Below are 57,009 nucleotides of genomic sequence, written 5' to 3'. Positions count from 1 at the left end.
GGACTGGGGCGCGGTCATGGCGGGGTCCGCGGTCGCGGTGCTGCCGCTGCTGGTGCTGTTCGCCTTCACTTCGCGACGCTTGATCGACGGCCTGACGGCCGGCGCGGTCAAGTCATGAAGTGCGCTTCATCTTCTCCACGCCCACGCGGGCATGACTATTGAGGAATACTTCGTTTATGTCGACGTTTCGATTCAAGGAAGACTTCGTCTGGGGCGTAGCCACCAGTTCCTATCAGATCGAAGGCGCAGCGCATGAGGACGGCCGCGGCGCGTCTATCTGGGACGCGTTTTGCCGGGTGCCCGGCAAGGTCGTGAACGGCGAAAGCGGCGACGTGGCCTGCGACCACTATCATCGTTTCGAGCAGGATCTCGACCTCATGGCGGATCTGGGTGTCAACGCCTATCGCTTCTCGATTGCCTGGCCGCGCGTGCAGCCGGATGGCCGCGGCGCGTTCAACGAAAAGGGCCTGGCGTTCTACGACCGTCTGGTGGACGGTTTGCTCGCGCGCGGCATCCAGCCATTCGCGACGCTGTATCACTGGGACCTGCCGCTCGCGCTCCAGGAGGCGCAAAACGGCTGGGAGAACCGCGATACGGCCTACCGGTTCGCGGACTATGCGCGCAAGATCGGCGGCGCGCTGGGCGACCGGGTGGCTTCGATCGCCACGCACAACGAGCCGTGGTGCACCGCGTGGCTCGGCAACGCCACGGGCTATTTCGCGCCCGGCAACGCCGACCTGAAGAAAGCCGCCCACGTGGCGCACCATCTGCTGCTTTCGCATGGTCTCGCCGTGCAGGCGCTGCGTGCCGACGGCGTGAAGGCGCCGCTTGGCATCGTGCTGAACCAGTCGCCTGCGCACGGCGCGACGAATGCGCCCGAGGACCTGGCCGCCGCGTCGCTCGAATACGCGAAGTTCGTGCGCTGGTACATGGACCCGATCTTCAAGGGCAAATACCCGGCCGAGGCGCTGCATTGGTATGGCGAGAGCGGACCGCAGGATGTCGTGCGCGAAGGCGACTTCGAGATCATCGGCGCGCCGCTGGACTTTCTCGGCATCAACTATTACACGCGAATTTTCGCGAGCGCATCGGGCGAAAAGCGTCCGCCGGGCGAGCACGGCTTCACGGACATGGATTGGGAAATCTATCCCGAAGGCCTCACCGAATTGCTGACGCGCTTGAACGCCGACTACACGCTGCCGCCCATCTACATTACCGAGAACGGCTGCGCGACGAAAGACGCACTCGAGCACGGCCGGGTGCACGACGCGCAGCGTATTCGCTTCTACGACCTGCATCTGGCCGCGCTGGCGCAAGCGGCGCAGCGAGGTGTCGATGTCGCCGGCTATTTCGCATGGAGCCTGCTGGACAACTTCGAATGGGCGTCCGGCTACGACAAGCGCTTCGGCATGGTGCACGTCGATTACGCAACCCAGCAGCGCACGCTCAAGGATAGCGCGCACTGGTATCGCGACGTGATCGCGGAACACGCCGGCGCGATGGCATCGCGCTGACGCGCACACGTAGTCAGGCGCGCCGTATCCCGCGTGGCGCGACAGCAGCAGGGCAGGGTCACGCGGGCATGCAAGCAAGAGGATTCAGGAGAACGTAACAATGGGCGAACTCGTATTGCGCAACGTCTCGAAGACGTACGGCGAAGGACCGCAGGTCATTCAGGGCATCGATCTGCACATTCCGGACGGCCAGTTCACGGTGTTCGTGGGACCGTCGGGCTGCGGCAAGTCCACCATGCTGCGCATGATCGCCGGGCTCGAAACGGTGAGCGGCGGCGACATCGTGATCGACGGCGTGAGGGTGAACGACCTGCAACCGGCGGACCGCGGCATTTCGATGGTGTTCCAGAGCTACGCGCTCTATCCGCATATGACGGTTGCGGACAACATGGGCTTTGCGCTCAAGCTCGCGGGCAAATCGAAGCGCGAAGTGCGGGAGGTCGTGGGCCGCGCCGCCGAGATCCTGCAAATCACGCACCTGCTGGAGCGCAAGCCCAAGGCGCTTTCCGGCGGCCAGCGCCAGCGCGTGGCGATCGGGCGGGCGATCGTGCGCAAGCCGCGCGTGTTTCTGTTCGACGAGCCGTTGTCGAATCTCGATGCCGCGTTGCGCGTGCAGATGCGTATCGAACTCGCGAAGCTGCACCGCGAACTGGGCACGACGATGATCTACGTGACCCACGATCAGGTCGAGGCGATGACGCTCGGCCAGCAGATCGTCGTGTTCAACAAGGGGAGGATCGAGCAAAGCGGCGCGCCGCTCGATCTGTATGACCGGCCCGCCAACCGTTTCGTCGGCGGCTTTATCGGCTCGCCGCAGATGAACATGCTCGGCGCGACGGTGGTGGCGCAGGGCGCGACGCAAACGGTGCTCGCACTGGGCGGCGCGGACCATCGTATCGCGCTGGCCGGCCGCCCGCCCAGCGCGCTGAGCGGCGAACTCACGATCGGCGTGCGTGCCGAGCACCTGAGCATCGGGCCGGCTGACGAAGGGCTCGCCGCGCGCGTCGAACTGGTCGAGCATCTCGGCGACGTTTCGATCCTGCACGCGCGCCTGGACGGCATGGCCCACGCCATTGCCCTGAAGCTCGACAAGAAGGACGCGCAGCACGCGGTGGGTGCACGCGTGGGCGTGAAGGTGGCGTCATCGTCGGTCACGGTGTTCGACGCGAACGGCGAGACCGTGGCGTTCGAGCGTCCCGAAGTGGGGCAGAGCGCTCACGCAGTCGCTTGACGGCCTCGTGTGACGGTGGAGAGCGCAACGATGAAGCAAGGATCGAAGGACGATTTCAACCGCGCGGCTCAGGGCGCTGCCGGGGACACGCCCGCCGCCGAACCGGCGTCGCCTCGCTCGGGCCCGGCGACTGAGCGCGAAGCTTTGCACAAGATGATCGTGCATTTCGATGCGCAAGGGTCGTCGGGACCGTGGCGACTGGAGCCGGATTCGGACCGGAACCTGCCTCCTGATGCGAGCGCGGACTGGCGGCCGGCAGACTGACGCCAAAGGATCACGGCGTGATAGAAGTGCCGCGGGCGAAAGCGCTTTCATCGCGGGGCTAACGTTAGCCGTATCGTCACCTGCATGCGAGATGTCGCCGTTGGAGCGGAGGGAGCTTGCATGCCGTGAAAGCCCTGCTGGGCGGGGATGGGCGACGATGACGCGACTTCGTTGGGCACACCGTGGAGCCTGGGTAAACCACGCATGGCGGCCCCAGATACGCGCCACTAACATGAACTAACGTTAAGGGTAACGTTTAGCAGGTTTCTTCTTAATTGATCGGCTGCGGCTCACGGATGTTACCGGTAAGAGCGCCTGCGACGGCAAGAGCCCGAACTTCATAAAGCGCCGCCGGGCCGCAGGCCCGATGCCAAAAATGATCGTCTGAAATTGTGATGGGTGGAGAGCGTCATGGAAAAGCGAGTATCCAAAGCCATTTTCAAGTCCCGCGCCTGCGAATTGTTCCGCCAGGTCGAAACGCTGGGCGAAACCGTCATCGTCACGGACCGGGGCCAGCCCACCATTGAAATCCGGCCCTATCGCAGCAAGAAAGAGAACCCGCTCGAACTGCTGCGCGCGTCGATCATTCACTTCAATCTGAAGCACGCGCTCGAACCGCTCGCCGCCGAGCGGGAAGAGTGATGATCACGCTCGATACGCTCGCGCTCGTGTGCTGGCTAGGGCGGCAAAAGGCGCTGAGCCAGGCCGCGCACGATGCGATCGACCGGGAACTGGACGGCGGCGACATCCTGATCTCGGCAATCAGCGCGCTTGAAATCGCGGACTTCGTCAAGCACGGCAGTCTCGGTCTTTCGATGGACGCGCGAAGCTGGCTGTCCACCTTCCTGAAGCTGGAGGGCGTGCGCATGGTGCCGGTCGACACCGAGATCGCGCTGCGTGCGGCGACGCTGCCGCCCGCGCTCACCTCGCATCAACGGCTCATTGTCGCCACCGCGCGCACGCACGGCGGCGCGCTCGTGACCTCGGACGCGAAAGTGCGCGCCTCGACTTACGTCGAAACGATCTGGTGACGCGTGCGGCGTTGCTTCGTGCGCACCGGTCCGGTCGAGTCGCGCACCACGAGTTCGGCGGGCAGCGTGATGCGCTGTGACGCCGCGTCGATGCCCGCGATCTGCGCGAGCAGCGTGTTGACCGCCGAGCGCGCCATTTGCTGGAACGGCTGGCGGATCGTCGTGAGCGCCGGATGAAATTGCTCGGACATCGGAATGTCGTCGAAGCCGATCACCGAAATGTCGTCGGGCACGCGCAGGCCCGCTTCGCGAACCGCGGCGATCACGCCGAACGCGCTCTGGTCGTTGGCCGTGAAAATCGCCGTGGGCGGCTCGGCGAGATTGAGCAGATCGAACGTGACGTCGAACGCCATCATTTGCGAGAGGTCGCCCGCGGCGACGAGCGCGTCTTCGCGCGGCAGGCCGAGGCGAGCCAGCGTGTCGTGATAGCCGCGCTGGCGGTCGCGCACGCCTTCGATCGTTTCGTCGCCGGCGAGGAAGGCAATGCGCTTGTGGCCCAGATGCGCGAGATGCTCGACCGCGAGACAGGCGCCGCCGTAATTGTCCACCGAAACCGAGGGAAAGCCCGTGAGCGTGCCGCGCTGATCGACCACGACGACCGGCACCTTGGCCGTGGTGAGCGCTTCGAGACAGAGCGATTCGCGCGGCAGGATCGCAAGAATGCCGTCGGAGAACTGCTGGATCAAACCGAGCAGGTCGTGATGCGTATGGCGGTCTTCGTCGAACACCGTGTACACCAGCATTTCCATGCCCGCGCCGCGCGCCGCGCGGCCCGCGCCGAGAATCAGCTCGCTGGAGAACTGGGTGTCGAGCGTGGGCGTGATGATGCCGATGATGCCGTTGCGTCCGCCCGAGAGCTTTTGCGCGGTGCGGTTCACGACATAGCCGATGTCCGAAGCGATTCTCAGCACTTCGTCGCGTGTTTCGCGCGACACGCCGGGGCGGCCGTTGAGCGCGCGCGACGCGGTCATTTGCGACACCCCGGCAAGCTTGGCGACGTGCTCGAGCGTGGGGGTTTGCCTTGCCATGCGCGTAGAAGGTGTACGAGAGGTCATGTCAGGGTCGAGTCGCTATGGACGTTAGCGATACCGTTTATATGTTGGCTATTCTATCAGAAGCCCTGTATTTCATGCGCGTCCCGTTCTGCCAACCTTGCGCGGCGCGCAAGGACCATCGCGCCGTCCCAGGTAAAAGCCCGCATAGCCGGAGTTATTACGCAGGTCTAACATGCATTAACGTTAAGGCTAACGTTAGTGATTGAGCGGTTCTCGAAAACCCAGGAGAGGGGACACACACATGGCGTACCCGGCTTTCACCAAAGCGCGGTCCATCGTCGGCGCCACCGCGCTGCTGTTTTCATTGTCCGCGGCGGTGTCGACCGCCTTGGCGGCGGAGTCCGGCAAAACGATCACGGAATGGGACCAGCAGACCAACAAGACGTCGAGCAAGGTGTTGCGCGACGCGGCCGACCGCTTCGAGCAGCAGAACCCGGGCTACAAGGTCGAGGACTCGCATGTCCTGAACGAGGCGTACAAGACCAAGCTGAAGGTGGCCTTCGGCGCGGGCGACCCGCCCTGCGTGTTCGAGTCCTGGGGCGGCGGCCCGCTGCACGAATACGTGAAGGCCGGCCAGATCGTCGACCTGACGCCTTTTTTGCAGAAAGACCCTTCGTATAAGGATCGCTTCCTGCCCACCTCGTGGCACGCGGTCACGTTCGACAACAAGATTTACGGCGTGGCGGCGGAAAACGCCTCGGCGGCCGTGATCTTCTACAACAAGGACATCTTCAGGCAGTACAACCTGAGCCCGCCGCAAACATGGGACCAGCTCATGCACGTGGTGCAGGTGCTGAACGCGCACGGCGTCGCGCCGTTCGCGCTCAGCAACAAGAACAAGTGGACCGGTTCGATGTACTACATGTATCTCGTCGATCGCATCGGCGGCCCCGAGGTGTTCCGCAAGGCCGTCGAGCGCGCGCCCGGCGGCAGCTTCGCCGACCCCGCGTTCGTCGAAGCGGGCAAGTACATCCAGGACCTCGTGAAGGCGGGCGCGTTCGCGCAGGGCTATAACGGGCTCGACTACGACGTTGGCGCGTCGCGCCGCCTGCTGTACTCGGGCAAGGCCGCGATGGAACTGATGGGCGGCTGGGAAGCGTCGACGATCCAGAACGAGAACCCCGCTTTCGCGAGCAAGCTCGACTTCTTCCCGTTCCCGAGCGTGCCGGGCGGCAAGGGCGACCCGCGCGACGTGATCGGCACCGTGGGCGACGGCTTCATGAGCATCTCGACCGAGTGCAAGGACCCGGCCGCGGCGTTCAAGCTGATCCAGACGATGACCGACGACGCCTCGATGCGCGGCCGCGTGCTCGACAAGAAGATTCCGCCGGTGAAGAACGTCATGATCACCGACCCGTTCCTCAAGCGCTTGCAGGAGCTGATCGCCTCCGCGCCGAACGTGCAGCTCTGGTACGACCAGGAACTGCCGCCGAAGCTCGGCGAGCTGCACAAGGACACGTCGCAGGCGTTGTTCGGCCTCTCGCTCACGCCTGAGGCCGCCGCGCAGCAAATGGAAGCCGCCGCGCAGTCGGCGGGCAGCTAACTCATCGTCCGAAGAGGAGTTTGGCGCGCGTCGAGCGACGCGCGCCGGACCATACGATCCGTGAACATCGCCATTTCCGCCGCGCCTGCCGAGCGAACGCGTATCTCGTCGCAATGGCTGGTCATTACGGTCTTTCTCGCGCCGGCTGTCGTGCTGCTGGCGATCTTTCTGCTGTATCCGCTGCTTTCCAGCCTGAAGCTCTCGCTAGTCGACTGGACTGGGCTTGGCACGCACTCGCGCTTCGTGGGCCTCGCCAACTGGGCGCAGCTTGCGCGCGACACGGTGTTCTGGCATTCGCTCTGGAACAACGTGCTGCTCGCGCTCGCCTCGATCGTGTTCGAGCTGCCGATCGCGCTCGCGCTTGCCGTGTTGCTGGAGAAGGCCGGGCGCGGCTCGCGCCTGTTGAAGATCCTGTATTTCCTGCCTCTGCTGATGTCGAGCGTGGCGATCGGCGTGCTGTTCAAGAACGTCTACGATCCGAACTTCGGACCCCTGAACGTGGCATTGCATGCCGTCGGGCTCGACTCGCTCGCGCAGGACTGGCTGGGCGACACGCGCTTCTCGCTGGCTTCGACGATCGCGGTGATCTGCTGGCAGAACGTGCCGTTCTACATGATCCTGTTTCTCGCGGGCCTTTCGTCGATGTCGGCGGAAATCCGCGAGGCGGCGCTGCTCGACGGCGCGTCCGAATGGACGATCTTCTGGCGCATCAAGCTCCCGCATCTGCAAGACGCGATCCGCACGGCGGTGCTGCTTTCGGTGCTCGGCTCGCTGCGCTATTTCGACCTGATCTACGTGATGACGGGAGGCGGCCCCGAGGGCTCGTCGGAACTGATGGCGACGTATATGTACCGTACCGTGTTCAGTTCGTTCCAGTTGGGTTATGGCAGCACGATCGGCTCCGCGATGTTCCTCATCGTCTCGCTGGTCGCCGCTATCGCGTTGCGCTTCACGCGTCGTTACGAAACGGAAGTCTGAGCATGTCGAGCGCCACCTTTCGCCCCCGCTTGCCGCGCCTTCTGCGCGTTCCACGCATGCGTATCGGCGTGCCGCTGCTCGCGCTGATCTGGCTGGCCGTGACCACGCTGCCGTTCCTGTTCGTCGTGGTGACGAGCCTGAAAACGCAGGAGGAAACCTTCTCCGCGCCGGTATGGGCGTTGCCGGTACATGTGTATTTCGGCAACTACCTCGACGTGCTGCGCGGCCCGTTCTTCACGTATTTCGGCAACAGCGTGTTTATCGTCGGCATCTCGGTCCTGCTGATCGTCGTGCTGAGCGCCATGGCCGCGTACGTCTTCGCGCGCATGCGCTTTCGATTGAACCGGCTGCTGTTCGGTCTCGTGATTGCGGGCATGATCGTGCCGCTGCACGCCACGCTCGTGCCGATCTATCTGCTCACGCGCAACCTCGGGCTTTACGACACGCAGTTCGCGTTGCTCGGGCCGTATGTGGCGCTGAGCCTGCCGATCTCGATCTTCATCCTGACCGGGTTCATGCGCCAGATTCCGCGCGAGCTGGAGGAGGCGGCGCAACTGGACGGGTGCGGGCCGTTCAGGATTTTCTGGCGCATTTTCTTTCCGCTCTCCACGCCGGGGCTCGCAACGGTCGCGATCTACAACGGCATTGCGCTGTGGAACGAGTTCATCTTCGCGTACATGCTCACCTCCACGCCCGCGCATCGCACGCTGCCGCTTGCCGTGTGGGACTTCCAGGGGCAGTACTCGTCGAACATTCCGGCGATGCTGGCGGTCGTGACGATGACGTCGCTGCCGCTCATCGTCGCCTATGCATTCGGCCAGGAACGCCTGATCAAGGGCATGATGGCCGGCTCGCTGAAGGGCTGACCCAGTTTAACCGCGGACACGATACGAGCTATGGCAAGCATTACTCTGAGCAAAGTACAGAAGGCGTACAGCAGCAACGCGCCGGTGATTCGCGACGCGCACCTCGAAGTGGGTGACAGCGAGTTCTGCGTATTTCTCGGGCCTTCGGGATGCGGCAAGTCCACCTTGCTGCGCATGGTCGCGGGACTCGAAAGCATCACGGCGGGCGAGTTGCGTATCGACGGCCAGTTGATGAACGACGTGCCGCCCGCGCAGCGCCGCGTGGCGATGGTGTTTCAGAACTATGCGCTGTATCCGCATATGAGCGTGTACGAGAACATGGCGTTCGGCCTGCGCCAGGCGAAGATCGACCGGGCGACGATCGACAGCAAGGTGCGCCGCACGGCGGCCGCGCTACAACTCGACGGCTTGCTCGAGCGGCGGCCCGCCGCGTTGTCGGGCGGGCAGCGGCAGCGCGTGGCGATTGGCCGCGCGATCGTGCGCGAGCCCGGCGTGTTCCTGTTCGACGAGCCGCTTTCCAATCTCGACGCCTCGCTGCGTGTGCAAACCCGCATCGAGATCGCGCGGCTGCATCGCGAGTTTCGCCGCGCGAGCGCGATTTACGTCACGCACGACCAGATCGAGGCGATGGCGCTCGCGGACAAGATCGTGCTGCTGCACGCAGGCGCTGAGATGGAAAAGCACGGCAGCATCGCGCAGATCGGCGCGCCGCTCGACTTGTATCACCGCCCGAAAAGCCGCTTCGTGGCCGGCTTCATCGGCTCGCCGAAGATGAACTTTCTGCCTGCCATTGTCTTTGCGATCGACGCGCATGGCGTGGAGGTCGAATTGACCACGGGCGAGCGCGTGCGCGCGCAGGTGAACGGGGCCGGGCTGCGCGTGGGCTCGCAGGTGACGCTTGGCATCCGGCCGGAGCATCTCGGCCTGCCCATGAACCGGCCCGGTGCGCAGACGATCCGCTGCGCGGTGCGCCTTGTCGAGCGTATGGGCGAGCACAGCTATGTGCATCTCGAAGGCGGCAGCCGCGAGGGCGGCGCGATCGTCGCAAAGTTGCCCGGCGACGGCGGCGTGGCGCGCGACGACCGCATCGAACTGACGCTCGCGCCCGAAGCTTGCCACGTGTTCGACGAAGGCGACTTCGCAGTGCCGCGTCTGCATTAGCCGGTATCGCTTCGCGCGCGTTGCGTCGGCGTTCGGTCAATAAGAAGGATGACGAAATTTTATAAGCAGTATGAAATTCGTATAACAGGGCCCATACAGGAGTTACCGATGTTGCTTCGCCAAAGTGAAGGTCCGCTTTACCGCAATCCCGCGGCGTCCGTGCAGGCGCGCGTTGCCGATCTGATGGCGCGCATGACGCTGGACGAAAAAATCGCGCAGCTTCACGCCGCGTGGCTCAAACTCTCGGCCGATGGCGAACACAAGGCGCGCAGCATCGACTTCGCGCGCAGCGCCAATGAAATCACCGTCGACGAGATCCTGCGCCACGGCCTCGGGCAGATCACGCGCCCGCTCGGCACGCACACGGTGGACCCGAAAGAAGGCGTGCGCGCGCTCAACGCGTTGCAGCGCAAGATGGTCGAAGACACGCGCCTGGGCATTCCGGTGATGTCGCACGAGGAATGCCTCGTGGGCCTCATGATCAAGGACGCCACGCTGTTCCCGTCGCCGCTCAACTATGGGGCCACCTGGAATGCGGATCTGGTGGGCGAGGTCGGGCGCATCATCGGCGAGCAGGCGCGCTCGATCGGTTGCCATCAAGGGCTCGCGCCGGTGCTCGATGTGTCGCGCGACCCGCGCTGGGGCCGCACCGAGGAAACGCTCGGCGAGGACCCGTATCTGGTTGGCGTGCTCGCGTGTCATTACGTGCGGGGTCTGCAAGGCGAGCGGCGCGACGTGCTCGCGACGCTCAAGCATTTCGTCGGCCACTCTGCGAGCGAAGGCGGCCGCAATCATGCGCCCGTGCACGTCGGCCCGCGCGAACTCAACGACGTGTTCATGCTGCCGTTCGAGATGGCGGTGAAGCTGGCGAACGCGGGGTCGGTCATGCCCGCGTATCACGACATCGACGGCGTGCCCTGCCACGGCAACCGCGCGCTGCTCCATGACACGCTGCGCGAGAAGTGGGGTTTCGACGGACTCGTCGTCGCCGACTATGCGGGTGTGGATCTGTTGTTCAGCCATCACGCGGTGGCGCGCGACAGCGCATCGGCAGCGGCGCTCGCGTTCAATTCGGGGCTCGACGTCGAATTGCCGGGGCACGAATGCGCGGTGCACCTGAAAGAGGCGCTGGCGCGCGCAGAGATTGCCGAATCGACGATCGACGCGGCCGTGGCGCGCGTGCTTGGCATGAAATTCCGCCTCGGCCTGTTCGACAATCCGTATGTCGATCCCGAGCGTGTGGACGTGAAGGGCGTGGCGGCGAGCGATACCGCGTACCGGGTCGCGCTCGAATCGGCGGTGCTGCTGCGCAACGAAGGCGGCGTGCTGCCTTTGAACGAGAACGGCGCGGAGAAAATCGCCGTGATCGGCCCGACCGCCGATGATCCGCTTGCGCTGCTCGCGGGCTACAGCTTCCCCGTGCATTTGATCAACAGCGGCGAGCCGTCCACCGCGACAATGCTCACGCCCTTGCGTGCGCTGCACGCGCGGCTCGGTCACGAGCGTGTGCTGCATGCCAAAGGTTGCGACATCATCAAGGAGCGGCGCGCGGGCGCGCCGGTGTTCCCCGGCGATGTATCGCTGGAGACGAGCGGCAACACGTGTCGCGACGAACTGATCAGCAAGGATACCGAAGGAATTGCAGGCGCGGTCGAGGCGGCGCGGCAGGCGGGCGTGGCGATCGTGTTCGTGGGCGATCTCGCGGGCCTGTTTCAGTCCGGCACGGTGGGCGAGGGCTCGGACACCGACAGCCTCGATCTGCCGGGCGTGCAGCAGGCGCTGCTTGCGGCCGTGGTGGAAAGCGGCACGCCCACGGTGGTCGTGATGACGGGCGGCCGCCCGTACAACCTGGGCGGTCTCGAAGAACGCATCGCCGCGCAGATCATGGCGTTCGCGCCCGGCGAGCGCGGCGCCGAGGCACTGGCCGATCTGCTCACGGGCCGCGCCAATTTCAGCGGCCGTTTGCCGCTTTCCGTGCCGAAGAGCGCCGGGGCCGTGCCGTATGTCTACAACCATCGGCTCAAGAGCGCCGGCACGCCCGTTGCCTATCACTTCGGTTGCCGTTATCCGTTCGGCTTTGGCCTCGGCTACACGCGGTTTCGCTACAGCGAACTGGCGCTCGCGCGGCGCGCAGTGCCGATAGAAAACGGCACGATTGAACTGAGCTTCACGCTCGAAAACATTGGCCCGCGCGAAGGCACCGAGGTCGTGCAGGTTTATGTGCGCGATCAGCTTGCGTCGTCGGCGCGGCCCGTGCGCGAACTGAAGGCGTTTGCCCGCGTGCCGCTCGCGGCGGGCGCGTCGGCGCGAGTGCGCGTGACACTGCCCGTCGACATGCTCAATTTCACCGATGGACGCGGCGAACGCATTGTCGAACCGGGCGACTTCGATCTGATGGTAGGCAGTTCGAGCCGCGACATTCATCTGACCGGCACGGTGTCGGTCGAGGGCAATGCGCTGCGAACGCTTCCGCGCGACTGGCGCATGGTGAGCGAGGTGCGCGTTGAGGCGTGAGCGGCGGCAGGGGGAAGGGCGGGCGCCGTGAGCGAGGCACGATGGGCGGCGCCTGTGTGGGGATTGAATCGTAATAGGTGGAAGATCAGATGTCGTATGCAATCTATCCGAGTCTCTCGGACAAAACGATCGTCGTGACCGGCGGCGGCAGCGGTATCGGCGCTGCGATCGTCGAGGCGTTCGCGCAGCAGGGCGCGCGCGTGTTCTTTCTCGACGTGGCCGAGCACGACTCGCTCGCGTTGCAGGAATCGCTACGTCATGCGAAATATCCGCCGGTCTTCCGGCGCTGCGATCTGTGCAATGTCGATGAGATCGAAAGCACGTTCGCCGCGATCGTCGATGCCGTGGGGCCGGTCGACGTGCTCGTGAACAACGCCGGCAACGACGACCGCCACGAAGTCGGCGCGCTTGGCGCGAGCTATTGGGACGCCCGCATCGCCGTGAACCTGCGGCATCAGTTCTTCTGCGCGCAGGCGGTGGCGCGCGGCATGCGCGAGGCGGGGCGCGGCGTGATCCTGAACTTCGGCTCAGTGTCGTGGCACGTCGCGCTGCCGAATCTCGCGCTCTATTTGACGGCGAAAGCCGGTATCGAGGGGCTCACGCGCGGCCTGGCGCGCGATCTGGGCGGCGAAGGTATCCGCGTGAACTGCATCATTCCGGGCGCCGTGAAAACGGCGCGGCAGATGAACATGTGGCAAACGCCCGAAAGCGAAGCTCGGGTCGTGGCGAGTCAATGTCTGCAACAGCGCATCGAGCCCGGGCACGTCGCGCGCATGGCGCTCTTTCTCGCATCCGACGATGCCTCGCGCTGCTCGGGCCGCGACTATTACGTCGACGCGGGCACGTACGGGGAATGAGCATGCCGACACCCTCATGCATCTGGCCAGTGGGCGCCGAGCTTGGCGAGGGGCCGCTCTGGCAGGCCGCGGAAAACGCGCTCTATTTCGTCGATATCAAGGGGCGCCGCATTCATCGCCTCGCGGCGCAGACCGGCGAGCACCGGTCATGGCAGGCGCCTGACCAACCCGGCTTCCTTGCGCCGCTTGGCGGGCAGGCTTTCGTGTGCGGCCTGCCCGACGGCCTGTATCGCTTCGATGCCGCGAGCGGTCAATTTGGCAAGCTGATGGACATCGAAGCGCATCTGCCCGGCAACCGGCTCAACGACGGTTTCGTCGATGCGCGCGGCCGCCTGTGGTTCGGCTCGATGGACGACGCGGAGCAGGCGTCGAGCGGCACGCTGTATCGCGTGGATGAAAACGGCGCGCTGAGCACGCAGGACAGCGACTACGTGATCACCAACGGACCGGCCATGAGCCCGGACGGCCGCACGCTCTATCACAACGACACGGTGCGCCGCGTGGTGTACGCATTCGATGTGGCCGAGGATGGCACGCTCTCGCGCAAGCGCGTGTTCGCCGCGATTGCGGGCGAGGGCCACCCGGACGGCCTGGCCGTGGACGCCGACGGCTTCGTGTGGATCGCGCTGTTCGGCGGCTGGCGCATCGAGCGCTACTCGCCCGAGGGCGAGCACGTGGCCGAGGTGCGCTTTCCGTGCGCGAACATCACGAAGCTCGCGTTCGGCGGCGACGATCTGCGCACGGTGTATGTGACGACGGCGTGGAAGGGGCTCGATGCCGTCGAGCGGCAACAGCAGCCGCAGGCGGGCGGTCTGTTCACGTTCCGCTCGCCGGTGGCCGGGCAGGTTCAGGCACGCTGCAAGGTCGCGCTATGACGCCGCGCCGCCCGCGAGGCGCACGAAACGTTGCTCGACCACTGGCGTGCCCCACTGGTCGCCTTCGCACTCCTCGGCGAGCCGGAAGCCGAACGATTCATACAGGTGGCGCGCGGCGTCGAGGCCCTTGAACGTCCAGAGGTAGGTCTGCGCGTAGTGCGCGTCGACGAAGCGCATCGCGCTTTCCATCAACTGCCGGCCGATGCCGCTGCCGCGTAACGCGTCGTCGACGATGAACCAGCGCAGGTGCGCGCTGGCCGTGGCGTCGCCGCCGTGCCCGTCGATGGCGAGCGACGCCAGCGTGCGCTCGCGTTCCACGGCGAGCCACAGTGCCCGGCCTTCGGCCGGCAGATCGTTGGCGAACGCGGCGAGTTCGGTCGCGACCTTCTTCTCGAAGTACGCGCCGAAGCCCCAGTTCGCGGCGTAGAAGCGCGCGTGCAGGCTCGCGACGTCGCCGATGCAGCCGGGGCGGTAGCCTTCCACGATCTGCACGCCCGCACTTTGCGCGGCGGTGCTGGCCACATTCGGGTTGTCGTGCGCCAGGGCGTCGGCGTAAAGCGCGAGCGCGCGCACGAGGGTCTGCTGATCGGCGGGAACGAGCCGGCGCAGCGCGCCGGAAACCTGGTCGGTCGCGAAGCGGTCGATTTTCGTGCGCAGCTTCTGGCCCGCCGCGCTCAGGTGAAGCTCGGTGGAGCGCGCATCGTCGGCGGCCTTGCGCTTGACGAGGCCGGCCGCTTCGAGTCGCGCGACCTGGCGGCTCGTGTTCGACTTGTCGAGCCGCAGGATCTCGCCGAGCGCCTTGGCGTTGATGCCGGGGCGCGCGCCGATCTCGATGATGGCGTGCACGGCGGAGGGCGCGAGATCGCTGTCGGCGAGCGTCGTGCGCATGAAGCCGAGTTCGCGCACGAGCCGCCGCGAGAATTCGCGCAGCTCGAGGATGGTCGTTTCGCGCGGTTGCGCCGGCATTTCCACGAAATCCATGGCCGTCTCCATGCGGTGTGGTGCAGTTTGGTTGCGTGTCGCAACCAATATAGGCGGCGCGGCGCCATTGTGCAAGGCCCCGGCGACGGCCGCGACGAGCGTCCTGCGAGACAGCCACCAGGGACAAACCGCCCCGAGACAAAGAAAGCGAAAAAAGGGCGGGCAACGCCACCTGCGTTCGCCCGCCCGTATTGAAGTGCGCTTTTGCCGCCGCGCGCTGTTCAGTCGATCGCCTTGTTGCCGGTTTCCTCGAACATCGAAACGGCGATGAGCGAAATCAGCACGCAGCCAATCATGTACCACGCGGGCGCCATCTTGTTGCCCGTTACCTGAATGAGCCACCCGGCCACGAGTTGCGCCGTGCCGCCGAACACGGAAACCGCGATCGCATACGCGCTCGACATGTAGCCCGCACGCAGATGCTTCGGAAAATTCTCCGGCATCAGCGCATAAGCCGGTGCGGAGCCCATCGTGTAGCAGAGCATCAGCACGATCAGCGCGGCGAGCACGACCGGCAGCGAAGGAAAGTGCGTCATGATCCAGAACGCCGGATACAGCAGCACGACGAGCGCGATGCGGCCGATCACCGTGAGCGGCTTGCGGCGGCCCATGCGGTCGGACCACGCGCCGTAGATCGGGCACATCACGAGCGAGATGGTGCTCGACGCCACGCCCGCGAGCATCGACATCTTGGGTGGCAGTCCCAGGTATTGAATACAGTAGGTCGGCATGTAGTACATCATCACGTACGTCGACACCGACATGCCCATGATCGCGAATATCGTGAGAAACCAGTTGCGCGCGTAGAGGCCGCGCTTCGGGTCGTCGCGATCGGCCACGGCGCGCTGCGCGGGCGGCTCCTCGCGAATGTGCCTGCGCAGGTAGATGCCGACCGGCGCGATCAGCGTGCCGAGCAGGAAGGGAATGCGCCAGCCCCAGCTATGCATGGTCTCGGTGGAGAGCAGAAAGCCGAGGCTTGCGGCGAGGCCCGAGCCCAGCAGCGCCGCCGCGCCCTGGCTCGCAAGCTGCCAGCTCGCGCGAAAGCCGCGGCTTGCCTGGCCGCCCATTTCGAGCAGCGTGGCCGTGGCCGCGCCGAACTCGCCGCCCTGCGCGAAGCCCTGCACGAGGCGCGCCACGACGATCAGAACCGGCGCGGCCATGCCGATTTGCGCGTAGGTCGGCGCAAGTCCGATGGAGGCGGAGCCGAGCGCCATCAGCAGGATGGTGAGCGTGAGCGTGAGCGCGGGCTTGCGGCCCGCGCGGTCCGCATAGCGGCCGAGCACGATGCCGCCGAGCGGGCGCATCACGAAGCCCACGGCGAACACCGCGAAGGCGAGCAGCAGCGAGGTGACGGGGCTGTCGGCGGGAAAGAACTGATGGCCGATCGTGAGCGCGAAGTAGCTGTAGACGGTGAAGTCGAAGAACTCCAGCAGGTTGCCGATCACCGCCGCGACGATGATCTTGCGCTCCTGGACGGGCGCGGCTTGTGTCTCTTCAACCGTGTCCAGACGGGTTTCGGTCGCGAGATTCATGTACGGTCCCGGGCGAGAAAGCGTTCGACGAGGCGCGTCCAGAACGCGGCGCCAATGGTCAGATTCTCGTCGTTGAAGTCGTAGCGCGCGTTGTGCAGCATGGGCTTGCCTTCGCCATTGCCAAGGCGTACGAAACATCCCGGAATCTTTTGCAGGTAGTACGCGAAGTCCTCGCTGCCCGCAATGGGCGGGAACGGCGCGATCACATGCTCCGGCCCGACCAGCTCCTCGGCGACCTGGCGCGCGAACGCGGTTTCGGCTTCGCTGTTGATGAGCACGGGATAGCCGCGAATGTAGTCGATCTCCACCGTCGCGCCGTAGCTTTGCGCCTGGGACTCGGCCAGCGCGCGAATGCGCGCTTCGAGCGTTGCGCGCACGTCGGGCGAGAACGAGCGCACGCTCATTTCGAGCACGGCGTCTTCGGGAATCACGTTCGGCGCGTGGCCCGAGCGGAATGCGCCCACGGTCACGACCGCGGCTTCGTTCGGGTCGACGTTGCGCGACACCACCGACTGCAACGCCATCACGATGCTGCTGCCCACCAGCACCGGGTCGACGGCCAGGTGCGGGCGCGCCGCGTGGCCGCCCTTGCCGTGAATGCGCAGCTTGACGGTGTCGCACGCGGCCATGAGCGGCCCGGCGCGAAAGCCGAAGGTGCCGGTGGGCACGCCCGGATGATTGTGCAGGCCGAAGATGGCCTCGCAGGGAAAGCGCTCGAACAGGCCGTCGGCGATCATGCGCACGGCGCCGCTGTCCGAGCCGGCTTCTTCGGCGGGCTGAAAGATCAGGTGCACGGTGCCGTCGAAGTGGCGCGTTTTCGCGAGCTGGCGCGCGGCGCCGAGCAGCACGGTGGTATGGCCGTCGTGGCCGCACGCGTGCATCTTGCCCTCGTGAACGCTCGCGTAGTCGAGGCCGGTCAGTTCCTGGATCGGCAGGGCGTCCATGTCCGCGCGCACGCCCACGGTGCGTGCGCCCGTGCCCACCTTCAGGGACGCCACGACGCCGTGGCCACCCACGTTGCGCGTGACGGCGTAGCCCCAGGCTTCGAGCTTGTCCGCGACGAAGCGCGAGGTGTCGGCCTCCTCGTAGGACAGCTCGGGGTGCTTGTGAAGGTGGTGGCGGATCTCGTCGAGTTCGGATCGGGCTTCGGCCAGGTCGGCGACTTCGCAGTAGCAACGCTCGCTCACGGGGGGCTCCTTTTGTTGGAATAGGGAGTGAGAGACAAGTGGCGAGTATTGCACCGACGAAAAACGCGACCCATGACGGAAAAGCATCGAAAGTGTTGACCTGAAGTCAACGTTCGATTGTCGCGGCGCAGCAGGGGTGGCGCAGGAATCAGTCCGCCCTGACCTTGACGTAGCGGCCCGGCGCCGGTTCGATCGGCCGGAAGGTGCGGTTGCCGGGGTTCGCGCGCGCCTTCACCCTGCCGCCGGAGTGCGGTTGCAGCCACGCATTCCAGTCGTTCCACCACGTGCCCGAGGCCTTGTGCGCGTTAGCGAGCCAGGCTTCGGCGTCGTTGCTGCCGGTGCCATCGGCGCTGCCGTTGCCGCCGTTGTCGTCGACCCAGTAGCAACGCCGGTTCTTGGTGGCCGGATTGATGACGCCGGCAATGTGCCCGCTTGCGCCGAGCACGAAACGCACGTCCCCGCCAAGCAGGCGCGTGCTGCACCACGCGGACTTCCACGGCACGATGTGATCCTCCTGGGTCGCGAGCACGTAGGCCGGCATGTCGACGCGGCCGAGGTCCACCGGCGTGCCGCACATGGTGAGCTTGCCGGGCACGCGCAGGTTGTTCTCCAGGTACATGTTGCGCAGGTACCAGGTGTACATCGGTCCCGGCAGGTTGGTGCTGTCCGCGTTCCAGTAGAGCAGGTCGAACGCGGCGGGATTTTTGCCCTTCAAATAGTTGTTGATGACATACGGCCAGATCAGATCGTTGGCGCGCAACATCTGGAACACGAAGCCGAGTTCGCGCCCCGGATAAATGCCGCTGTGCCCGATCGCCAGGTCACGCTGCAACACGGTTTGCTCGTCGATGAATACGCCGAGATCGCCAGGATCGGTGAAGTCGAGCATGGTCGTGAGCAACGTAAGGCTCGCGACCTTGTCTTCTTCGCGCGCGCGGATGACCGCGAGCGCCGACGACAGGATCGTGCCGCCGACGCACCATCCCACCGTGTTGACCTTGTCCGCGCCGCTGATGGCAAGCGCGATGTCGATGGCCTTCATGACGCCGGATTCCAGATACTGGTCCCACGTCGTCTGCGCCATTTCCGCGTCGGGGTTGCGCCATGAAATCATGAACACGGTTTGGCCCTGCTCGACCGCGAACCGCACAAACGAGTTTTCCGGCTGAAGGTCGAGAATGTAGAACTTGTTGATGCAGGGCGGCACGATCAGCAAAGGGCGTTTTGCGACATGCGTGGTCAAGGGCGCGTACTGGATCAACTGAAAGAGGTCGTTCTCGAAGACGACCGCGCCCGGCGAGGCGGCGACGTTGCGGCCCACTTCGAAGGCGGACTCGTCGGTGATCGTGATGGTACCGCGACTCAGGTCTCCGAACAGATTGGTCATGCCCGTGCGAAGACTTTCGCCGTTTGATTCGATCGCCGCCTGAATGACCTCGGGATTGGTCGTGAGGTAGTTTGTCGGGCTGGCCGCATCGATGAACTGGCGCATGAAAAAGCGCAGTCTGTGCTTGTCGCTTTCGCTGTATCCCGTCGCCCCGACCATGTCTTCGAGCAAGCCGGCGTTGGCCAGGTAGCTTTGCCTGAGCATGCTGTACCAACCGTTGCTGGACCATTCCTGCGCGAGAAAGCGCGGGTCCCGGCTCGCGGGCTGGGCGTTTTCATCGGTCGAAGCACCGGGTAAGCGGGTCCACATTGCCCACTGGCGCTGCCAGTAGCGGCTGCCGGCCTCATGCAATATGGCCGGTGCCACGGCGGTGGCTTTGGGAATGCCCGCCAACGCGTTGAGAAAGTCTTGCGCCGAGCGGGAAACGCCATGGGCGACCTCGTCTGGAATATTGAAGTGGTTGCGCATGGTCACTCCCGTTCGGCGGTCGCGAGGTCGCGCGCCTGAGGGGCTTCGGCAGTGCGATCCGCGCGCGAAGTCGGCATGACGAGCGCGTCGCCGTCGATCACCACTTTGCCGCGCACCGTGCAAACGGTGTCCAGCACGACCCGGCGCTTCGCGGGAATCAGTTCGCGCACCGTGACGGTTGCTTGCACCGTATCGCCGGGTCTGACCGGCGCCTTGAAACGCAGATTCTGGCCGAGATAGATCGTGCCGGGACCGGGCAGGCGGCCGGCGATGGCCGCCGAGATGATGCTGGCGCTGAGCATGCCGTGCGCAATGCGTCCCTTGAAGGGCGTGGTGCGGGAAAATTCCTCATCGATATGGACCGCGTTGTTGTCTCCTGACGCGCCGGCGAACAATACGATATCGGCATCGGTAATGGTTTTTGCAAAGCTCGCACTCATGCCCGGCGTCAAATCTTCAAAATCGTATCCTGCGAGTAAATTCATAAGTCATCCAAAATAATAACGAGGGAATTTGATGGTGCCGTGAGTGCGTGGCGCGCGATCCGCCTCGTGTGGAGCGGGGCGGGGAATGCCGTCGCGCCCGGAGGTTCGCGGCGTGATTATTCACACGAAATATCGTCGGCGCAGGTCTGTGCCTTTCAATCGCACAATACGGCAAACCGGCAATCGGCATTTAGGATTGGGCGCCATAGTTTTCTTATCTCACGCCTTCGCCTGCCCGGAGATTCACAGCCACAGAAGGCGCGCCAGCGTGTAGATTAGTTTTTTGTTGCGACCCGCCAATGTGTCGTGGAACGGGGCGCCTTGAGGGTAGCCCTGACGGAGCACAGGAGCCAGCATGAACACGAAGCACAGCAAGAAGATGCATATCGAAGCAGCCGCGTCGCACCACGAGCACGCCGCGCAGCATCACCGTGAGGCATCGCGGCATTTCGAGGAGGGTCGAGACTTTGGCCACGCCGCGCATCAGGCGTTGATGGCCCACGGCCACACCTTGCATGCGATCGATCAGGCGCACGAGGCGGGTGCGCACGGCAGTAATACGCAACCCGCTGCGCCACCGGTAGCGTCATCGACAGGCTCGGGCGTAAGCGGCGCGGAAGTGGCCAAATACCATGCAGCGGCCGTGGAGCTTCACATGCAGGCAGCGCAGCATATGCGCCATGCCGTCAAGATATTCGATCAGGATCGGAGCGCGGTTTCCCACGACGCGCAACTGGCGCTCTCACTTGCGTTGCGCGCCCTGTCGCATGGCAACGACGCGGCCCGGCTGTTTGTGAAGCTCGCGGCCAGCGGCGCGTCGTGAGCGAAGGTAGCCGGGATTCAGGCGAATCGCAGCGGGTGTCGCGCGGACAGGCGGCAGCAGGTGCGCCTGTCCGCGGATTTGACATGCATGGCGCGAGGTCGGGCTCGACTCAGGCCCGGCGCTCCAGCAAGTCCGTCGCGAACGACTTCGCGTGCGCTACGGCCGCTTGAGCGTCGGGGAATACGCCGAGTTCGTCCCAGTGCTCTTCGACTGCATACGTTCCTTTTACGGCCAGCGCTCGCTGAACGCGTAATTGCGCTGCATATCTGCCGTCATCCAGTGCGCGGGCCGTTGCAATGACCCTGTGCGGAGGCTGCGATCTTTCGGGCTGAACCAGTTCGACAGGACCGTCGGGCGCACCGATATTCTTCAATTCGTTCCGGGTATTGCAGTCCGGGCAGTAGAAGCACCACCCGTTGTCTTCGTGACTGGATCTGACCTGCCCGCGAGCCAGGACGGCGCGGCATTCAACGTTTTCGCAGATGAACGGCATAACAGTCTCCGAAGTGGTTTGAAAGAAAGCCTAGCATGTCCGCAGGCCGCCAACCATTGGCATTGTTGCCGTGCGCGACGCTATGGAAAACCCTCATGCGCGAGCCGGCGCGGCAGCGCTTTTTTTCAAACATCTTGAGCTGTGGTCAAATTCCAGGCTTTGATAGCAGCCTTTCGCCGGTCTGGATCTGTGGATGCAAGGCCAGGGAAGGCGAGGTAAGGCGAGGCAAGGCCACGAAAGGAGTCGTGCAGTGCGGGAAAAGGGCGAGCGTGAAGGCGGGGCGGCAGGCGCGATCGACGATATCGGCGAGCGGCCGCTGCGCTATCTGGCCGAGATCGCCGCGGCGGGCGGCGTGCGCATGGCGGGCGAAGCGCTGGGCATCAACGCCTCGGTCATCAGCCGCCAGGTGGCGGCGCTGGAGCGGCGGCTGCGCTTTCCCTTGATCGAGCGGCGCGGGCGCAACGTGGTCGTGACCGAGATCGGCCAGGTGCTCGTGGACCACTACCGCGACGGCCAGCGGCGCCAGCGCGACCTGGCCGCGCGCCTGGAGGAGTACCGGCACCTGCGGCGCGGGCGGGTGGCGCTCGGCGTGGGGGAAGGTTTCATCGGCAACCTGATCGCGCGGGCGCTTCAGCGTTTCTCGATGACATACCCCGACATTCTCGTGGAGATCCGCTCGGGGCCCACGCCCGCCGTGCTCTCGCTCGTGCGCGACGACGTGGTCGACATCGGCCTGTGCACGCGCACCGCCAACGACCCCGCCATGCGCATTCACCCCTTCGCGGCGCGGCCGCTTTGCGCGCTCGTCGCGCCGTCGCACCGCTTCGCGAAACTGCAAAAGGTGCCGCCCGCCGAACTCGTGAGCGAGCGTCTGATCTTCATGACCGAAGCGTTCGGCGTGCAGCACTTCGTGCAGTCGCTGTTCGACGACGCGCGCTTGAACGTGATTCCCGCCTATCGCGTGGATCTCTTCAATACGGCGCAAACGCTCGCGGCCGCCGGGCTAGGGGTGGCCTTCATGTCGTCGATCACGGCGCGGCGCGGCATCGACCTGGGCGAACTGGTGGCCGTGCCGATCGATCATCCGATCGCGGCGGGCTTTTCAAGCCAGATGGTCACGCGCGTGGGCCGCAGGCTTTCGCCCGCCGCCGATCACCTGAGGAAGCAGCTCGCGCAGAGTTTTCTGGAAGCGACCACGCAGTAGCCAGGCCGCGGCCGTCTATCGTTGCGCGCGCAGCGAACTCGGTGCTTGCCGCGTGTTTTCGCTGTTATTCGAGCGTCGCTGGCGTGTCGCCGATCCTGAGCACCGCGTCGCGTTTGGCGAGCAGGTGCTGACGCAAGATCGCCGCGAGCCGCTTGCCGTCGCGCGCGTCGAGCGCTTCCAGCATGTGCGCGTGGTCGTCGATCGCGCGGTCCCATTTGGGCGTTTCGAAGTTCGAGCGAAAGCGCAGCGCCTGCAAGCGCCGGTTCACGGCGATATAGGTTTGCCGCAGCGCCGAATTGCGCGCCGCTTCGTTGATCTTGTCGTGAATGGCCTGGTTGCGGCTGTAGTAGCCGGCCAGATCGTTTTGCGCCCGGCAGGCGAGCATGGCGTAGTGCAGCGCCTTGATCTCGGCGATCTCGGCCGCGGTGATGCGCTCGCAGGCCAGCTCGCCGGAAAACGCCTCGAGCCCGCTCATGAGCTCGAAGGTCTCGCGCAGCTCCGCCTCGGACATCTTCGAAACCGAGGCGCCGCGATTGGGCGAAATATCGATCAACCCTTCGGACGCGAGCACCTTCAGCGCCTCGCGCAAGGGCGTGCGCGAAATGCCCAGGGTTTCGCACAGCTCGCGTTCATTGAGCTTGCGGCCCGGTTCGAGCACGCCTTCCACGATGAACCGCCGCAGATGGTCGACGACGGTGTCGTGGAGTTGCTGGCGCGCAATGGGCGGCAGCTCCTGGCTGCTTGCCGGGCTGACGACGGAGGGGTTCAGGTTCGGGTTTTGCATGCAAAAGGCATTCCATCGATTTCCAGCGAATTCTAGCTTAAGGACACGGCCCCAAAGAGGCCTGAAACGATTGGGGTAAACCACGCCGGAATTCACCTTTAGCGTCAAGGCTGGTTGGATTATAGTTTTTTGCATGCAAAATTCAAAACAGGAGCGTTTGCATGCTGAAGCTCGATTTCCATCCCGCCGGTCGCCACTTCTTGCAGATCCCCGGGCCGAGCCCGGTGCCCGATCGCATCCTGCGGGCGATGAGCTATCCCACCATCGACCATCGCGGCCCCGAGTTCGGCGTGCTCGGGCTCAAGGTGCTGGAGGGCATCAAGAAGGTCTTCAAGACGCAGCAACCCGTGGTGATCTACCCCGCATCGGGCACCGGCGCTTGGGAAGCCGCGCTCACCAACACGCTGAGTCCGGGCGACACGGTGCTGATGTTTGAAACGGGTCATTTTGCGACGTTATGGAAGCAGATGGCCGAACGCCTTGGCCTGAAGCCCGAATTTCTCGGCTTGCCCGGCATTGAAGGCTGGCGGCGCGGCGTGCAGGCCGACATGATCGAAAAGCGCCTGCGTGAAGATAGCCAGCACGCGATCAAGGCCGTTTGCGTCGTCCACAACGAAACCTCCACCGGCGTGACCTCGGACATCGCAGCGGTGCGCCGCGCGATCGACGCCGCCGGGCATCCGGCGCTGCTGCTGGTGGACACCATCTCCGGTCTCGCGAGCGCGGACTACCGGCACGACGAGTGGGGCGTGGACGTGACCGTCTCCGGTTCGCAGAAGGGCCTCATGCTGCCGCCGGGCATCAGCTTCAACGCGGTTTCGGCGAAGGCGCTCGCCGCGAGCGAGCATGCCAAGCTGCCGCGCAGCTTCTGGGGCTGGGCCGAGATCGTCGAGATGAACAAGAGCGGGTACTGGCCGTACACGCCCAACACGAACCTGCTTTACGGCCTTTCCGAAGCGCTCGACATGTTGCAGGACGAAGGGCTCGACAACGTATTCGCACGGCATCAGCGCCTCGCCGAGGCGTGCCGCCGCGCGGTGCGTGCGTGGGGTCTCGAGATCCAGTGCGCCGATCCCGCTGTCTATAGCCCGGTGCTCACGGGCGTGATGATGCCCGAGGGCGTGGATGCGGACGCGGTGCGCAAGATCATCTACGAGCGCTTCGACCTTTCGCTCGGCACGGGCCTCGGCAAGGTGAAGGGGCGCATGTTCCGCATCGGGCATCTGGGCGACTGCAACGACCTCACGCTGCTGGCGGCATTGGCCGGTTGCGAGATGGGCCTGCGCATTGCGGGCGTGCCCTTGAAGGACAGCGGCTTGCCCGCCGCCATGGAATATCTCGCGGCGCAGCCCAACGTGGTGTCGCTCAAAGCTGCCTGAAACAGGGGCTTTTTTGTACATGCCGCGCGCGGGGCGCGGCATGAGGGGCCGTTCGCGGCCCGGGTTTCCAGGTTGTTTCAGGGTGTACCCATGCCGGACGCCACTTCGAGAAGGGCGACGCGGCCGATAAAACCAGCAACGGAGACAGACGATGAAACGGTATCGATTGACGAGCGCGAGCAGCATCGTGCTGATCATGCTCTGCATCATGTACTTCATCACCTACCTCGACCGTGTGAACGTGAGTACGGCGGCGGCGGGCTTCGGCAAGGAGTTCCATCTTTCGCATACCGAGGTGGGGCTGGTGTTCTCGGCTTTTGCGTACCCGTATCTCGTGTTTCAGATCATCGGCGGCTGGGTGAGCGACCGTTTCGGCGCGCGCCGCACGCTGCTTTTCTGCGGCGCGCTGTGGGGCGTGGCCACGGTGCTCACCGGCATGGCGGGGGGGCTCGCCACGCTGCTCGCCGCGCGCCTGCTGCTCGGTTTCGGTGAGGGCGCAACGTTTCCCGCTTCGACTTCGGCCATGTCGCGCTGGGTCGCCAAAGAGCGGCGCGGCTTCGCGCAGGGCGTGACGCACTCGGCCTCGCGCATCGGCAATGCGGTGGCGCCCGCCGTGGTGGTGCTGGTGATGGCGCGTTATGGCTGGCGGCAGTCGTTCTATGTGTGCGGGGCGCTCAGCCTGCTGTGGGTCGTGGCGTGGGCATTCACGTTCACCGAGCATCCCAAGGATCATCCGCGCATTACCGAGGCCGAACTCGCCATCTTGCCGCCGCCCAAGCCGCGCGCAACCGGCCTGCCGTGGATGGCGCTTTTCAGGCGCATGATTCCGGTGACGATCGTCTACTTCTGCTACGGCTGGACGCTGTGGCTCTTTCTGAGCTGGATTCCGCAATACTTCCTGCACAACTACCACCTGCAATTGAGCAAGTCCGCGATCTTCGCCTCGGTGGTGTTTCTCGCGGGCGTGGTGGGCGACACGCTCGGCGGCCTCGTGACCGACTGGCTCCTCAAGCGCACGGGCAACCTCAGGCGTGCGCGTAGCTGGATGGTTTCCGTGTGCATGCTCATCACGCTGATCGTGCTCTTGCCGCTCATGTTCGTGCACGATCCCGTCATTTCGATGGCGTGCCTCGCGGCGGGCTTCTTCTTCGCCGAAATGACGATCGGCCCGATGTGGGCGATTCCCATGGATATCGCGCCCGAGTTCTCGGGCACGGCGAGCGGCATGATGAACACGGGCTCGGCGCTCGCGGCGATCATCTCGCCGGTGGTGGGCGGCTTTCTGATCGACCGCTTCGGCAACTGGGACCTGCCGTTCGTGGGCAGCATGGTGCTGATGGGGTGCGGCGTGATTCTCGCGTTCCGCATGCAGCCCGAAAGCCGCTTCGATCTGGGCCAGCAGGCCGAAGAACCCACGGGTTCCCGTCAGGGAGCGTGAACGATCATGGAAGGCGCACGGACTTCGGGCATGCTGGTCAAGCCGGTTCATCTGGTTCCATCTAGCGCGGGCCATGGCTCGCCGCTCGCGCGGCGCTTGCGTGAGGCATTGCGCGGCGACGTATATTTCGATGCGGCCAGTCGCGGCCGCTACGCGACGGACGCCTCGATCTACCAGATCATGCCCATCGGGGTGGTGGTGCCGCGCGATCAGGACGACCTACGCGCGGCGCTGGAGATTGCCCGCGTCGAGCGCGCGCCGGTGCTCGCGCGTGGCGCGGGCACGAGCCAGTGCGGCCAGACGGTGGGCGAAGCGCTGGTGATCGACACGTCGAAGTGGCTCAACAACATCGTTGATTTCGACGCAGGCGCGCGTACCGTGACGGTCGAGCCCGGCGTCGTGCTCGATCATCTGAACGCGTGGCTCAAGCCGCACGGGCTGTGGTTTCCCGTGGATGTGTCGACGGCCGCGCAATGCACGATCGGCGGCATGGCGGGCAACAATTCCTGCGGCTCGCGCTCGATCGAATACGGCAACATGGTGCACAACGTGCTCGGCATCGACGCGATACTCGCGGACGGCGGCGAGGCGCGCTTCCAGTCGCTGAACAAGCCGCACGAGGGTGCACGGCTGGCGGCGCTGCTCGAAGGCGTGCAGCGCATCGCCACGCGCGAGCGCGGCGAGATTGCCGAGCGCATGCCGAAGGTGCTGCGCCGCGTGGCCGGCTACAACATCGACCTGTTCGACTGCCAGAACCCGCTTGCCTATACCGGCGACGGCGTGGCGAATCTCGCGCATCTGCTGGTGGGCTCGGAGGGCACGCTCGCGTTCAGCCGGCAGATCACGCTGAAGCTCGCGCCGCTGCCCGCGCATAAAACGCTGGGCGTGGTGAGCTTTCCGACGTTCCGGCAGGCGATGGACTCGGCGCAGCACATCGTCAAGCTAAAGCCCACGGCCGTCGAGCTGGTGGATCGCACGATGATCGAACTCGCGCTCGGCAATCCCGGCTTCAAGCCGGTGATCGAAAAGGCGCTCGTGGGCAGGCCCGACGCGATCCTGCTGGTGGAGTTCGCGGGCGATAACCGCGACGATCCGGTGCGCCGTCTTAATGGGCTCGTCGAACTGATGGGCGACCTCGGCCTGCCGGACTCGGTCGTGAAGATGACCGACGCGAACGAGCAAAAGGCCCTGTGGGAAGTGCGCAAGGCGGGCCTGAACATCATGATGAGCATGAAGGGCGACGGCAAGCCCGTGTCGTTCATCGAAGATTGCGCCGTGCCGCTCGAACATCTCGCGGAGTACACGAGCCGTCTGACCGAAATCTTCCACCGGCACGGCACCGAAGGCACGTGGTACGCGCATGCGAGCGTCGGCACGCTGCACGTGCGCCCGATTCTCGACATGCGCCGCGACGGCGCGGCGAAAATGCGCGCGATAGGCGAGCAGGCCGCGGAGCTCGTGCGCGAGTATAAAGGCGCGTTCTCGGGCGAGCACGGCGACGGCCTGTGCCGTGGAGAATGGATTGCCTGGCAGTACGGACCGAAGATCAACCAGGCGTTCGCCGAGATCAAGCAGCTGTTCGACCCCGAAAACCGCTTCAATCCCGACAAGATCGTGCGTCCGCCGAAGATGGACGACGCGAAGCTGTTCCGTTTCGCGCCGGGCTATCGCGAGCGCCAGATGCGGCCCGTGCTCGACTGGTCGGCGTGGGACGTGGGGCGCGACCCGCTGACCGGGGTGCAAACGCCGCCCGGCAGCGGCGACGATCTGACCGGCGGCCTCGCGAAAGCGGTCGAGATGTGCAACAACAACGGCCACTGCCGCAAGTTCGACGCGGGCACGATGTGCCCGAGCTACCGCGTGACGAAGGACGAACAGCACGTGACGCGCGGGCGCGCCAACACCTTGCGGCTGGCGATCAGCGGGCAACTGGGCGAGGAGGGCCTCGCGAGCGCGGAGGTGAAGGAAACGCTGGATCTGTGCGTCTCGTGCAAGGGCTGCAAACGCGACTGCCCGACCGGCGTGGACATGGCCAAGTTCAAGATCGAGGCGCGCGCGGCGTGGAGCGCGACGCACGGCGTGACGCTGCGCGACAGGATGATCGCGTTCCTGCCGCACTATGCGCATCGCGCCGCGCAGGCTGGCGGACTCGCGGCGGCGCTCGAACGCATTCCGCTCGCTTCGGCGTGGGCGAAGCGCGCTATCGGCTTCGCGCCGCAACGTGCGCTGCCGCAGTTCCGCCGCTCGTTCCTGTCCAGCGTGGCGAAGGAGCCGGGCGCGAAGCCGGGCGCCGCCGCGATGCAGAAAGAAGTGGTGTTGTTCGTCGACACCTTCAACGACAACTTCGAACCCGAAAACGCCCGCGCTGCGCAGCACGTGCTCGAAGCCGCCGGCTATCTCGTGCACCTGAACGTGCGCGGCGACGAGCGCCCGCTGTGCTGCGGCCGCACGTTCCTCGCCGCGGGCCTGGTCGATCAGGCGAAGCGCGAGGCGCGGCGGCTGCTCGATACGCTCACGCCGTTCGTGGCGCGCGGCGTGTCGATCGTCGGGTTAGAGCCTTCGTGCCTGCTTTCGATGCGCGACGAGTTTCTGCAATACGGCTACGGCGACGAGGCGCGCGAACTCTCGAACGCGGCATTCCTGTTCGAAGAGTTCCTCGTGCGCGAGCAGCGCGCGGGCCGGCTCGATCTGCCGCTGCACAAGCTCAGCGCGCCGCGCGCGTGGGTGCACGGCCATTGCCACCAGAAGGCGTTCGATGCCTTCCGGCCGGTGCTCACGGTGCTCGGCTGGATTCCGGGGCTCGACGTGCAGCCGATCGAATCGTCGTGCTGCGGCATGGCGGGCAGCTTCGGCTACGAGGCCGAGCACTACGAAGCCTCGCAGGCGATGGCAGAACTGTCGCTGTTGCCGGCGGTGCGCAAAGCGGATCGCGCGGATCTCATCGTGGCGGACGGCACGAGCTGCCGCCACCAGATTCACGACGGCGCGAACGCCACGGCGCTCCACGTGGCGCGCGTGCTGGAGATGGCGCTCGCGTGACGCCGCCGGGCTATCGCGCGCACACGGCGTCCACGGCGTGCAGCATCTTGCCGAAGAACGCATCGGCGAACTGCGAATCGAGCCAGCGCACGATCATCGCGATCCTGCGCTCGGGCTCGATCCACATGAACGAGCTGCCCGCGCCCACGCCGAAATAGCTCGACTCCGGCACGCTCGGAAACACGCGCCGCTGCGTGTTGAGCCAGACCAGCGCGCCATAGAACGGCGCGATCGGGCAGGGCGTGCGCATGCGCGCGATCCATTCGCTGGAGAGCACGCGGCGGCCCTGGGCTACGCCGTCGTCAAGCAGCATTTGCGCGACCTTCAACTGATCGTTCGCGCTCACCGACATGCCGCCGCCCCAGTGCGAGCCGCCGGGCACCGACTGCACACGGCGGCCGCCCATGTCGATCCACGACGCGTCGTAACCGACCCATTGCCAGTTTTCGCTTGCGCCAACGGGCCGCATGATCGCTTCGCGAAACACTTCGGGCAACGAGCGGCCGAACAGATGCAGGAGCGCGAGCGAAAGCTGGTTGATGCGCACGTCGTTGTATTCCCAGTACGTGCCGGGCGTGCGCAACGGGCGCAAGTCGCCTTTCTTGCCCTCGGGCGGTTCGCCGAACGTGACGGCGCGGTAGTGGTCCGCCTGGTCGGAGAGGCCGAAGCACGCGCCTTGCCATTCGCTCGTCTGTTGCAGCAGTTGCGTCCACGTGATGGGCGCGTTGTGCTCGCTCTCGAAGCCGATGCCGGGCACGCGCGCACGCACGGGCTCGTCGGGGTCGGGCAGGAGGCCGCGGTCGTGCGCGACGCCCGCGAGCAGCGCGAGATACGTCTTCGCGATGCTGAAGGTCAGATCGGGGCGATCGGGCTCGCCCCAGCGCGCGAGCATGCGGCCGTCCACGGCAATCGCGCCCGACACGGGCCCGCGATCGTGGATGGGTCCGAGCAGCCGGTTCCACGGCGGCGGGTCGTTCACGTGCACGCCGAACTTGCCGCTGGCGTTGCGGTCCCAGGCCGATTCGTGATCGACGGAAAACTGGATGGCGTCCTGCACTTCCTGCGGCAAATCGTGTTGCATGGGTACGGGTTTCCTTGCGTGTGCTTCGATATCGAGGGCTTCAGCGCGCGCCGAGCCGTGCGCGGGCCCAGACCAGCGTGACAAGGCTCAGCACCGCCGCGAACATCAGCCAGAGGCCCGGCGCGAGATTGTTGCCCGTGGCGGCGATGAGCGAGGCGACGGCAAGCGGCGTGAAGCCGCCGAACAGCGTGGTGCCGATGTTATAGGCGAGCGCCATGCCCGTGGTGCGCGTGCGGGTTGGGAAGAATCCTGCCATCAACGCCGGAATCGGCGCGAAATAGGTGACCTTGAGCACCGCGACCCACATCACGGCGACGAGCAGCGTGAGCAGCGACGGATGCGCGTTCACGAACATGAACGCGGGGTAGACGGTCAGGAAGAACAGCACGCCCGCCACGAACATGATGCGCGTGCGCCCCACCTTGTCCGACCAGTGGCCGACGATCGGCGTGAGCACGAAGGCGATCAGGCCCGCCATGAGCGTGGCGATAAAGCCCGACGAAGGCGCGAGGCCGAGCTGGCGCGCCGCATAGGTCGGCATATAGAGGAGCACGTATTGTGCGGAGGTGGTCAGCACCAGCGCGCCGATGGAAGCCAGCACGCGCGCTTTTTGCGTGGCGAGCAGCTCGCGCACGGGCGACTCGGCCTTTTCGCTGCGCTCGAATTCGGGCGTTTCGTCGATGCGCCGGCGGATATAAAGGCCCACCGGGCCGATCAGCATGCCGAACAGGAACGGCACGCGCCAGCCCCAGCTTTCCAGTTGCGGCGTCGTGAGCGCGCCCATGAGCACCGCGCCGAACAGGGAGGCGAGCAGCGTGCTCGCGCCCTGGCTCGAGAACTGCCAGCTCGACATGAAGCCGCTGCGTTGCGGCGCGTGCTCGATCAGGAAGGCCGTGGAACTGCCGAACTCGCCGCCCGCCGAAAAGCCTTGCAGCAGACGCGACGCGAAAATGCCGATAGGCGCGAGGATGCCGATCGTCGCATAGGTGGGCATCAGCGCGACCATGGCGGTGCCGATCGTCATCATCGTGATGGAGAGCGTGAGCGAGGCCTTGCGGCCCTTGCGGTCGCTGTACGAGCCGAGCACGAGCGCGCCGACCGGCCGCGCGAGGTACGAGAGCGCGAACGTGCCGAGCGTGAGCAGCAGCGACATCGTGGCGTTGTGGACGGGGAAAAAGAGCTTCGAAAGCGTGGACGCGAAATAGCCGTACGCGATCAGGTCGTAGAACTCGAGCGCGTTGCCGATGGAAGTGGCGATGATCAGCCGCGAGACGCTCTTGCCCGATGCGGCGTGCGTGGCGTGTGCGGCGTGTTTTGCGTGTTCTGCATGTTCGGCTACGGAATCGATGCTCATTGCCACGTCCTCATGCAAGCGTTGTAGAAACCTGCGGTGCGGGGTTGGAGGCGCCGGTTGCGCCGAGGTCCCAGAAGAGACCGGCCATGATGCGCAGCCCGTCGCGCACGACCGGGCCGAGCAGGTGCTCGTTCGGCGCGTGCTGCGAGCAGCCGGGGTATGAATGCGGCACCCAGAGCGTGGGCATGCCGAGCACGTCGGCGAACACGTCGTTGGGCAGCGTGCCGCCCAGGTTCGGCAGCAGCACGGGTTCTTCTCCCGTGGTTTCGCGCAGCGAGCGCAGCGCCCACTGCACCCAGGCGTTGTCGGGATCGACGCGCGTGGCGGGCGCGCCGCGCTCCACGTCCAGCTCGACCATGCCGAAGCCGTGCGCATCGAGGTGATCGCGCACGATGCGCTCCAGGTTGCGCCAGTCCGTGCCCACCACGAAGCGGATCTGCATGTACGCGATGGCGTGCGGCGGAATCGCGTTCACGGGCTTTTCCGGGTTGCCCGTGCGGAACGCGAGCACTTCGAGATTGTTCCAGCCGAACACGCGCTCAGTGGGCGTGAGGCCCGGCTCGCCGTAGTCGCGGTCGACTTCGGGTTCGCCCGCATTGCCGCCCACGGCGATATCGGCGAGCGCGCGGCGCACCGACTCGGGAATGGACGGCGGGCGCAGGCCTTCCACGAGAATCTTGCCGTTCGCATCGACCATCGTGGCGATCGCATTGGCGAGCACCACGCCCGGATTGCGCAGCAGCCCGCCCCAGTTGCCGGAGTGATGGCCGCCTTCGCGCAGCGTGAGTTCGAGCTTGAAATTGACGAGGCCGCGCGAGCCGAGAAAGATCGTTGGGCGGTGCGCGCTCAGGCGCGGGCCGTCGGAGGCGATCAGCACGTCGGCGGCGAGCTCGTCGCGCAGTTGCGTGCACAGTTCGTGCAGGCCCGGCGAGCCGACTTCCTCGCCCGTTTCGAACAGCAGCTTGAGATTGAAGCCGAGCTTGCCGTCGCGCGCGTCGAGCACGGCCTTGAGCGCGGCGAGATTGATGCTGTGCTGGCCCTTGTTGTCGGCGGTGCCGCGGCCGTACCAGCGCTCGCCGTCGATCGTCACGTCCCACGGCGTGAGGCCCGCGCGCCACTGGGCGTCGTAGCCGCGCACCACGTCGCCGTGGCCATAGCTCAGCACCGTGGGCAGCGCGTCGCCTTCATGGCGGTGCGCGATGAGGAACGGGCCCGCGCCCTGCGCGGGATTGTCCGCCACGCGGCAGACGAAGCCCCACTGGGTGAGCAGCGGCGTGAGTTCGTCGTCCAGATAGGCGCGCAGGCGGGCGGCGCTGTCCGGCTCCTGGCTCTCGGTGCGGTACGCCACGCGGCGGCGCAGGTCGTCGAGGAAGCGGCCCGAATCGTAGTGGCCGGCGGCGGTTTGAATGGCGATGTCGCGGGTCAATGCGCGTCTCCGATGACTGATACCCTGGGCTGATACCCGGTCCGAAACCCTGCAACGATCCTGCGGTCGCCGATATTTCTGCACAATTACAATATTTGCGACCTATCGTTGCCGAAACGGCAAAGCGCGCGCATCCCGCGCCCATCGACATGGACAACACCGCACTCCGTTATTTTCTGGAAGTGGCCCGCAGCGGCTCGCTGAGCAAGGCGTCCGAGCGGCTTTTCGTGGCCGTCTCGGCGCTCAGCCGCCAGATTGCCCGGCTCGAAGAGGAACTGGGCACGCCGCTATTCGAGCGGCGCCCGCGCGGCATGGTGCTGAGCGAGGCAGGGCGCCTGCTCGCGGAGCACGCGCGGCGCAGCCTGCTTGAAAGCGAGCGCGTGATCGGCGAGATTCGCGGGCTCAACGAAGGCGGGCGCGCGACCATACGCGTGGCGAGTTCCGAAGGTCTCGCGCCGCATTTTCTGCCACAGGTGTTCGCGCACTTTCTCAGGATGTATCCGCGAACGCATTTTCAGCTCGATGTGTCGGCGCCCGCCGTCGCCACGCAGCGCGTGAGGGAGGGCACGGCCGATATCGCGCTGTGCTTCAGCCTCGCGCCGGAGAAGGAGATTACCGTGCATTATTCGCAGCGCGCGCCGATTTTCGCGCTCATGCGCGGCGATCATCCGCTGGCGGCGCGCGAATCGGTGTCGCTGCGCGATCTGCTCGCGTGGCCGGTCGCGATGCACAACCAGGGCGTGACGATCCGGCAACTGTTCGATATTTCGTGCAGCCTGGAAGGGGTGGTCTTCGAACCGGTGCTCGTGAGCAACTATCATGTGGCGCTGCAAAGCTTCGTACGACTGACCGATGCCGTCACGCTCACGGGCTACCTCACCGTGCGCGGCCGTCTCGAGGCGGAGGGCCTCGCCGCCGTGCCGCTGGCGAATCCGGAACTGCATCAGCGCACGTTGCAGGTCCAGACCATGGCGGGCCGCACGCTGCCGCAAGCCGTGCAGGCGTTTCTGGACCTGCTCACGCGCGCGATCGACGACGAATCGCTCGTGGCCGGGTGATGGTGCTCGGGATGACGTTCAGGCGAGGGGGGCGGTGGTAGTCATGAGCCGCGCGGCGAGCCTGCGCATGCCGGCGAACACGGCGTCGGCGATATCTTCGGGAAAGCCGGCGGGGATCTGCTTCGAGACCGTTTCGATCACGCGAGGCGTGTGCTGCGCCACCTGCGCGAGCATCGCTTCGACCTGCGCGGCGGCGAATCCCACGCGGCGGCCTTGCTCGATCCAGTGCCGGGGGTAGATTTCCTCGATGCGATAGTGCCGGTTGCGCCCGCGCACGGCCATCGCGAGACTCGCGCGCTGCGGCGCGATATGGTTGCGGCCCCGCCCGATGATGGGGTGCGCGGAGAGCACGTCGTAGAGCGGCGTGGCGGCGTATTCGCTGCCCGGCAGGAGCGCGATGCTGTAGTTTTTCGCGTGGCCGTCCGTGGCCGCGAGCAGCCAGAAGAGGATTTGCGTGACGAAGAAGTTGCGGCGGTCGATCGCGGCCTGCGCGGAACCGTCGAGCACTTCCATGATCGCGTCGATGCCGGGGCCGCCGTCGGCTTCGTACTTGGCGAGGCCGGACGTGCCGGTCGCCTGGCACAGGTCCTCCTGCGGCAGGCGCACGATCCATTTGCCGTCGCGCGCCGGGCGCCGGTCGAAGCGCTCGACCACGAGCGCCTTCATGTCCTCGAAGTGCGCGATCTCGCATGGCGCCACGGGCAGGCCGTACGCCGCGATGATCTGCGTGCAGAGCCACTCGTTTTCCACCGAAGTGCGCATGTCGGCGCGCATGTTGCCGACCAGACCGAGCGGCAGCTTGAGGATATGCGTGGTGGGCGTGCTGCCCTCGGGAAGCAGCCACTGGCCGCGATGGCGCAGCAGCGCGGTTTTTTCCTGCGCCCCGGCAATCGACAGGCGCAGGCTGTCCACGGACTCGTGCTCGCCCGCGTGCGGGGTGGCGGTGGTGTCGCGCAGCAACTGGGCGATGTCGGGCTCGCCCAGCGCGCGGCCCTTGATGGTCCTCAGGCTGGCGGGCGTTTCCTCCGCCGGAAGAATTTGCAACGCCCCGACGCAGTCGCGGCCGAGCGCGGCGAGCAGTTCGAACGGCGAGGTGCCGCCTGTCTGGTAGCGCGCGGCGATGCGCCTGCGGATGCGGTCGCTGTCCGGCAGCAGATTGTCGAAATAGTCGGCCACGACGCGGCCGCGATACGGCTGGTTGCCGGGCGTGAAGGGCAGCGAGAGGGAGAGCGGGCGGCCTTGTTCGTCGTCGATCCAGCTATCGAGGTACACGAGCCGCTCGCTGCCGCGCGCGCTTTCCCAGTAGCCCACGGGCAGGCCGTTCATCCACAGGTCGAGGCGGTTCGGAAGGCGGGGGCGTGTGCTCACCAGTCTTCCCTCGACTTGCTGCGGGCGGTGGTTTTGCGCGGCGGCCTGGCGGTTTGTGTAGCGGACGATGAAGCGGCAGGTGTAGCGCGGCGACGCGGTTTTGCGGCCGCTGGCGCCGCCGCGCTGGATATTTTGGCGGCGACGACGGGCGCTGCCTGCGCTTGCGGCGCGGCGAATTTCATTTCGACATCGACGAGCCGCAGAACGCGAAACAGCCGCTCGACGCTGGCGGACTCGGGGTTGGCCTCGAATGCGGCGTAGCTTTGCTGCGAGATGCCGAGCCGCCGGGCCAAGGCCTCCTGGGTGAGGCCCGCTTTCTTCCGGAAGCCGACGAGGATCGGGCGCAACTGGCTCAGTGTCTTGACAGGGTAGTCCACGGGATTTCCGGGCGGCGGCCCGCATGGCGCAAGTGAATACAGTCTATACGTTGTAAAGTGAAAATACAAACCACAGGCTGTAATCGGAGAATACAGGCTTTGGTTTGTATGAGGATGCTGGACGGGATGACAGGGTGGGGTCCACATACGCAACTAACAGCCTGTCGCGGCATGCGCACCCCACAGCCGCTTCGCGGCCAGAGCGCCTTGCCGGGCAGGCCGGCAACACCGCGAACCCGCGAGCCGAAGGGCAAAAACGCACGCGGGGAATGAAGCCTTTCGGCCTCATTCCCCGCGTGCGAACGACAAACGGTGCGGCAGTATCAGCGATTCACGATGCGCGCCGGCACGAGGAACGTGAGCAGCGCGCCGAGCATGAGCGCCCCTGCCATCGTATAGAGGCCGGTATTGGTGCTATGCGTGAGATCCTTCATGAAGCCGATGAAATACGGCCCCGCGAAGCCCGCGAGATTGCCCACGGAGTTGATGAGCGCAATGCCGGCCGCCGCGGCCGAGCCGCCGAGGAACGCGGTCGGCAGACTCCAGAACATCGGCAGCGTCGAGAGGGCGCCCGCCGCCGCGAGCGTGAGGCCCACCATCGCGAGCACCGGCTGGTCGCCGAACATGGCCGAGGCGATCAGGCCCACGCCGCCGAGCACCGAAACGAACGCCAGGTGCCAGCGGCGCTCGCGCCGCCGGTCGGCGCTGCGCGAGGCGAGGCCCATCGTCACGACGGCCGCCGCGTAGGGAATCGTGGTCAGCAGGCCGATCATGAGCGGGTCTTTCACGCCCGTGGAGGAGATCAGCGTGGGCAGCCAGAAGCCCACCGTATAGAACCCGCAGATCAGGCAGAAGTAGATCGCCGTAAGCAGCCACACGCGGCGGTTCGTGAACACTTCGCGCATCGAATGGTCCGCCTTGTGCGCGGAGTCGGCGGCGATCTGCGCTTCAAGCAGCGCGCGTTCTTCCCCGGTGAGCCACTTCGCCTTCTTGATGCCGTCCGTCAACACCACGAACGCGGCGATGCCAACGACGATCGAGGGCAGTCCTTCCACGAAGAAGAGCCACTGCCAGCCCGCGTAACCCATCGCGCCGCTCAACGCATGCAGCAGGTAGCCCGAAAGCGGCCCGCCGATGAGGCCCGAAACGGGCACGGCCATCGCGAACGCGGCGAACATCTTGCCGCGCCGGTGCGAGGGATACCAGTACGAGAGGTAGAGAATCACGCCGGGGTAGAAGCCCGCTTCGGCCAGACCCAGCAGGAAGCGCATCACGTAGAACTGAGTGGGCGTGGTCACGAAGGCCATGCCCGAGGAAATGATGCCCCAGGTGATCATGATGCGCGCCATCCACAGCCTCGCGCCCACGCGGTGCAGGATGATGTTGCTGGGAATTTCGACGAGGAAGTAGGCGATGAAGAAGATGCCGGCGCCCAGGCCGTAGACCGTGTCCGAGAAGTGCAGGTCGGACGACATTTGCAGCTTTGCGAAGCCCACGTTCACGCGATCCAGATACGCGACGAGGTAGCACAGCATCAGGAACGGCACGATGCGCCGCGTGACTTTGGCGTAGGTGCGCGCTTCGAATTCGCGCTTCTCGCCTGTTTCGATAATCCCGACCGACTCTTGCAGCACGGCTGTCTCCTTAAGTTCGCTTGCGCGAAAGGCCGGTGTGCCGCGGGCAGCGCATCCGGCATTCAGCGCAAAATTTGTATGATGAGCATATGTAATATCTTTTGCCGGTTGGATGTTAGGTTAAAAGGCGGTAAGGTGTCAACGCGTCACCGATCAACGCCGTTTTCGGGTCTTTCCTGAAGCTCAAACACATGAACAACCCCACATCCACGCCGTCGCGCACGGTCGCGTTCGAGGCCCCCAACATCACGAGCGCGGGCACGCTCGCCGACCGGGTCACCGCGGTGCTGCTCGAAAAGATCAAGAGCGGCGACTTCCCGCCGGGCGCGCGGCTGCCGACCGAACAGGTCATCTGCGAGCGCTTCGGCGTGAGCCGCACCGTGGTTCGCGAAGCGATCTCGCGCCTGAAGTCCGAAGGGCTCGTGGAGGTGCGGCAGGGCAGCGGCATGGTCGTGCGCGAGGCCAGCCGGGCGGCCACGTTCCGGCTGCCCGTCGAGGTCAACGATTCCGTGGAGGCGGTCCTGCGCGTGACGGAGTTGCGCCGCGGCATCGAGGCCGAAGCGGCGGCGCTCGCCGCCGAGCGGCGCACGCGCACGCAACTCGCCGAAATCAAGCGCGCGCTCGCCGCGATCGACACGGCCGCAAAGCAGCAGCGCGACGGCGTGGAGGAGGACCAGGCGTTCCACATGGCCATCTCGCACGCCACCGGTAATTCCCTGTATCCGCCCATGCTCGAATATCTCGGCCAGTTCGTGCGCGCGGCGATCCTCCTCACGCGCACCAACGAAGCGCGGCGCGGCGACTTTTCCGAGCAGGTGCGCGCCGAGCACAAGGCGATCTACGACGCGATCGCCGCGCAGGATCCGGTTGCGGCGCGCCAGGCCGTCATCACCCACATCGACAACGCGGGCGCGCGCATCCAGGTGGCCGGCCCGGCGTTCTGGGCGGGCGAGGGCACCACAGCCGCCCAGCCGTTGCTGGAGGAAGGCAAGCGCGCGGCGCGCAAACGCACCCCCCGCTGACGTTTCCGGCGCGGCGCGGCGGCAAGGGCTGCACGGCGGACTTGCGCGATTCGCTAAAAGGTAAGATCATCATACAACTTTTTAGCGGAAGCATCCGCCGCCATCCCGTAGAACGAAGGAGACGACGATGGAAATCGTGGTGACCGGCGCCGCCGGCTTTCTGGGCCAACGCCTGATTCGCACGCTGCTCGCACGCGGCGAATTGACGGGCGCCGATGGGCGCGCGCAGCGCATCGAGAAAATTCGCGCGTTCGACGTGGTCGCGCTTCAAGGCATCGACGACGCGCGCGTCGAGGTGCTCACAGGCGACATCAGCGACGCACAGCAGATCGAAGCGCTGATCGGTCCGCGCACCGCCAGCGTGTTCCACCTCGCGGCGATCGTTTCGGGCCAGGCCGAGCAGGAGTTCGACCTTGGCATGACCATCAACTTCGACGCCACGCGCACGCTGTTCGAGCGCATTCGCGCACTGGAAACACGCGCGCGCTTCGTGATGACGAGCTCAGTCGCCGTGTTCGGCGGCGATCTGCCGGCCACCGTCGAAGACACGCACGTCTGGTCGCCGAAAAGCTCGTATGGCACGCAAAAGGCGCTGTCCGACCTGCTGCTCGCCGACTACAGCCGCCGCGGCTATCTCGACGGGCGCAGCCTGCGCATGCCCACCGTCGTGGTGCGTCCCGGCAAGCCGAATCGCGCGGCGTCGAGCTTCGCGAGCGGCATCATCCGCGAGCCGGTCAACGGCGTGGAAGCGGTGTGCCCCGTCGCGCCCGAAACGCTGCTGTGGCTCATGTCGCCGGACCGCGCCGTGGAAAACCTCGTGCACGGCCATGAACTGCCTGCCGAACGTCTCGAGCAAGGGCGCGTCATCAACATGCCGGGGCTTTCGGTGACGGTGAGCGAGATGCTCGCCTCGCTGCGCCGCATTGCGGGCGACACCGTGGCCGACCGGGTGCGCTTCGAGCGCGACCCGGCCATCGAAAAGATCGTCAATTCGTGGCCCGGCAACTTCTCCGCGCCTTATGCGCGCTCGCTCGGCTTCGTGTTCGACGCGAACTTCGACGACGTCGTGCGCGCATTCATCGAGCGCGACGCTCTCGTACGCTGATACGCCACGACCCACGTCACGACGCGGCGGCGCGCGGCCAGCACTAGCCCGCTGGCGCGCGCCGCGCTCGCGCAACCGGACTCCCTCGCCATGTCTTCCTCTTCCGTCCTGCTCGGCTGCATTGCCGACGATTTCACGGGCGCGACCGATCTCGCGAACATGCTGGTGCGCGGCGGCATGCGCACCGTGCAAACCATCGGCGTGCCCGCCGCGCCGCTCGACACGCCCGCGCAAGCCGTGGTCGTCGCGCTGAAGTCGCGCACCGCGCCGCGCGACGAAGCCGTAGCCGAATCGCTCGCCGCGCTCGAATGGCTGCGCTCGCTCGGCTGCCGCCAGTTCTACTTCAAGTACTGCTCGACCTTCGACTCCACCGACGAAGGCAACATCGGCCCGGTCGCGGACGCGCTCATGCAGGCACTCGGCACGTCGTTCGCGGTGGCGTGCCCGGCGTTTCCGGAGAGCGGCCGCACGGTGTATCGCGGGCATCTGTTCGTGGGCGACGTGCCGCTCAACGAGTCGGGCATGCAGAACCACCCGCTCACGCCCATGACCGACGCGAATCTCGTGCGCACGCTCCAGCGGCAAACGCCGTCGAAGGTCGGCCTGTTGCGCTACGACGCGATCCAGCGCGGCGTGCCTGCGCTCGCCGAAGCGCGCGCGCAACTGGCCGCGCAGGGCGTGCGCCTGGCCATTGCCGACGCGATTTCGGACGCCGACCTGCACACGCTGGGCGAATCGTGCGCCGACGATCTGCTCGTCACGGGCGGCTCGGGTCTCGCCCAGGGCTTGCCCGCCAACTTCGCCCGCGCGGGCCTGCTCGACACGACCGGCGCGGCGCAGCAGCTTCCGACCGTGCAGGGCCTGGCCGCCGTGCTGGCAGGCAGTTGCTCGCGCGCGACGCAAGGTCAGGTCGCGCACTGGCGCGAGCATGGCCGCCCCGCGTTTCGCATCGAGCCGCTCGCGCTCGCCGCCAACGCCCAGGCCGTGGTCGATGCCGCGCTCGCCTTCGCGCGCGAGCGCGTGGCGAGCGAGCCGGTGCTGATCTACGCCACGAGCGCGCCCGACGAAGTGGCGCAGGCGCAGCAAACGCTCGGCACGGCCGCCTCCGGCGCGCTGGTCGAGGAGGCGCTGGCGAACGTGGCGCGCGGGCTCGAACACATGGGCGTGCGGCGCTTCGTCGTGGCGGGCGGGGAAACCTCGGGCTCGGTCGTGAACGCGCTCGGCGTGAGTTCGCTCGCGATCGGCCCGCAGATCGATCCCGGCGTGCCCTGGACGGTTTCGGACGGCGCGCGCCATGCGCTCGCGCTCAAGTCGGGCAACTTCGGCTCGGTCGACTTCTTCGAGAAGGCGCTGGCGCAGTGCGAGCGCATCATGGAGCCGGCGCAATGAGCGCGATCCTTCCGGCGGATCATGCCGCCGAGAATCGCGCGCGCGAAGAGATCGCGCGCATCGGCGCCGATCTTTACGCGCGCCGCTACACGGTCGGCTCGGCGGGCAACATCAGTGCGCGGCTGGCTGACGGCTGGCTCATCACGCCCACCGACGCGTGTCTCGGTCATCTCGATCCCGCCGCCATCGCCAAGGTGGACGCAAGCGGGCAGTGGGTGAGCGGCGACAAGCCGTCGAAAACCCTGGCGCTGCATCGCAACGTCTACGAAGTGAATCCTTCGATGAACGGCGTGGTGCACACGCATTCCACGCATCTCGTCGCGCTTACGCTCGCGGGCGTGTGGCAGCCCGACGACGTGTTGCCGCCCATCACGCCGTATTACGTGATGAAGGTGGGCCACGTGCCGCTCGTGCCGTATCGCCGCCCCGGCGACCCGGAAGTGGCCGCACGCATCCGAGCGCTGGCGAACGACGTGCGCGGCGTGCTGCTTGAACGCCTCGGGCCCGTGGTGTGGGGCGCAAGCGTCTCGCAGGCGGCCTGGGCGCTTGAGGAGCTTGAGGAAACCGCGCGCCTGTGGCTCATGACCACGCCCCGGCCCGCGCCGCTCACCGAGGCGCAGATCGACGAGCTGCGCACGACGTTCAACGCGAAGTGGTGAACGCGCGACCCGCGCGCCGACTTATATTCAGGAAACCTTACATGTTGCGTTTTTCCGCCAATCTCTCGACGCTGTTCCAGGAATTGCCGCTCGCCGAGCGTTTCGAAGCGGCCGCGCGCGCCGGCTTCGATGCCGTCGAACTGTGGTTCCCCTATGAAATTCCCGCCGCGCAAATGCGCGAACGGCTCGCGGCGCATGGGCTGCGCTGCGTGGGCATCAATTCCGCGGCGGGCGACGTGTCGCGCGGCGACTGGGGCCTGGCCGCCGACCCGGCGCGGCGCGCCGAATTCGACGCAAGCGTGGAGCAGGCCTTCGACTATGCGCAGGCAATCGGCTGCCCGAGCGTGCACGTGATGGCCGGGCAGATCGACGCCGGTGCGCCGCGCCAGAGCGCATGGGAACACTATGTGGAGTGCATGGGCGCGGCGGCGGACCGTGCGGCCGCGCGTGGTCTCACGGTGATGGTGGAGCCGCTCAATGCAATCGACCGCCCGCGCTATCTTCTCAATACGCAGGCGCAGGCGCTCGAACTGCTGGGCGCGCTGAACCGGCCGAACCTGAAGATCATGCTCGACCTCTACCATGTGCAACGCGGCGAAGGCAATCTGATCGAGCGCATGCGCGCGTCGCTGCCGCATGCGGCGCACGTGCAGATCGCCGACAATCCGGGCCGCCACGAGCCGGGCACGGGCGAAATCCGCTTCGAGAGCGTGTTCGCCGAGCTCGCGCGCAGCGGCTATAGCGGCTTGATTGGCTGCGAATATCTGCCTTCCGGCGCGAGCGTGGAGAGTTTTGGCTGGCTCGAACCGTTCAGGGCGGCGCAACCTGCCTGACGCTGGCAACGCGACTTCCATTGGCGAAGTCGCACTGCCAGCGCTTTATCAGGAGTGCGATCAGCGTTCGGCGCGCGGCATCGGCTCGCCGAGCACGAACGGTCCGCCCTGGAACTGCTGCGCCGGGTCGGCGAATCCGGCGTTCGGCGCGCTAGCCGCGAAACGGTCCGCGTAGGCCTGCGAGCTGTCGCGCGGCCGGTAGCCGAGAAAACGGGCCTTGGCGTTGTCCCACCAGCACGCCGGGTTGTCCGACACACCGTAGACGACCGCGTGCCCGGCGCGGTTCGTGAACAGCGAGCAGCGCACGAGTTCGATGAAGTCCCCATAGCTCAGGAACGTGACGAGCATGCGCGCGTTCTTCGGCTCCTCGAACGACGAGCCGATGCGCAGGCACACCGTTTCAATGCCGAAGCGGTCGAAGTAATAGCGCGAAAGCGACTCGCCGAAGCATTTCGTCACGCCGTACAGGCTGTCCGGGCGGTGCGGGGCGTCGGTGTCGAGCACGTTCGTGACGGGATGAAAGCCCGTGACGTGGTTGGAGCTCGCATACACGATGCGCTTCACGCCATGCTTGCGCGCGGCTTCGTAGAGGTTGTACGTTCCGCGAATATTCGCTTCGAGCAGGTCGTCGAACGGCGCGTCGATCGAGATGCCGCCCAGGTGCACGATCGCGTCGACGCCTTCCACCATCTCCATGACCGCCTCGCGATCCGCCAGGTCGACGCGGCGCGCTTCCTCGTGCGGCGCGGTCTCGCCCAGCTCGGTGATGTCGCTGATGCGCACGGTATCCGCCCAGTCGGCCAGCGCCCCGCGTAGCTGACGGCCCAGATTGCCGCCCGCGCCGGTGAGCAGCAGACGACCGAATGGCTTGCCTGAAAGTGAGTGTTGGGACATCCGGGCTTCCTGGTAATTATTGTGAAAAGTTTTGGAAAACGTTTTCCGAATATAGCCATCGGCCGTCACAGCGTCAATGGAGGAATACGTGCGGCGAGGGCAGTGGTTCACCTGGTGTCCGTTTCTGCGAAAATGCTCGCCGTCGCCCCCGCCAAACGTTGCCCCTATGAAAAGCAGTCCTCCGACGATTCGCGATGTCGCCGCCATGGCCGGCGTCTCGGTCGCCACGGTTTCGAAGTACGTGAATGGCACGCAGCGTTTTTCGCCCCCGGTCGAGGCGAAACTCAAGGACGCCATCGAATCGCTCGGCTACCGCTCCAATCCGCTCGCGCGTTCGATGATCACCGGGCGCACGCGCACCATCGGCATCGCCATTCTCGACATCACCAACCCGCACTTCACGAAGGTGGTGAAGGGCGCCAACCGCGTGGCGCTCCAGCACGACTACACGCTGCTGCTGGTGGACGCCGAAGAGAATCTCTCGCGCGAGCGCTCGCTCATCGAGGCGCTCGCGCCGCGCGTGGACGGGCTCATCGTCAGTTCGCGGGCGTCCGAGGAAATCGCGAAATGGACGCTCAAGCTCGACAAACCGGTCGTCATGCTCAGGACCGTGCGCGGGCTCGACATTCCCACCGTCGGCTTCGACAATCGCCTCGCCACCTATATGCTGGTGCGCCATCTGCTGAACCTCGGCCACCACAAGATCGCCTACCTCGGCTTCGACGCCGCCACCATCAACGACGAGCGCATTGCGGGCGCGCGCGAGGCGCTGGCCGAAGCGGGCCTCACGCTCGACGTGCATGAAACGCATGCGCCCACCGCGCAGGCGGGCGAGGAAGCCTGCTCGCGCGTGCTGCTGGGCCCGAACCGCCCGCAGGCCGTGATCTGCTACAACGACCTGATCGCGCTCGGCTTCATGAAGGAGGCCAAGTCGCTGGGCTTTCGCCTGCCGCAGGACGTGTCGGTGGCGGGCATCGACAACGTGCCTTATGGCGAATACGTGGAGCCGCGCCTGACCACCATCGACGGGCAGGGCGAAAGAATGGGCGAACTGGCCATGCAAAAGCTCATCGACGTGCTCGCCGGGCGCCCCGACGTCGAGCAGGTGGTGCTGGAGCCACGCCTCGTCGTGCGCGATTCGACCGTCGCCTGCCGCTGAATTCCTGATCCTCGTTTTCTCTCGCCTGCCGCCTGCGCAAGGACGGCAGGCGGCCTTTGCGCGCCCGCTCGCTTCGTTTCCTGCGTTCGCCGCGCGCCGCCGATTCGCGTAACTACCTACTAGCCATTTCGAAAGGATCCGATTAAATTTGAGAAAACGTTTTCCAAGGATGGTGTTGGCAGCGATGCCTGCGCCGCCCTCTGGAAAACCTGGCAAAGCGGGTAGCGGTCGCGCCGGCATGCGCCAGTCCAGCAGCAGCTCGATTACAGAAGCGGTATGCGAAGAACAAAAGGAGATCGAAGCATGTCGAGAAGCAAGCACCGTTTGCAGTCCGTCGTTGTCGGGGTGGCGATCACGGGCGCCGCGCCCGCCGCTTTCGCGCAGAGCAGCGTCACGCTGTACGGGATCGTCGATAGCGGGATCGGCTGGCAGTCGAGCCAGACGACGCTCGGTTCGACCTCCGGCGGCCGTTCGGCGGTCAAGATGATCAACGGCGTGTGGGCGGGCAGCCGCTTCGGCCTGAAAGGCGCCGAAGACCTGGGCGGCGGCACCAAGGCCATCTTCCAGCTCGAACAGGGCTTCAACAGTGCGACGGGCGCGCAGTCCACGAGCGGGCTCATGTTCAGCCGCCAGGCCTACGTGGGCGTGTCGAACGCCACCTACGGCACGTTGACGGCGGGCCGCCAGTACGCTTCGTACTACCAACTGCTTTCGCCGTATAGCCCGACCACGTGGCTCACCGGCTTCTACGGCGCGCATCCGGGCGACCTCGACGGGCTCGACACGATCTACCGCGCCAACAGCACGCTGCTGTACATGTCGCCGAAGATCTACGGCTTCACTTTCAGCGGCTCGTATTCGCTGGCCGGGGTACCCGGCAGTGTGACCCAGGGCTCCACCTGGGCCCTCGCCGGACAGTACGCCATGGGCCCGGTGGGTCTCGCCGTCGGCTTCTCGCGCATCAACAACTCGAACGTGAACGGCGGCGTGTTCGGCACCGACACCACCACGTCCAACGCGGGCGCGCAGGCGGGCATCTCGGCGGTGACCAACGGCTACCAGTCGGCGCGCGCGCAGCAGCGCTTCGCCGTGGGCGCGGGCTACACGTTCAACAACCAGTTCGACATTACCGCGACGTACACGAACGTGCAGTACATCGCAGGCGTGGGCTCGGGTTTCCGCGACACCGCGATCTTCAACACGGGCGGCCTCGTGCTGCACTGGAAGCCGACCACGTCGTGGGATTTCGCGACCGGCTACAGCTACACGCGCGCCACCAAGGCCAACGGCATCACGAGCAGCGCGCAGTACCAGCAGGTCAACCTCTCGGAGTACTACTCGCTCTCCAAGCGCACGGGCCTTTACGCGTTGCAGGCATTCCAGCGCGCAAACGGCCAGACGCTCGCACCGGCGGGCAACGGTACGCAGATCATCAACGCGACCGCGACGATCGGCGACGGCTTCCAGTCCACGCCGTCTTCGTCGCGCAGCATGGTGGCAGTGGGTGCCGGCATCATCCACCGCTTCTGACGCAGTGTGGCCCACGCTCAAACACGACACTTCAATATTGGGGACAAGCGATGAAAAGGACCATTCGCCATTCAGGCATGGCAAAAACCGCAATGACGGCGCTGGCCGCAGCGCTGGCGCTCACCGCGGGAGCCGCGCACGCGCGTGTGTTCCGCGTGGCCGACGTGCACAGCGACACCTTCCCGACCAACATGGCGCTCAAGCACATGGGCGAGGAAATCTCGAAGGCGACGGACGGCAAGGACTCCGTGAAGGTGTTCGGCAATAGCGCGCTCGGTTCGGAAAACGACACGATCGACCAGGTGCGCATTGGCGCGCTCGACATGGTGCGCGCCAATGGCGCGGCGTTCAACGAAATCGTGCCGGAATCGATGATTCCCTCGCTGCCGTTCCTGTTTCGCGACATCGACCATTTCCGCAAGGTGATGTACGGCCCGGAAGGCCAGAAGATTCTCGACGCGTTCAAGGCCAAGGGCATGATCGCGCTCACGTTCTACGAGAGCGGCGCGCGCTCGATCTACGCGAAGCATCCGATCAAGTCGCCGGCCGACATGAAGGGCCTGAAGGTGCGCGTGCAACCTTCTGACCTGATGGTCGACGAGATCAAGGCGATGGGCGGCACACCCACGCCCATGCCGTTCGCCGAAGTCTATACGGGCCTGAAGACGGGTCTCGTCGACGCGGCTGAAAACAACCTGCCGTCGTACGAGGAAACCAAGCACTACGAAGTGGCGCAGGTGTTCTCCGAAACGGATCACGCCATGACGCCCGAAGTGCTGGTGTTCTCGAAGAAGGTGTGGGACACGCTCTCGCCGCAGGAACAGGAAGTCATCAAGAAGGCGGCGGCCGACTCGGTGCCGTACTACGTGAAGCTCTGGACGGCGCGCGAGGACACGGCGGGCAAGACGGTGCAAAAGGGCGGGGCAACGATCATTCCGGCGGCCCAGGTCGATCGCGCGGCCTTCGTGAAGGCCATGCAGCCGGTCTGGACGAAGTATGAGCGCACGCCGCAGATGAAGCAGATCGTCGACGAAATCCAGGCGATCCATTAACGCTTCGCGACTTCGCGGCTCCGCGCCCGCAGCGGGCGTGGAGCCGCGCAACACATGGCATGCGCGCGCGGCCGCGAAATGTGTCCCACGCAAGGATGGAACATGACCTTCCTGAAACTCCCCAACGATCTTCTCTTTCGCCTGCTGACGATCGTCGCCTCGATCGCGCTGGCCTCGCTCACGATCCTCGTGTTCTACGGCGTGATCATGCGCTACGTGTTCGCGAGCGCGCCCGATTTCGTCGAGCCGATCGCGTTGCTGCTGGTGATCGTGATCGCCATGTTCGGTGCGGCGCTCAAGGTGCGCGAGCGCGGCCATATCGGCCTCGATTCGCTCGTGAAGAATCTTTCTCCCAGGGGCAAGCGGATCGCTGAGGCGTTTCAGCACCTCTGCCTGATCGCGCTCGGCGCCGCGATTTTCTTCGGCTGCATGCAAATGGCGGAAACGACGATGGACGACCGCATCGCGATTCTCGGCGTGCCGGAAGCGCTGCGCTATGCCATTCCGTTGGTGGCGAGCCTGTGCATCATGCTCTTTTCGCTCGAGCATCTGCTCGCGCTGTTCGTACGCAAGGCAAAGTAGGGCAAACATGGAACTTGCAATTCTTTCCCTCAGTTTTCTGGTGCTCCTGGCCGTCGGGGTGCCGGTGTCGTTCTCCCTGGGCCTCGCCTGCGTCCTCACGTATCTTTACGAAGGACTCCCGGCGGCGACCGCCATGCAGTCGATGATCTCGGGCATGAACGCGTTTTCGTTTCTCGCGGTGCCGTTCTTCATCTTCTCGGGCGAGCTGATGCTGCACGGCGGGATTGCCGACCGCATCCTGCGCTTTGCCCAGGCGGCGGTGGGGCATTTTCGCGGCGGCCTCGGCATGGCCAACGTGGTGGCCTGCACGCTGTTCGGCGGCGTTTCGGGTTCGCCTTCGGCCGACACCTCGGCCATGGGCGGCGTGGTCATTCCGCTCATGAAGCGCGAGGGCTACAGCGCGGCCTATGCGGTGAACGTGACGACCCACTCGTCGCTCGCGGGCGCACTGATGCCCACGTCGACGAACATGATCATCTACGCGTTCGCCGCGCAGGGGATCACGGGCACGCTCAACGGCCAGCAGATGAGCGGCGTTTCGATAGGAGACCTGCTTTTCTCGGGTCTGTTGCCGGTGCTGTGGGTCATGGGCTTCGTGCTGATCGCCGCGTACTGGCAGGCACGCCGCTTCGGCTACCCGCGCAGCGCCGACGGCACCACCAGAGTGCAGGCGTTCCCCGGCTGGTTCGCCGTATTGCGGGCCTTTCTCGGCGCGCTGCCGGGGCTGCTGGTGATCGCGATTATTCTCTTTTGCGTGGCGCGCGGCATTGCGACCGCCACGGAAGCGGCGGCCATTGCGGTGATCTACTCGCTCGCGCTGACCGTGCTCGTGTATCGCACGATGACGAAGGAGAAGCTGTTCTACGCGCTCTCGCGTGCGGCCAAGACCACGGGTGTGGTGCTGCTGCTGATCGCGGTGTCGAACATGCTGCGCTACCAGATGGCTTACCTGGAGATTCCGGAGGCGATCTCGCGCGTGCTCGAACATGCCACCACGGTGCCCTGGCTGATGCTTCTGTACATCAACATCATCCAGGTGTTTCTGGGCACGTTCATCGACATGGCGGCGCACATTCTCATCACGACGCCGCTGTTCCTGCCGCTCGCCATGCATAGCGGCGTGGGCCCGGTGCAGTTCGGCATCATGATCCTGCTGAACTGCGCGCTGGGGCTCGTCCATCCACCCATCGGCTCGGTGCAGTTTATCGGCTGCGCGATCGGCGACGTGTCGATCGGCGATACGACCAAGGTGGCGTGGCCGTACTATCTGGCGATTTTCAGCGCGATCAATCTCGTCACCTACGTGCCGCTTTTTTCGACCTGGCTGCCGAGCCTGATCAACGGGCATCCGGTTTTCTGATGCCTATGCCGTAAGGTGCGCAAAGCGGGCCCATTGAGGCCCGCTTTGCTTTTGTGCCGCAGATGCACCACGGCGCTCGGGTCGCTCACGTCCCTCACGTCCCTCACGTCGCTCAGGCCACGCGGATCACGACCTTGCCGAAGTGCTTGCCGGCTTCCAGCCACGCGTAAGCCTCGGGCGCTTCGTCGAAGCCGAACACGCGGTCCACCACGGGCCGGATCTGCTGCGCCTCAACGAAGCGCGTGACGCTTTCGAGCATCGCCCGGCTGCCGACCATCACGCCGTGCAGCCGCTTCATGCCGCCGATCACAGGTAGCAAGCCCAGCTCCGGCCCCGCAAAGCTCGTCACGCCGCCGATGATCGAAACGAGCCCGCCCATTTTCGCCGCCGCCACCGAGCGCGGCAGCGTATCGCGGCCACCCACCTCGACCACGATGTCCGCGCCTTCGCCGCCCGTTACGCGCAGCACTTCGTTCTGCCACTCGGGCTGCGTGCGGTAGTTGATGGTTGCGTTCGCGCCGAGCGCGCGGGCGCGTTCGAGTTTCGCATCGCTCGACGAGGTGGCGATGGTGCGCAACCCCGCCGCGTGGGCGAGCTGCAACGCCCAGATCGACACGCCGCCGGTGCCGAGCAGCGCCACGGTCGCGCCGGGCTGCGCGCGGCCGTCGGCGAAGATCGCGTTCCATGCGGTAATGCCGGCGCACGAGATCGTCGCGGCTTCCTCGTAGCTCAGATGCGACGGGATCGCGACGAGCGAGCTTTCCGTGGCGACGAAGTGCTCGGCCAGCACGCCGTCGAACTGCGCGCCCGGCGTGCCGCTCACCTTCGACGGAGTGGCGTCGCCGTCGATCCAGTGCGGGAAGTAGGTGTTGATGACGCGCTCGCCGGGTTGGAAGCGCGTCACGGCCGCGCCGACCTCGACGACTTCGCCCGCGCCGTCGGCGAGCGGCACGAGCGAGGCGTCGCCCAGGCCCAGATAGTCGCCGCGCGCGAACATCAGGTCGCGATAGTTGAGCGAGGCCGCGTGAACTTTCACCACCACATCGTGCGGGCCGGCCGCGCGCGGCGTGAAGTCGGCGCGCGCGAGTGCGCCCACGCCAGCGCCGGCCTTGAGTTTCCATGCCTTCATGACTGCTCCGGTACGAGTTGGAGCAGCCATGATAATGTTGCTCACAGGGCGACATTGGTGAGATTCAGGCGACCCACTGTCGCCATCAAGGATACAAAAAAGGAGTGTGAGCATGAGCGAACGGCTGAGCGGCGTGGCGGAATTCGTGGACGTGGTGGATGCGGGCAGCTTCGCGGCAGCGGGCGCGCGCCTTGGCGTGACGCGCTCGGCGGTCGCCAAGATCGTCGCGCGGCTGGAGCAGCGCCTGGGCGTGCGGCTCTTGCAGCGAACCACACGCAGCCTGAGCCTCACCGACGAAGGTCACGCCTACTACGAGCAATGCCGTCGCGTGCTGAGCGACCTGAGCGCCGTGGAGGCCGCGCTCGACCACGGGCGGCGCGAGCCCTCGGGGCGGCTGCGCATCACCGCGCCCGTGCTGTTCGGGCGCCAGTGCGTCGCGCCCGTGGTGCGGCGGCTCGTGGAGCAGTATCCGCGGCTCAATGTCGAGCTTTCGTTCAGCGACCGCGTGGCCGATCTCGCCGACGACGGCTTCGACCTCGCCGTGCGCATTGGCGCGCTGCCCGATCACGGCACGCTCGTCGCGCGGCGGCTGGGCGTGCAGCACATGGGCATTTGCGCCTCGCCCGAGTATCTCGCGCGGCATGGCAAGCCCGCCGACTGGGCGGCGCTCGCCACGCACGCGGGCATTGCCTATGGCCGCGCGGGTCAAACCGCGTCGTGGCGCGTGCGCGATCCGGGCGGCGAGGTGCGCGAATGCCGCCTCGCCTCGCGCCTGTGCTTCGACGACCTGCTGGCGATTGCCGACGCGGCCGCCGCCGGGGCCGGTCTTGCGTGGCTGCCGTGCTGGCTCATGAGCCCGTACCTGAACGACGGCCGCCTCGAACTCGTGATGGACAGCAACACCGTGCTGGGCGACGAGGTGCATGTCGTGCGGCTGACGTCGCGGCACATGCCTTCGAAGGTGCGGGTGGCGGTCGATGCGCTCGTCGCGGACGTTTCGCGCATGCTCGCGGCGTCGCTCGACTGAAGCTTCCCGAAGCGCTGGTGAGCATGACGCCGCGCGCGGCGAGAGTTTCACTCCGCAAAACTTTTGTGCAATGCGCAATGACAGGGCGGGCGGTCAGCCGCTATAAAGCCAGAAAGCGACGTTTTGCTAGTTTCGTTCCATAAAATTCCAGATTCCGGAGACGCTGCAATGGCGCTGTCGACGTCGGTTCAGAAAGCTTGCAGGCTGATGCGTGTGCTGTCCGACCAGCGCAATACCCGTTTGACCGATCTCGCGGGCGCGGCCGGCATCGACAAGGCCTCGGCGCTGCGCCTGCTCGACACGCTCGTGGCCGAAGGTTTCGTCGTGCGCGACGAGAGTTCGAAGGCCTATTCCGTGGGGCCCGAGTGGCTGGTGCTGCGCGCCACCAGCGTGCATCGCATCGACCTGCGCGCCGTGGTGCGCCCGGCGCTGATCCGCCTCGCGCAAAGCTGCGAGGACAGCGTGATCCTGTCCGTGCCGAGCGGCCAGGAGTCGGTCTGCATCGAGATGCGTCCGGGCACCTTTCCTATTCGCGCGAACTATCTGAACGTGGGCAGCCGCCGCCCGCTCGGTGTGGGCGCGGGCAGTCTCGCGCTGCTGGCCGCGCTGCCCGACGCCGAGATGGAGGCGACGCTTGCGGCCATCGTCCCCACGCTCAGGCGCTACCCGCATTTCAGCGCCGCCATGCTGCGCCGCGAAGTGGCGGCAACGCGCGCGCGAGGCTATGCGTTGCTGCTCGACGTGGTGGTCGAGCGCATGGGCGGCATTGCCGTGGCGCTGCATGACCCCGACGGCTACCCGATTGGCGCGATCAGCATTGCCGCGCTCAGCGACCGCATTAGCGAGCGCGAGGAGACGCTCGCGCTTGCGTTACGCCGCGAAGCCGCCGCAGTGAGCGAAGCCTGGCTCAAACCTGGCACGAAACGCACATCGAAAGCGCCCGCTGCCAGGGAACTCTCCAACGTTTGAGCACAGGGCGACCCTGCATCGGCTGAGGCGCGCTCGGTCGAGCGGACAGGATCGATGAATATTACAAAGGACTCCATAGTTAAATGAAATCCGGAAACATGAATCAGACACTTCAGGTCTTGCTGTCGCCGCGCTCGATTGCCGTGATCGGCGCCTCGGAAAATATTCACAAGATCGGCGGACGTCCGTTGCACTACATGCGCCAGCAGGGCTATGCGGGCAAGCTTTATCCCGTCAATCCGCAGCGCGCCGAGATTCAGGGGCTGCCGGCTTTTCCCTCTCTCGACGCGCTGCCTGAAATCCCGGAGCTGGCCATTGTCGTCGTGAGCGGCGAGGCGGCCGTGCAGACCGTGCGCGACTGCGCGCGCCTCGGGGTGGGGGCCGCGATCGTGATCGCCTCGGGTTTCGGCGAGGCGGACGAGGCCGGCAAGCGCATGCAGGACGAGATGGTCGCGATCGCGGCGCAGGCAGGCATGCGCCTCGTGGGGCCGAACAGCCAGGGGCTCGCGAACTTCGGCAACGGCACCATCGCCAGCTTCTCGACGATGTTCATCGAAGTGCCGCCCGCGGACGGCCCGGTCGCGGTCATCAGCCAGAGCGGCGGCGTGAGCGCCATGGTGTACGGCCTGCTGCGCGGCCAGGGCATCGGCGTTCGGCACATGCACGCGACCGGCAACGAAGCCGACGTCACCGTGAGCGACCTCGCTTTGGCGATCGCGCACGACCCCGACGTGAAGCTGATCCTGCTGTACCTCGAAAGCCTCACCGCGCCCGAGGTGCTGGCGCAGGCGGCGGCCGTGGCGCGCCGCCGCGGCGTGCCGATCGTCGCCGTGAAGGCGGGGCGATCGAGCGCCGGGCAACGCGCGGCGGCTTCGCACACGGGGGCGATTGCGAACGAGGACCGGGCCGTGTCGGCCTTCTTCGAGCGGCACGGCATCTATCGCGTGGACGACGCCCATGCGCTCGCGCGTTGCGCGCCGCTTTACCTGCGCGACTGGCAGCCGCAGGGCGCGCAACTCGTCGTGGTCAGCAACTCGGGCGCGAGCTGCGTGATGGCCGCCGACGCCGCCGAGCGTCACGGCCTCGCGCTCGTGCCGCTTGCGCCGCACACCCAGGCCGAGCTGGAAAAGCGTCTGCCCGGTTTTGCCGCGACCGGCAATCCCGTGGACGTCACGGCGGCGCTGCTCACCAACAGCGGTCTGTTCGGCGACGTGCTGCCCGTGGTCGCCACCGACCCGGCCAGCGACCTCGTGCTGCTCGACATCCCCGTTGCGGGCCTGGGCTACGACGTGGAGCGCTTCGCGCGCGACGCGGCCGCGTTTGCCGATACGGCGGGCAAGCCCATCGTCGTGGCCGCCTGGCAGCCGCCGGTCGCGGCGGCGTTTCGCGCCGTGAACGTGCCTACCTATGAGAGCGCCGCGCATGCGATCGCATCGCTGGCCCAATTGACCGCGCATCGCGCCTTGCTGCGCGAAGTCGCCGCCGAAGCGGCGCGTATTGCGGACAGCGCGAACGGTGCGCCTCCACTGCGTCTTGCAACCGCTCACGCGAACGCGCCCGCGCGCACGCTGAGCGAGGCCGCGAGCCTGGCTCGCCTCGCCGCGAGCGGCATACCGGTGGTGGCGCACAAGGCGTGTCACAGCGCGGAGGAGGCCGTCGCGGCATGGCGCGCCTTGGGCGGCCCGGTGGCCGTGAAGGCAAGCTCGCCCGACGTGCCCCACAAGAGCGAGCATGGTCTCGTCGCGCTCAATTGCAACGACGAGGAAAGCGTGGCGCGCGCGTGGCTCGACCAGAACGCGACGCTTGAGCGGCTGGGCGCGGCAAGCGAAGGCATCGTGATCGCACGCATGGAGCGCGCGCCGCGCGAGTGCATGGTGGGCGCGCACTGGGACGCCGAATTCGGCGCGGTCGTGGTGGTGGGCGATGGCGGCAAGTACGTGGAAATCCTGCGCGACACGGCCGTGCTGCTCGCGCCATGCAGCGAAGATGCCGTGCTGCGCGCGCTCGCGCGTCTGCGCATCGCGCCGCTGCTTGCGGGCGTGCGTGGCGAGTCGGCCGTAGACACGCACGCGCTCGCGAAGATCGCCGTGCAGGTGGGCAGGATCATGCACGAGGCCGGCGGGCAGATCCGCTCGATCGACCTCAATCCCGTGATGGTGAGCGCAAGTGGCGCCGTGGTGGTCGACGCGCTCATGGAGGTGGCCGTGGCGCCGTGAGGCGCGGCGCGGCAGGCGAGAGCAAAGCCATTCGATAACCAGAAGGTCAGGCCGGAACTTCAGATCAGGAGGAGACAACAATGCGACAGGACAGTGTCGGCGCGCCATCGCCCGGTGCGAGCGGATCGACCATCGTTGCGGGAGACGACGCAGACGTGCCGTTTCTCGCGCAGGTGTGGGGCGACACGGTGGATATTCGCCATCTCGGCGCCTCGATCGCCATCGGCGTCGCGATGAGCATGGGCGCTTTCACGCTGGGCAAATCGCTGCTCGCTTCATGGGTGCACGATCACGAGCTGGCGCACGCCGGGTCGATGCTCGCGGGGCTCGCAGGCTGCCTGCTGGCCGGCGTGATTTGCGCGCGCCTGTTCAAGCCCAAGCGCGTGGTGGCCGAGCAGGCCATCGACGCGGCGGGCCGCGCGGAGGTGCTGCGCATGCTGGGCGCACAGGCCGGCGGCATCGGCACGATCGCCGATCTTTCGCCAGCCGGGCGCGCCGAGCTTGAGGAACTCGGTATTCTCGACATGTTCGCGCACGCGCAGTCGCAAAGCCCGGAGATGCAGGGAACGCACGGAACAAGCGCGGCAAGCGGCGCGCAAGGCACCCACGCAACGCGAACGGAGGCCTGCTAATGGATGCGCTGCTCCATTCGTTTCTCGTCGCGCTCTCGATGGGCTTGCTCGGCGCGGTCGTGTTCGCGGCGCTCGGCGTGATTTCCGGCACCGACGAAACGGCCACCATCGCGCCGCTCACGCTGCTCGTTGCGTTGCTGGGCGTGCCGCCCGAAGGCGTCTTCACGTTCTTTATCGCGGGGGCCGTCGCCAAGCACATGACCCACGCGATTCCCACCGCGCTGCTCGGCATTCCGGGCGATGCGATGGCGGCCCCGCTGCTCCAGCAGGCCACCATGCTGCGCGCGCTCGGCGTGCCGCATATCGCGCTGCGCAAGATGATTTCCGGGGCCATCGTCGCGGCCTTCATCGCGCTGCCGCTCGCCGTGCTGTTCGCGGTGCTGCTCGCGCCCGTGGCCGGTGTCATCACGAAGGCCGCGCCGTGGGTCTTTCTCGTCGTGGCCATCGGCATTGCTTATCTTTCGCCGGCGCGCTGGGCCGCCGTCGTGCTGCTCGTGCCGTTCGTCATGCTGATCGTGGGCTTGCAGGCGTTGACCGGCCACTATGGCGTCAAGCTGGGCGTGAGCTATTTCCTCGGCATCGCCATTGGCCCGCTGATCGCCGACGTGTTCTCGCTGCTCGCGCCCGCCGAGCGCCGCCGCATGCGTCGCCCGCGCGCATCGACTTTCGTGCTCGCGCCCGACGTCAAGCAATGGAGCGGCTACTTCCCCAATCCGCTCAAGGTGCTGGACCGGCGCCAACTGGGCTGGACGGCCGCCACCGCCGCCATCTCCAGCGCGACCTTCGTGTTCAGCCCCGTTGCGATGACCGTGGTGATGGGCGAGCTGGTCGGCGCCCGGATCAAGCATGCGTATGAGCGCCTCACCACCGTCATTGCCGTGCGCAACGGCGTGACCGAGGCCACTTATATCGCGGAGACGCTGATTCCCCTCATCGCGCTCGGCCTGCCGCTTAGCCCCGTGGCGGCCGGTCCCGCCGCGCCGCTATTCAACGCGCCGCCCCGGTTCTTCGTCAACAGCGCAACGGGCGAGGTGCACAATCTGCATACGATGCTCTCGGGTTGGGAGTTTCTCGTGTTCGGCTTGCTCGGCGTGCTGCTCGCCGCGCTCGTTTCGTATCCGCTCGCCATGAATCATGCACGGCGCGCCGCGCTGTTCGTTTCGAGAAAGCTGAGCCACGAGGCGATCATCGCGACGTTTGCCGGGCTCATCGTGCTGATCAGCGTTTGGGAAGGGCAGTGGCTCGGCCTTGGTGTGATCCTCACCGTCGGTTTGTTCGGAGGGCTGCTTTCGCGCGTGTTCGCGTTCAACGCAGGCGTTCAGTTCATGGGCTATTACGTAGCCGTACTGAGCGTGCCGGCGCTGAGCCGACTGTTTTGACGAGGCGCATGCGCCCTGGGTAATCGCGTTTTCTACGGTATCGACATCATGAACTTTGATCTTTCACCTGAACTGCTGGAACTGAGAGACCGCACGCGGCGTTTTATCGCCGAGCAGGTCATTCCGCTGGAGTCCGACGTGCGCCACGACTCGCACGGGCCGAGCGAGGCGCTGCGCCGCGAGCTGATCGAACGCGCGCGCGCTGCGGGTCTGCTCACGCCGCATGCCTCGACATCCATGGGCGGCCTCGGGCTGAGCCATGTCGCGAAGGCCGTGGTATTCGAAGAGGCGGGCTATTCGTGGCTCGGCCCGACCGCGCTCAATATTCACGCCCCCGACGAAGGCAACATCCATCTGATGGAAGCCGTTGCCTCCGAAGCGCAAAAGGCGCGCTGGCTGCGCCCGCAGGTGGAGGGGCGCGCGCGTTCGTGCTTCGCGATGACCGAACCCTCGCCGGGCGCTGGCGCCGATCCGTCGATGCTCGCCACGACGGCCGTGCGTGACGGCGACGACTACCTCATCACTGGACGCAAGTGGTTCATCACGGGTGCGAGCGGCGCCGACTATGCCATCGTCATGGCGCGCATGGAAGACGGCACGGCCACGATGTTCCTCACCGACATGAGCCGCGAAGGCATTCGGCTGGAGCGCAGCATGGAGGCGATGGACCGCTGCTTCACGGGCG

General features: G+C 66.0%; 51 protein-coding genes (2 of these 51 only partly in view). 35 read left to right on the top strand and 16 right to left on the bottom strand.

Features of this window, described 5'->3' with window-relative positions; all coding sequences use genetic code 11:
- From C7401_RS26935 to C7401_RS26910, 6 genes are all read left to right on the top strand, one after another.
- Positions 1–118, top strand: the final stretch of a protein-coding gene (locus tag C7401_RS26935) for a carbohydrate ABC transporter permease (RefSeq protein ID WP_112174477.1). 713 nt of this gene lie to the left of the window's left edge; the window shows 118 of its 831 coding nt (coding positions 714–831); its start codon lies off the left edge, out of view; the stop codon is at positions 116–118.
- Between the two features lie 58 nt (positions 119–176).
- Positions 177–1,514: a GH1 family beta-glucosidase gene (locus C7401_RS26930; RefSeq protein WP_112174476.1), complete on the top strand. Its 1,338-nt coding sequence runs from the start codon at positions 177–179 to the stop codon at positions 1,512–1,514.
- 100 nt (positions 1,515–1,614) lie between these two features.
- Positions 1,615–2,745, top strand: coding sequence for an ABC transporter ATP-binding protein (locus tag C7401_RS26925; protein ID WP_112174475.1), 1,131 nt, complete (start codon positions 1,615–1,617; stop codon positions 2,743–2,745).
- Between the two features lie 30 nt (positions 2,746–2,775).
- Positions 2,776–3,009 (top strand): hypothetical protein, encoded by a 234-nt coding sequence (locus tag C7401_RS26920; protein WP_112174474.1) that lies wholly within the window; start codon positions 2,776–2,778, stop codon positions 3,007–3,009.
- A gap of 411 nt (positions 3,010–3,420) precedes the next feature.
- Positions 3,421–3,651: a type II toxin-antitoxin system Phd/YefM family antitoxin gene (locus C7401_RS26915; protein WP_112174473.1), complete on the top strand. Its 231-nt coding sequence runs from the start codon at positions 3,421–3,423 to the stop codon at positions 3,649–3,651.
- Positions 3,651–4,040 (top strand): type II toxin-antitoxin system VapC family toxin, encoded by a 390-nt coding sequence (locus C7401_RS26910; protein WP_112174472.1) that lies wholly within the window; start codon positions 3,651–3,653, stop codon positions 4,038–4,040. The genes C7401_RS26915 and C7401_RS26910 overlap by 1 nt, the downstream gene beginning before the upstream one ends.
- Here the strand turns inward: C7401_RS26910 and C7401_RS26905 are convergent.
- Positions 4,019–5,095 (bottom strand): LacI family DNA-binding transcriptional regulator, encoded by a 1,077-nt coding sequence (locus C7401_RS26905; protein ID WP_224044430.1) that lies wholly within the window; start codon positions 5,093–5,095, stop codon positions 4,019–4,021. The two genes, C7401_RS26910 and C7401_RS26905, sit on opposite strands and share 22 nt — an antisense overlap.
- Before the next feature lie 241 nt (positions 5,096–5,336).
- On the opposite strand from C7401_RS26905, the gene C7401_RS26900 reads away from it, so the two are divergent.
- The 7 genes from C7401_RS26900 to C7401_RS26870 all read left to right on the top strand — a co-directional run bounded on the left by C7401_RS26900 (position 5,337) and on the right by C7401_RS26870 (position 13,889).
- Positions 5,337–6,638, top strand: coding sequence for an extracellular solute-binding protein (locus tag C7401_RS26900; RefSeq protein ID WP_112174470.1), 1,302 nt, complete (start codon positions 5,337–5,339; stop codon positions 6,636–6,638).
- Positions 6,639–6,698: 60 nt separating this feature from the next.
- Complete coding sequence (locus C7401_RS26895; protein WP_181565697.1) at positions 6,699–7,616, top strand: carbohydrate ABC transporter permease; 918 nt, start codon at positions 6,699–6,701, stop codon at positions 7,614–7,616.
- A gap of 2 nt (positions 7,617–7,618) precedes the next feature.
- Positions 7,619–8,482, top strand: a complete 864-nt coding sequence (locus C7401_RS26890) for a carbohydrate ABC transporter permease (RefSeq protein WP_258397253.1) — start codon at positions 7,619–7,621, stop codon at positions 8,480–8,482.
- 30 nt (positions 8,483–8,512) lie between these two features.
- Entirely contained in the window at positions 8,513–9,643 is a 1,131-nt protein-coding gene (locus tag C7401_RS26885; protein ID WP_112174469.1) for an ABC transporter ATP-binding protein, read from the top strand.
- A 108-nt stretch (positions 9,644–9,751) separates the two neighbouring features.
- Positions 9,752–12,157, top strand: a complete 2,406-nt coding sequence (locus C7401_RS26880; protein ID WP_112174468.1) for a glycoside hydrolase family 3 N-terminal domain-containing protein — start codon at positions 9,752–9,754, stop codon at positions 12,155–12,157.
- A gap of 89 nt (positions 12,158–12,246) precedes the next feature.
- Complete coding sequence (gene xylB / locus C7401_RS26875; protein ID WP_112174536.1) at positions 12,247–13,014, top strand: D-xylose 1-dehydrogenase; 768 nt, start codon at positions 12,247–12,249, stop codon at positions 13,012–13,014.
- Complete coding sequence (locus C7401_RS26870; protein ID WP_112174467.1) at positions 13,011–13,889, top strand: SMP-30/gluconolactonase/LRE family protein; 879 nt, start codon at positions 13,011–13,013, stop codon at positions 13,887–13,889. The genes xylB and C7401_RS26870 overlap by 4 nt, the downstream gene beginning before the upstream one ends.
- On the opposite strand, the gene C7401_RS26865 is transcribed toward C7401_RS26870, so the two are convergent.
- The 5 genes from C7401_RS26865 to C7401_RS26845 form a co-directional block, all read right to left on the bottom strand.
- Complete coding sequence (locus C7401_RS26865) at positions 13,884–14,870, bottom strand: bifunctional helix-turn-helix transcriptional regulator/GNAT family N-acetyltransferase (RefSeq protein WP_112174466.1); 987 nt, start codon at positions 14,868–14,870, stop codon at positions 13,884–13,886. The genes C7401_RS26870 and C7401_RS26865 overlap by 6 nt on opposite strands.
- 221 nt (positions 14,871–15,091) lie before the next feature.
- The gene (locus C7401_RS26860; protein WP_112174465.1) at positions 15,092–16,402 is read right to left on the bottom strand and encodes an MFS transporter; all 1,311 of its coding nucleotides are present in this window, start codon (positions 16,400–16,402) and stop codon (positions 15,092–15,094) included.
- Positions 16,399–17,589, bottom strand: a complete 1,191-nt coding sequence (locus tag C7401_RS26855) for a M20 aminoacylase family protein (RefSeq protein WP_258397252.1) — start codon at positions 17,587–17,589, stop codon at positions 16,399–16,401. The genes C7401_RS26860 and C7401_RS26855 overlap by 4 nt, the downstream gene beginning before the upstream one ends.
- Positions 17,590–17,737: 148 nt before the next feature.
- On the bottom strand, positions 17,738–19,444 hold the full coding sequence (locus C7401_RS26850; RefSeq protein WP_112174463.1) for a PHA/PHB synthase family protein: 1,707 nt from the start codon (positions 19,442–19,444) through the stop codon (positions 17,738–17,740).
- A 2-nt stretch (positions 19,445–19,446) separates the two neighbouring features.
- Entirely contained in the window at positions 19,447–19,929 is a 483-nt protein-coding gene (locus C7401_RS26845; RefSeq protein ID WP_112174462.1) for a MaoC family dehydratase, read from the bottom strand.
- A 355-nt stretch (positions 19,930–20,284) separates the two neighbouring features.
- On the opposite strand from C7401_RS26845, the gene C7401_RS45095 reads away from it, so the two are divergent.
- Positions 20,285–20,752 carry a hypothetical protein gene (locus C7401_RS45095; protein WP_181565696.1) on the top strand — a complete coding sequence of 156 codons (468 nt, stop codon included), beginning with the start codon at positions 20,285–20,287 and terminating at the stop codon, positions 20,750–20,752.
- Between the two features lie 109 nt (positions 20,753–20,861).
- On the opposite strand, the gene C7401_RS26835 is transcribed toward C7401_RS45095, so the two are convergent.
- Positions 20,862–21,245, bottom strand: a complete 384-nt coding sequence (locus C7401_RS26835) for a hypothetical protein (protein WP_112174460.1) — start codon at positions 21,243–21,245, stop codon at positions 20,862–20,864.
- A gap of 250 nt (positions 21,246–21,495) precedes the next feature.
- On the opposite strand from C7401_RS26835, the gene C7401_RS26830 reads away from it, so the two are divergent.
- Positions 21,496–22,449, top strand: coding sequence for a LysR family transcriptional regulator (locus C7401_RS26830; protein ID WP_258397251.1), 954 nt, complete (start codon positions 21,496–21,498; stop codon positions 22,447–22,449).
- A gap of 64 nt (positions 22,450–22,513) precedes the next feature.
- Here C7401_RS26830 and C7401_RS26825 read toward each other — a convergent pair whose 3' ends face one another.
- Entirely contained in the window at positions 22,514–23,233 is a 720-nt protein-coding gene (locus C7401_RS26825) for a GntR family transcriptional regulator (protein WP_112174458.1), read from the bottom strand.
- A 161-nt stretch (positions 23,234–23,394) separates the two neighbouring features.
- Between C7401_RS26825 and C7401_RS26820 the strand changes: the two genes are divergently transcribed.
- From C7401_RS26820 to C7401_RS26810, 3 genes are all read left to right on the top strand, one after another.
- Positions 23,395–24,612, top strand: a complete 1,218-nt coding sequence (locus C7401_RS26820; protein WP_112174457.1) for a pyridoxal-phosphate-dependent aminotransferase family protein — start codon at positions 23,395–23,397, stop codon at positions 24,610–24,612.
- A gap of 151 nt (positions 24,613–24,763) precedes the next feature.
- The gene (locus C7401_RS26815; RefSeq protein WP_112174456.1) at positions 24,764–26,050 is read left to right on the top strand and encodes an MFS transporter; all 1,287 of its coding nucleotides are present in this window, start codon (positions 24,764–24,766) and stop codon (positions 26,048–26,050) included.
- A gap of 6 nt (positions 26,051–26,056) precedes the next feature.
- Positions 26,057–29,089, top strand: coding sequence for an FAD-binding and (Fe-S)-binding domain-containing protein (locus C7401_RS26810; RefSeq protein ID WP_112174455.1), 3,033 nt, complete (start codon positions 26,057–26,059; stop codon positions 29,087–29,089).
- Between the two features lie 10 nt (positions 29,090–29,099).
- Here C7401_RS26810 and C7401_RS26805 read toward each other — a convergent pair whose 3' ends face one another.
- From C7401_RS26805 to C7401_RS26795, 3 genes are read right to left on the bottom strand one after another with little or no spacing between them, the layout of a single operon-like run.
- Positions 29,100–30,170: a serine hydrolase domain-containing protein gene (locus C7401_RS26805; protein ID WP_112174454.1), complete on the bottom strand. Its 1,071-nt coding sequence runs from the start codon at positions 30,168–30,170 to the stop codon at positions 29,100–29,102.
- 40 nt (positions 30,171–30,210) lie between these two features.
- Positions 30,211–31,524 carry an MFS transporter gene (locus C7401_RS26800; RefSeq protein ID WP_112174453.1) on the bottom strand — a complete coding sequence of 438 codons (1,314 nt, stop codon included), beginning with the start codon at positions 31,522–31,524 and terminating at the stop codon, positions 30,211–30,213.
- 10 nt (positions 31,525–31,534) lie between these two features.
- Entirely contained in the window at positions 31,535–32,950 is a 1,416-nt protein-coding gene (locus tag C7401_RS26795; RefSeq protein WP_112174452.1) for a M20 family metallopeptidase, read from the bottom strand.
- A gap of 149 nt (positions 32,951–33,099) precedes the next feature.
- Between C7401_RS26795 and C7401_RS26790 the strand changes: the two genes are divergently transcribed.
- On the top strand, positions 33,100–34,008 hold the full coding sequence (locus C7401_RS26790; RefSeq protein WP_112174535.1) for a LysR family transcriptional regulator: 909 nt from the start codon (positions 33,100–33,102) through the stop codon (positions 34,006–34,008).
- 18 nt (positions 34,009–34,026) lie between these two features.
- Here C7401_RS26790 and C7401_RS26785 read toward each other — a convergent pair whose 3' ends face one another.
- The 3 genes from C7401_RS26785 to C7401_RS26775 all read right to left on the bottom strand — a co-directional run bounded on the left by C7401_RS26785 (position 34,027) and on the right by C7401_RS26775 (position 37,387).
- Positions 34,027–35,376, bottom strand: coding sequence for a type II toxin-antitoxin system HipA family toxin (locus C7401_RS26785; protein ID WP_372460508.1), 1,350 nt, complete (start codon positions 35,374–35,376; stop codon positions 34,027–34,029).
- Positions 35,373–35,753 (bottom strand): helix-turn-helix transcriptional regulator, encoded by a 381-nt coding sequence (locus C7401_RS26780; protein WP_258397250.1) that lies wholly within the window; start codon positions 35,751–35,753, stop codon positions 35,373–35,375. Before C7401_RS26780 ends, C7401_RS26785 begins: the two co-directional genes overlap by 4 nt.
- Positions 35,754–36,076: 323 nt before the next feature.
- Complete coding sequence (locus C7401_RS26775; protein WP_224044402.1) at positions 36,077–37,387, bottom strand: MFS transporter; 1,311 nt, start codon at positions 37,385–37,387, stop codon at positions 36,077–36,079.
- Positions 37,388–37,578: 191 nt separating this feature from the next.
- Here C7401_RS26775 and C7401_RS26770 point away from each other — a divergent pair, with 191 nt between their 5' ends.
- The 5 genes from C7401_RS26770 (at position 37,579) to C7401_RS26750 (ending at position 42,395) form a co-directional block, all read left to right on the top strand.
- Complete coding sequence (locus C7401_RS26770; RefSeq protein ID WP_112174449.1) at positions 37,579–38,409, top strand: FadR/GntR family transcriptional regulator; 831 nt, start codon at positions 37,579–37,581, stop codon at positions 38,407–38,409.
- Positions 38,410–38,536: 127 nt separating this feature from the next.
- Positions 38,537–39,514 carry a D-erythronate dehydrogenase gene (gene denD / locus C7401_RS26765; protein ID WP_112174448.1) on the top strand — a complete coding sequence of 326 codons (978 nt, stop codon included), beginning with the start codon at positions 38,537–38,539 and terminating at the stop codon, positions 39,512–39,514.
- 90 nt (positions 39,515–39,604) lie between these two features.
- A complete protein-coding gene (otnK, locus tag C7401_RS26760) occupies positions 39,605–40,903 on the top strand; it encodes a 3-oxo-tetronate kinase (RefSeq protein ID WP_112174447.1) in 1,299 nt (432 codons plus the stop codon).
- Entirely contained in the window at positions 40,900–41,562 is a 663-nt protein-coding gene (otnC, locus tag C7401_RS26755) for a 3-oxo-tetronate 4-phosphate decarboxylase (RefSeq protein ID WP_112174446.1), read from the top strand. The genes otnK and otnC overlap by 4 nt, the downstream gene beginning before the upstream one ends.
- A 41-nt stretch (positions 41,563–41,603) precedes the next feature.
- On the top strand, positions 41,604–42,395 hold the full coding sequence (locus C7401_RS26750; RefSeq protein WP_112174445.1) for a hydroxypyruvate isomerase family protein: 792 nt from the start codon (positions 41,604–41,606) through the stop codon (positions 42,393–42,395).
- 60 nt (positions 42,396–42,455) lie between these two features.
- Here C7401_RS26750 and C7401_RS26745 read toward each other — a convergent pair whose 3' ends face one another.
- Positions 42,456–43,289 carry an NAD-dependent epimerase/dehydratase family protein gene (locus C7401_RS26745; protein WP_112174444.1) on the bottom strand — a complete coding sequence of 278 codons (834 nt, stop codon included), beginning with the start codon at positions 43,287–43,289 and terminating at the stop codon, positions 42,456–42,458.
- Between the two features lie 166 nt (positions 43,290–43,455).
- Here C7401_RS26745 and C7401_RS26740 point away from each other — a divergent pair, with 166 nt between their 5' ends.
- The 5 genes from C7401_RS26740 (at position 43,456) to C7401_RS26720 (ending at position 48,972) form a co-directional block, all read left to right on the top strand.
- Positions 43,456–44,448 (top strand): LacI family DNA-binding transcriptional regulator, encoded by a 993-nt coding sequence (locus tag C7401_RS26740; RefSeq protein WP_112174443.1) that lies wholly within the window; start codon positions 43,456–43,458, stop codon positions 44,446–44,448.
- Between the two features lie 303 nt (positions 44,449–44,751).
- Positions 44,752–45,978, top strand: coding sequence for a porin (locus tag C7401_RS26735; protein ID WP_112174442.1), 1,227 nt, complete (start codon positions 44,752–44,754; stop codon positions 45,976–45,978).
- Between the two features lie 77 nt (positions 45,979–46,055).
- Positions 46,056–47,030: a TRAP transporter substrate-binding protein gene (locus C7401_RS26730; protein ID WP_224044391.1), complete on the top strand. Its 975-nt coding sequence runs from the start codon at positions 46,056–46,058 to the stop codon at positions 47,028–47,030.
- Between the two features lie 102 nt (positions 47,031–47,132).
- The gene (locus C7401_RS26725; protein WP_112174440.1) at positions 47,133–47,612 is read left to right on the top strand and encodes a TRAP transporter small permease; all 480 of its coding nucleotides are present in this window, start codon (positions 47,133–47,135) and stop codon (positions 47,610–47,612) included.
- 7 nt (positions 47,613–47,619) lie between these two features.
- Positions 47,620–48,972 carry a TRAP transporter large permease gene (locus tag C7401_RS26720; protein WP_112174439.1) on the top strand — a complete coding sequence of 451 codons (1,353 nt, stop codon included), beginning with the start codon at positions 47,620–47,622 and terminating at the stop codon, positions 48,970–48,972.
- A gap of 112 nt (positions 48,973–49,084) precedes the next feature.
- Here C7401_RS26720 and C7401_RS26715 read toward each other — a convergent pair whose 3' ends face one another.
- Positions 49,085–50,101, bottom strand: coding sequence for a zinc-dependent alcohol dehydrogenase family protein (locus tag C7401_RS26715; RefSeq protein WP_112174438.1), 1,017 nt, complete (start codon positions 50,099–50,101; stop codon positions 49,085–49,087).
- 112 nt (positions 50,102–50,213) lie between these two features.
- On the opposite strand from C7401_RS26715, the gene C7401_RS26710 reads away from it, so the two are divergent.
- The 6 genes from C7401_RS26710 to C7401_RS26685 form a co-directional block, all read left to right on the top strand.
- A complete protein-coding gene (locus C7401_RS26710) occupies positions 50,214–51,128 on the top strand; it encodes a LysR family transcriptional regulator (protein WP_112174437.1) in 915 nt (304 codons plus the stop codon).
- A 168-nt stretch (positions 51,129–51,296) separates the two neighbouring features.
- On the top strand, positions 51,297–52,097 hold the full coding sequence (locus tag C7401_RS26705) for an IclR family transcriptional regulator (RefSeq protein WP_112174436.1): 801 nt from the start codon (positions 51,297–51,299) through the stop codon (positions 52,095–52,097).
- A gap of 98 nt (positions 52,098–52,195) precedes the next feature.
- Positions 52,196–54,313 (top strand): acetate--CoA ligase family protein, encoded by a 2,118-nt coding sequence (locus C7401_RS26700; protein WP_112174435.1) that lies wholly within the window; start codon positions 52,196–52,198, stop codon positions 54,311–54,313.
- An 80-nt stretch (positions 54,314–54,393) separates the two neighbouring features.
- Positions 54,394–54,945, top strand: a complete 552-nt coding sequence (locus C7401_RS26695; protein WP_258397246.1) for a hypothetical protein — start codon at positions 54,394–54,396, stop codon at positions 54,943–54,945.
- A complete protein-coding gene (locus C7401_RS26690) occupies positions 54,945–56,324 on the top strand; it encodes a tripartite tricarboxylate transporter permease (RefSeq protein WP_112174434.1) in 1,380 nt (459 codons plus the stop codon). Before C7401_RS26695 ends, C7401_RS26690 begins: the two co-directional genes overlap by 1 nt.
- A 48-nt stretch (positions 56,325–56,372) precedes the next feature.
- On the top strand, positions 56,373–57,009 hold the 5' portion of the coding sequence (locus C7401_RS26685) for an acyl-CoA dehydrogenase family protein (protein ID WP_112174433.1). It continues 536 nt past the right edge of the window; 637 of the gene's 1,173 nt are visible here — the first part of the coding sequence; it begins with the start codon at positions 56,373–56,375; the stop codon falls past the right edge of the window.

The sequence above is a fragment of the Paraburkholderia unamae genome (assembly GCF_003268775.1).
Taxonomy (GTDB): domain Bacteria; phylum Pseudomonadota; class Gammaproteobacteria; order Burkholderiales; family Burkholderiaceae; genus Paraburkholderia; species Paraburkholderia unamae.
The sequence above is the reverse complement of the archived record's forward strand: the minus strand, read 5'-3'. Positions and strand labels throughout refer to the sequence as shown.

What these genes read in the sequence shown, in the direction of transcription:
- C7401_RS45095 (WP_181565696.1), top strand. Translation starts at nt 20,285, where the DNA reads ATGAACACGAAGCACAGCAAGAAGATGCATATCGAAGCAGCCGCGTCG.
- C7401_RS26690 (WP_112174434.1), top strand. Translation starts at nt 54,945, where the DNA reads ATGGATGCGCTGCTCCATTCGTTTCTCGTCGCGCTCTCGATGGGCTTG.
- denD (WP_112174448.1), top strand. Translation starts at nt 38,537, where the DNA reads ATGGAAATCGTGGTGACCGGCGCCGCCGGCTTTCTGGGCCAACGCCTG.
- C7401_RS26920 (WP_112174474.1), top strand. Translation starts at nt 2,776, where the DNA reads ATGAAGCAAGGATCGAAGGACGATTTCAACCGCGCGGCTCAGGGCGCT.
- C7401_RS26890 (WP_258397253.1), top strand. Translation starts at nt 7,619, where the DNA reads ATGTCGAGCGCCACCTTTCGCCCCCGCTTGCCGCGCCTTCTGCGCGTT.
- C7401_RS26870 (WP_112174467.1), top strand. Translation starts at nt 13,011, where the DNA reads ATGAGCATGCCGACACCCTCATGCATCTGGCCAGTGGGCGCCGAGCTT.
- C7401_RS26800 (WP_112174453.1), bottom strand. Translation starts at nt 31,524, where the DNA reads ATGAGCATCGATTCCGTAGCCGAACATGCAGAACACGCAAAACACGCC.
- C7401_RS26850 (WP_112174463.1), bottom strand. Translation starts at nt 19,444, where the DNA reads ATGCGCAACCACTTCAATATTCCAGACGAGGTCGCCCATGGCGTTTCC.
- C7401_RS26725 (WP_112174440.1), top strand. Translation starts at nt 47,133, where the DNA reads ATGACCTTCCTGAAACTCCCCAACGATCTTCTCTTTCGCCTGCTGACG.
- C7401_RS26835 (WP_112174460.1), bottom strand. Translation starts at nt 21,245, where the DNA reads ATGCCGTTCATCTGCGAAAACGTTGAATGCCGCGCCGTCCTGGCTCGC.
- C7401_RS26930 (WP_112174476.1), top strand. Translation starts at nt 177, where the DNA reads ATGTCGACGTTTCGATTCAAGGAAGACTTCGTCTGGGGCGTAGCCACC.
- C7401_RS26730 (WP_224044391.1), top strand. Translation starts at nt 46,056, where the DNA reads ATGGCAAAAACCGCAATGACGGCGCTGGCCGCAGCGCTGGCGCTCACC.
- C7401_RS26790 (WP_112174535.1), top strand. Translation starts at nt 33,100, where the DNA reads ATGGACAACACCGCACTCCGTTATTTTCTGGAAGTGGCCCGCAGCGGC.
- C7401_RS26820 (WP_112174457.1), top strand. Translation starts at nt 23,395, where the DNA reads ATGCTGAAGCTCGATTTCCATCCCGCCGGTCGCCACTTCTTGCAGATC.
- C7401_RS26915 (WP_112174473.1), top strand. Translation starts at nt 3,421, where the DNA reads ATGGAAAAGCGAGTATCCAAAGCCATTTTCAAGTCCCGCGCCTGCGAA.
- C7401_RS26745 (WP_112174444.1), bottom strand. Translation starts at nt 43,289, where the DNA reads ATGTCCCAACACTCACTTTCAGGCAAGCCATTCGGTCGTCTGCTGCTC.
- C7401_RS26700 (WP_112174435.1), top strand. Translation starts at nt 52,196, where the DNA reads ATGAATCAGACACTTCAGGTCTTGCTGTCGCCGCGCTCGATTGCCGTG.
- C7401_RS26720 (WP_112174439.1), top strand. Translation starts at nt 47,620, where the DNA reads ATGGAACTTGCAATTCTTTCCCTCAGTTTTCTGGTGCTCCTGGCCGTC.
- C7401_RS26710 (WP_112174437.1), top strand. Translation starts at nt 50,214, where the DNA reads ATGAGCGAACGGCTGAGCGGCGTGGCGGAATTCGTGGACGTGGTGGAT.
- C7401_RS26810 (WP_112174455.1), top strand. Translation starts at nt 26,057, where the DNA reads ATGGAAGGCGCACGGACTTCGGGCATGCTGGTCAAGCCGGTTCATCTG.
- xylB (WP_112174536.1), top strand. Translation starts at nt 12,247, where the DNA reads ATGTCGTATGCAATCTATCCGAGTCTCTCGGACAAAACGATCGTCGTG.
- C7401_RS26815 (WP_112174456.1), top strand. Translation starts at nt 24,764, where the DNA reads ATGAAACGGTATCGATTGACGAGCGCGAGCAGCATCGTGCTGATCATG.
- C7401_RS26865 (WP_112174466.1), bottom strand. Translation starts at nt 14,870, where the DNA reads ATGGATTTCGTGGAAATGCCGGCGCAACCGCGCGAAACGACCATCCTC.
- C7401_RS26805 (WP_112174454.1), bottom strand. Translation starts at nt 30,170, where the DNA reads ATGCAACACGATTTGCCGCAGGAAGTGCAGGACGCCATCCAGTTTTCC.
- C7401_RS26885 (WP_112174469.1), top strand. Translation starts at nt 8,513, where the DNA reads ATGGCAAGCATTACTCTGAGCAAAGTACAGAAGGCGTACAGCAGCAAC.
- otnK (WP_112174447.1), top strand. Translation starts at nt 39,605, where the DNA reads ATGTCTTCCTCTTCCGTCCTGCTCGGCTGCATTGCCGACGATTTCACG.
- C7401_RS26750 (WP_112174445.1), top strand. Translation starts at nt 41,604, where the DNA reads ATGTTGCGTTTTTCCGCCAATCTCTCGACGCTGTTCCAGGAATTGCCG.
- C7401_RS26825 (WP_112174458.1), bottom strand. Translation starts at nt 23,233, where the DNA reads ATGCAAAACCCGAACCTGAACCCCTCCGTCGTCAGCCCGGCAAGCAGC.
- C7401_RS26925 (WP_112174475.1), top strand. Translation starts at nt 1,615, where the DNA reads ATGGGCGAACTCGTATTGCGCAACGTCTCGAAGACGTACGGCGAAGGA.
- C7401_RS26715 (WP_112174438.1), bottom strand. Translation starts at nt 50,101, where the DNA reads ATGAAGGCATGGAAACTCAAGGCCGGCGCTGGCGTGGGCGCACTCGCG.
- C7401_RS26845 (WP_112174462.1), bottom strand. Translation starts at nt 19,929, where the DNA reads ATGAATTTACTCGCAGGATACGATTTTGAAGATTTGACGCCGGGCATG.
- C7401_RS26900 (WP_112174470.1), top strand. Translation starts at nt 5,337, where the DNA reads ATGGCGTACCCGGCTTTCACCAAAGCGCGGTCCATCGTCGGCGCCACC.
- C7401_RS26740 (WP_112174443.1), top strand. Translation starts at nt 43,456, where the DNA reads ATGAAAAGCAGTCCTCCGACGATTCGCGATGTCGCCGCCATGGCCGGC.
- C7401_RS26880 (WP_112174468.1), top strand. Translation starts at nt 9,752, where the DNA reads ATGTTGCTTCGCCAAAGTGAAGGTCCGCTTTACCGCAATCCCGCGGCG.
- otnC (WP_112174446.1), top strand. Translation starts at nt 40,900, where the DNA reads ATGAGCGCGATCCTTCCGGCGGATCATGCCGCCGAGAATCGCGCGCGC.
- C7401_RS26860 (WP_112174465.1), bottom strand. Translation starts at nt 16,402, where the DNA reads ATGAATCTCGCGACCGAAACCCGTCTGGACACGGTTGAAGAGACACAA.
- C7401_RS26910 (WP_112174472.1), top strand. Translation starts at nt 3,651, where the DNA reads ATGATCACGCTCGATACGCTCGCGCTCGTGTGCTGGCTAGGGCGGCAA.
- C7401_RS26735 (WP_112174442.1), top strand. Translation starts at nt 44,752, where the DNA reads ATGTCGAGAAGCAAGCACCGTTTGCAGTCCGTCGTTGTCGGGGTGGCG.
- C7401_RS26705 (WP_112174436.1), top strand. Translation starts at nt 51,297, where the DNA reads ATGGCGCTGTCGACGTCGGTTCAGAAAGCTTGCAGGCTGATGCGTGTG.
- C7401_RS26905 (WP_224044430.1), bottom strand. Translation starts at nt 5,095, where the DNA reads ATGACCTCTCGTACACCTTCTACGCGCATGGCAAGGCAAACCCCCACG.
- C7401_RS26695 (WP_258397246.1), top strand. Translation starts at nt 54,394, where the DNA reads ATGCGACAGGACAGTGTCGGCGCGCCATCGCCCGGTGCGAGCGGATCG.
- C7401_RS26770 (WP_112174449.1), top strand. Translation starts at nt 37,579, where the DNA reads ATGAACAACCCCACATCCACGCCGTCGCGCACGGTCGCGTTCGAGGCC.